Origin of the sequence: Pandoraea terrigena (assembly GCF_902459705.1) — a bacterium.
Lineage (GTDB): Bacteria > Pseudomonadota > Gammaproteobacteria > Burkholderiales > Burkholderiaceae > Pandoraea > Pandoraea terrigena.
Window position 1 is genome coordinate 57419 of record NZ_CABPRU010000003.1, and the last position, 57671, is coordinate 115089.

Sequence of the window (57671 nt, forward strand, 5' to 3'; positions counted from 1 at the left end):
TGCCCTGATGCACATCGAGATCGATGATCGCGACGCGCGTGCCCGGGCCGAGTTCGGCCTGCATCGTGCGGGCCGCGACCGCCGCGTCGTTGAACACACAGAAGCCTTCGCCGCGGTCGGCATGAGCGTGATGCGTGCCGCCCGCGAGGTTCGCAGCCACGCCGTCGGTGAGCGCCGCCCGGCAGGCGGACACCGTCGCCCCTGCGGACCGGCGCGAGCGCTCGACCATCTGCGGCGACCACGGGAATCCGATCGTGCGCTGCGCGTTCGGATCCAGTTGACCGGTACTTACGCGTGCCACGTACTCACGCGAATGGACGCGACCGAGCATCACGTCGTCTACGGACATTGCTTCGGCCAGCTCGACGTGCGGCAACTCACCAGCCACACGCTCACGCAGACGGGCATACTTTTCCATGGGGAACCGATGCCCGGGTGGCAACGGCAGGACGAAATGGTCGCTGAAAAACGCTTGCATCGACGCGAATGGCCGGCAGTGGCGGCACCCAAAAGGCGTTGAACGACATCGGCGCGGGCGCACGGACCGCGCGCGACGCGCCCCGAAAGGTCGCGCGTCACTGAACGCGCAGACGTCCCCCAGTGCCGGAACCCAACGATAGTAACATTCGCGCGCCTGGTGCGCCGGGTGCCAAAACGGTGCAGAGCCGCACTGCGGAAGCCTTTCCGGGCATCGCCGACGATCCGCCGCAACGCGGTGTCACACGTTCTTCACGGGATTCCAACCGATTGATTTGTAAGCTTTTGTTGAATTGGTGCAATGCACAAAAAAGACTTGACAGTGGCAAAAATATCTCTACACTTGCAATTGTGCGATGCACAAAAGAAATCGCACCAATTTGAGAGGCCCCAACCGTGTTTTCACCGAGATAAGGTGAGAACTCATCAGCGAACACGGAGTGGGTCGATACGTTGTATATGACACCATCTTAGGAGAACGCCATGTCGTTTCTGACCCCCGAGCAATTCGCTGCCGCCCACAAAGCCAATCTCGAAACCCTTTTTGGCCTGACCAACAAGGCGTTCGAAGGCATGGAAAAGCTGGTTGAGCTTAACCTGCAAGCTGTCAAGGCATCGCTGGCCGAGTCCGCCTCGACCGCGCAGAAGGCCTTCGCCGTGAAAGACGCGCAAGAGCTGCTCGCACTGCAAGCCAACCTCGTCCAGCCCGCCGCCGAAAAGGCGATCGCGTATGGCCGTCACCTGTACGAAATCGCTTCGTCGACGCAAGCCGAAGTGACCAAGGTGGCCGAAGCCCAACTGGCGGAAAGCTCGCAGAACGTGCAAGTGCTGTTCGACAATCTGGCCAAGAACGCCCCGGCCGGTTCGGAGTCGGCCGTTGCCCTGGCCAAGTCGGCCCTGTCGGCGGCAAACAGCGCGTTCGACAGCGTGCAGAAGGCCACCAAGCAAGCCGTTGAAATCGCCGAGACGAACTTCGCCGCCGCGACCAACGTCGCGACGAAGGCTGCCGCCCAGGCGTCGCGTGCTACCGCCAGCGCCAAGAAGTAATCGCTAGCGTCTCGCGACGCTACCGTACGAACCCGGCCTCGCGCCGGGTTTTTCGTTTTTTGGGCAGTCGACGACGTTGCCGAAACGAAAAAAACCGCCATCTCGGAATGAAATGGCGGTTTTTGTTTGGGCCTCCGCCATCACCTCAAACAAGGCATGGCGGACAGCCGTCACATCGAGTGCATTCGGCGCATGCCGCCGGAATGGTCCGAGGCACACACCGGACACCGACGCGATTTACTTCTTGCGAGCCGGCGGGACGTCGGTGCACACCCCTTCGTAAATCTCCGCCGCCATGCCGACCGATTCGGCCAGCGTCGGGTGCGGGTGAATGGTCTTGCCGATATCGACAGCGTCCGCCCCCATCTCGACGGCCAGGCAAATTTCGCCGATCAGATCGCCCGCGTGCGTGCCGACGATGGCACCGCCAACGATACGATGGGTCTCTTCATCGAACAGCACCTTGGTGAAGCCTTCGTCACGGCCGTTCGCGATCGCACGGCCCGAAGCCGCCCACGGGAACACGGCCTTGCCGTACTTCACGCCTTCAGCCTTCAACTGGTCTTCCGTCTTGCCGGCCCAAGCCACTTCCGGATCGGTGTAAGCCACCGACGGAATCTGGATGGCGTCGAAGTAAGCCTTCTCGCCTGCCGCCGCTTCCGCTGCGACGTGGGCTTCGTGCACGGCCTTGTGGGCCAGCATCGGCTGACCGACAATATCGCCGATCGCGAAGATGTTCGGCACGTTGGTTCGCATCTGCTTGTCAACGGCGATAAACCCGCGATCGCCCACCGCCACGCCCGCGTTCTCGGCACCGATCTTCTTGCCGTTCGGGCTGCGACCCACGGCGACCAGCACGAGGTCATATCGCTGGGGTTCCGTCGGCGCCGCCTCACCCTCGAACTTCACGTAGATGCCGTCAGCCTTGGCCTCGGCACCCACGGTCTTGGTCTTGAGCATGACGCGCCCGAAGCGCTTCGTGTTCATCTTCTCCCAGACCTTGACCAGATCGCGGTCGGCGCCCTGCATCAGGCCGTCGAGCATTTCCACGACGTCGATCTCGGTGCCCAGCGCGCTATAGACGGTCGCCATTTCCAGGCCGATGATGCCACCGCCGATCACGAGCATCTTCTTGGGCAGTTGGCGCAACTCAAGCGCGCCGGTCGAATCGACGATGCGCGGATCTTCGGGCAGGAACGGCAGCTTCACCGCCTGCGAACCCGCCGCGATGATCGCCTGCGCGAACTTCACTGTGCGCTTGCTGCCATCTTCGGCCACGACTTCGATGTGATTCGGGTCGAGGAACGTGCCGACGCCGCGCACGACTTCCACCTTGCGCATCTTGGCCATGCCGGCCAGACCGCCCGTGAGCTTGCCGACCACGCTCTCCTTGTGGGCGCGCAGCTTGTCGAGATCGATCTCGGGTTTCGCGAACGAGATGCCATGATCGCCGAGCGTCTGGGCCTCCTCAAGGACCGCCGCCGTGTGGAGCAGCGCCTTCGACGGGATGCAACCCACATTCAGGCACACGCCGCCGAGGGTGGCGTAGCGCTCGACGAGCACGGTCTTGCGCCCCAGGTCGGCACTGCGGAACGCGGCCGAGTATCCGCCCGGACCGGCGCCCAACACGAGCACGTCGCACTCGGTGTCCGCACCGCCGCTATGCTTGGCCGCCGCCGGGGCCGGGACGTTCGACTGCGCCGCGGGGGCAGCCGGGGCGGGAGCAACTGGCGCTGCCGCCGGGGCGTCAGCCTTGGCGGCTCCGGCACCTTCCACTTCGACAAGCGCGATCAGCGTGCCTTGGCTGGCCTTGTCGCCCACCTTGATCTTCACTTCCTTGACCGTGCCCGACACTTCCGACGGCACTTCCATGGAAGCCTTGTCGGACTCCAGCGTAATGAGCGATGCATCCTTGGCGATCTTGTCGCCGGGCTTGATCATCACTTCGATGACATCCACGCCCTCTGCGCCGATGTCCGGTACTTTGACTTCGATGAGACTCATGCGGGGTCTCCCTGTCGCATTTATGACTTGATGGTGGTATCGATCGGGAACGTGTGGACCTGAAACGGGGCGGCGGAACTCTTGTCGAACTCCGCCCCGGCCTTCACGCCCGCTTCGGCGATGGCGCTGGCATCCAGATCCTGGTCGTAGAGGGCAAACATGGCGCCTAGCGCGAAATTGCGCCCCGAGCCGATCCCCCAGAACCGATCGAAAACAAACACTTCCCGGTAGGAATAAATCCCGTAGATGCCTGTCGGATTCGCGATCACACAAGTGATCTGCGACGACTCGTACGGATCGTCTTCCTCTTCCTTGGTGTTGAGGAAATACTCTTCCTTGAGCTTCTGATGGACGCGGCAGAACGTGCGGAACACCTCGTCGCGCGAGTGCAGACGGCATTCGTCCGCCATGCCCGAGAGAATGGCGCGCATGACCGGAAAGTGTGCGGTCGTGCCCGCCAGGCCGACATAGGAATCGCCCACGAGAAAAACCTTGCGATTCTCCTCGTAAGATTGCGAGAGCCGGGTATCGCCGAACGTCACGAGCGAATCGGCGGCAATGGCGATCTCACCTGCCTTCTTGACGACTACCACGGTGGTCATGATGCTCTCCCCGTCCAGATCCTGAAGCGTTCGCGCGCACCGCCGGCTTGCGCTTGCGCGCGGCCGGCGGTGCCTGCCATTACAGCATCGCGCGACGGAAGTCGTGCAACAGTTGCCCCAGGTAGGCATTGAAGCGCGCGGCTTCCGCGCCGTCGATCACCCGGTGATCGTAGGACAGCGACAGCGGCAGCGTCAGTTGCGGCAGGAACTGTTGCTTGCGCTCATCCCACACCGGCTTCTGATACGAACGAGACAGACCCAGGATGGCCACTTCCGGTGCGTTGATGATCGGCGTGAAGGTCGTGCCACCGATACCGCCCAGCGACGAGATCGAGAAACACCCGCCTTGCATCTGATCCGGCTTGAGCTTGCCGTCGCGGGCGAGCTTCGCCAGTTCCGAGGTCTCGCGAGCGATTTCGAACACGCCCTTCTTGTCCGCGTCGCGAACGACCGGCACAACCAGGCCGTTCGGCGTGTCGGCCGCGAAACCGATGTGGAAGTACTGCTTGAAGACGAGGTTGTCGCCGTCGAGACTGGCATTGAACGTCGGGAACTTCTTCAGGGCCATCACGCAGGCCTTGATGACGAAAGCGAGCATCGTGACCTTGACCCCGGCCTTCTCGTTCTCCTTGTTCAACTGCACGCGGAACGCTTCGAGTTCGCCGATATCCGCTTCGTCGTTGTTCGTGACGTGCGGGATCATGACCCAGTTGCGGTGCAGGTTCGCGCCCGAAAGCTTCTTGATGCGCGAAAGCGCCTTCGGCTCGATCGGACCGAACTTCGAGAAGTCGATCTTCGGCCACGGCAGCAGGTTCAGCTCACCGCCACCGGCAGGCGCACCGCCCGATGCGACCGGACGGTTGCCCGCAAGCACGCTCTTGACAAAGTTACGCACGTCGTCGATGACCACGCGGCCCTTGGGACCGGTGCCCTTCACTTGCGTGACATCCACCCCCAGTTCGCGGGCGAACTTGCGCACCGACGGACTGGCGTGGCTGATCGGCGGATGACCCGGCGCGGCGGCGGGCGTCGCAGGCGCGACAGCCGGTGCGGCGGCGACGACGGGCGCCGGGGCTGCCGGGGTAGCGCTCGGGACCACCGGGGCCGGGGTACTCGCTGCGGTGGCAGCCTTGACTGGTGCGGCGGCGGCAGCGCCTTCGAGCACGACGATCAGCGTGCCTTCGGACACCTTGTCGCCCACCTTGACCTTCAATTCCTTGACCACGCCGGCGGCCGGACTCGGCACATCCATCGATGCCTTGTCGGACTCCAGCGTCACGAGCGATTGCTCGGCCGTCACGGTGTCGCCCACCTGCACCAGCACGTCGATCACGGGCACGTCGTCGTAACCGCCAATGTCCGGCACCTTGACGTCGATCTTGCTGGCGCCACCGATGGCGGCCGGGGCGGCAGGTGCTGCGGCCGGCACCGGCGCGGGTGCCGCCGCTGGGGCCGGCGCGGGCGCCACGGCCGAATTCACCTGAGCGCCCGAGCCATTAGCCGTCTCGAGCATCAGGATGAGCGAACCCTCGGAGACTTCATCGCCGACTTTCAGGCTCAACGCCTTGATGACGCCGGACGCCGGGCTCGGCACGTCCATCGTGGCCTTGTCCGATTCCAGCGTGATCAGGGCCTGCTCGGCATCGATCTTGTCGCCCGCCTTGACCAGCACGTCGATGACGGGCAAGTCCTTGAAGTCACCGATATCCGGGACTTTCACTTCGATCACTTGACTCATTTTCCACAGTCTCCTCGAGGCTGCACTTGACGCGCGGCGCGAACCCGCCGCCGCCGGGGGGGCGGCGGGCGGTCGCACACGCCGCGCGAAGCGGCCTTTAGACGGTCATCGGGTTGGGTTTATTCGGATCCAGGTTGTACTTGGCAATCGCTTCGGCGACCTTGCTCGCCGGCAGCGTGCCTTCGTCAGCCAATGCCTTGAGGGCAGCGACCGTGACCCAGTTACGATCCACCTCGAAGAAGTGGCGCAGCTTCTCACGCGTATCCGAACGACCGTAGCCGTCGGTGCCGAGCACCACATAACGACCCCGCACGAACGGACGAATCTGATCGGCGTACGTACGGATGTAGTCGGTCGATGCGATGACCGGACCACGGGTGTCGTTCAGGCACGTCTCGACATGCGACAAACGTGCCGTCCCGGTCGGGTGCAGGAGATTGTAGCGCGCCACATCGTTGCCTTCGCGGGCAAGCTCCGTGAAGCTCGGGCAGCCCCACAGATCCGATTCGACGCCCCAATCGTTCTTGAGCATTTCGGCAGCGGCAATCACTTCATTGAAGATCGTGCCCGACCCCAGCAGTTGCACGCGCGGTGCCTTGCTGTCGTCCACTCCGCGACGGAACGCGTACATCCCCTTCAGGATGTCCTGCTCCACGCCTTCCGGCATGGCCGGATGCGCGTAGTTTTCGTTCATCACGGTCAGGTAGTAATAAACGTCTTCCTGATCCTGCACCATGCGACGCAGGCCGTCCTGGACGATCACGGCGAGCTCAAATGCAAACGTCGGATCGTACGGCAGGCAGTTCGGAATCGACGACGCCCACAGCAGCGAGTGGCCGTCTTCGTGCTGGAGACCTTCGCCGTTCAGGGTCGTACGACCGGCCGTGCCGCCAACGAGGAAACCGCGAGCGCGCATGTCGCCGGCCGCCCAGGCCAGATCGCCAATGCGCTGGAAACCGAACATCGAGTAGAAGATGTAGAACGGGATCATCGTCTCGCCGTGCGTCGAATACGACGTTGCGGCTGCGATCCAGTCGCACATGCCACCAGCTTCGTTGATGCCTTCCTGCAAGATCTGACCGTTCTCCGATTCCTTGTAGAACATCAGTTGATCCTGATCCTGCGGGATGTAACGCTGGCCGACCTGGCTCCAGATACCGATCTGGCGGAACAGGCCTTCCATCCCGAAGGTACGCGACTCGTCCGGCACGATCGGCACGATACGCTGGCCCAGCGCCTTGTCCTTGAGCAGCACGTTGAGGATACGCACGAACGCCATCGTCGTCGAAATCTCACGGCCTTCGGCGGTCGCCTTGAGCAGTGCATCGAATGCGCTCAGCGCGGGCACCGGCAGCGATGCGGCCTTGGTGCGGCGTTGCGGCAGGTACCCCCCCAGCTCCATGCGGCGTGCACGCATGTATTCCAGTTCCTTCGAGCCTTCCTCGAACTTCAGGTACGGCACGTCGGCGATCTCGTCATCCGAGATCGGCAGCTTGAACTGGTCGCGGAACTTCTTGAGCGAATCCACCGGCATCTTCTTCTGCTGGTGTGTGATGTTCATGGCCTGACCGGCCTCGCCCATGCCATAGCCCTTGATGGTCTTGGCCAGAATGACGGTCGGCTGCCCCGTGTGCTGAGTGGCGGCCTGGTACGCGGCGTAAATCTTGTGCGGATCGTGGCCGCCGCGGTTCAGCGCCCAGATGTCTTCGTCGGACCAGTCGGCGACCATCGCCTTCAGTTCCGGCGTGTTGAAGAAGTTCTCGCGCACGTAGGCGCCGTCCTTCGACTTGTACGTCTGATACTCGCCGTCCACGCACTCCATCATGCGCTTCATCAGCAAGCCCTTCTTGTCGCGAGCGAGCAGGGCGTCCCAGCGGCTGCCCCAGATCACCTTGATGACGTTCCAGCCGGCCCCCCGGAATTCCGATTCGAGCTCCTGGATGATCTTGCCGTTACCGCGCACCGGGCCGTCCAGGCGCTGCAGATTGCAGTTGATCACGAACACGAGGTTGTCGAGATGCTCGCGACCGGCCATGCCGATGGCGCCCAGCGATTCCGGCTCGTCCGTTTCGCCATCGCCGAGGAACGCCCAGACCTTGCGGCCGTCGGTCTTCACGACGTTGCGCGACTCGATGTATTTCATGAAGCGAGCCTGGTAGATCGCCATGATCGGGCCCAGACCCATCGACACCGTCGGGAACTGCCAGAAGTCCGGCATCAGCCACGGGTGCGGATACGACGACAGACCACCGCCATCCACTTCCTGGCGGAAGTTCTCGAGCTGGGTCATTTCCAGACGGCCCAACAGGAACGCGCGGCTGTACACGCCCGGCGACGAGTGGCCCTGCACGAAGACCAGGTCGCCACCGTGCTTTTCGGACGGTGCATGCCAGAAGTGATTGAAGCCGACGTCATAGAGCGTTGCCGCCGACGCAAACGACGCGATGTGACCACCGACATTCGTGTCCTTGCCGGCTCGCAATACCATCGCGATTGCATTCCAGCGGGTGTACGAGCGGATCGTGTGCTCAACATCCTGATCGCCAGGGATATAGGCCTGCTGGTCGAGCGGGATGGTGTTGATGTAGGGGGTGTTCGCCGAGAAGGGGTGATGCTCGCCATTGATACGGGCGAACTCGATCAGCTTCTCGAGCAGGTAGTGGGCGCGCTCCGGCCCCTCGGCAGCCAGCACGCCTTCGAGCGAGGCCAGCCATTCTTGCGTTTCTTGGGGATCGGCGTCCGCAGGGGACACGATCTTCAGGGCTTCTTCAGGTACGGCGGACATGGTGTCTCCTTGTCTGTCGTTAGCGGGTTGGCGTAACGGTTGATACCCGCTTCATGGACGGGCCCACCGGCTTTTTTACCGGGGCATTGTACGAAGGTTATTCCTGCCTCCGCAAGCGAAATTTCAGATTACGATAGTAAATTTCATAATACGGAATTCTGCTGCAGCGCACATAAAATCAATAGGTTGCTGGCGCTATCACACCACGAATTGCGAGCGTACCGCTCGGTCTCGATCGCATATTGCGCGGCCGTCTTAGTCAAAAGATCGGAGGCTTCCGAAAAGCGGGCACAAACGGGTGATGCAGCGGGAAACCGGCCGGCCTGCGCTACAATCTCGCCATGCTTTCGCCACGCCTTGCCAATTCGGCTCCGCCGTCCCGGTCCGCCCCTACGTCTGCCCGCTCCAACCGCTGGTTGCAGGGGTTCGCGGAGTCGCATTACTACTTGCTGGTCCCGCTCGTCTCCATTGTCATCTTTCTCGTGGTGATGAGTTTGATCCTGTGGAGCCTGAATCGCCGGGAGACCGAGCAACAACAGGACACCCTGTACCGGAACGTGGCCTGGGCGCAGCAGCAGATTCGCCTCAACATGCTGGCCATCCAGGACCAGATCAGCTCGCTTGCGCGCGACACGGCAGCCAAGCCACAGGACGTGGCGCACTTCCAGAATACGGCGAGCGAGCTGATGCAGAATCATGCGGACATCGTCTTCATGAATTGGCTGGACGCGTCGCAGCGCCCCAAGTGGGCGGCACCGGCGGACTCCCCATTCGCTTCGCGGCTGCAGGGCTCGGCGCAGCATCCGATGGAGGACGAATTATTGGTCGCGTTTCGCGCCGCCCGCGATTCGCGCCGTTCGGCCTATTCCACCCTCATCTACGACGCCTCGGGGGCAAGCTACATCGTCGTGCAGGTGCCCGTGCTGCGCGAGCGCGAGTTCCTTGGCACGATCAGTGCGGTGTATTCGGTGGAAGGCTTGCTGATCCACGAGTTACCGCAGGAGCTTGGCGACAAGTTCAAGGTGTCGTTCATCGACACCCACAACAACGAGTTGGCAACCACATCGACACGCCCGCCGCTGCCGCGTGACGTTTCTTATGAGTTGCTCCTCGATCCCCCCGGGCACAGTCTGGCGGTGCGGATCTACTCGTATCCGGCCGTCGGCAATTTCGTCAACAACACGCTGGTGTGGCTGATTGCCGGCTTGTCGTGCTTTGTCCTTTGGAGCCTCTGGAGCCTTTGGCGGCATACGCGCCAGCGCTTCGAGGCGCAGCAGGCGCTGTTCAACGAGACGTCATTCCGGCGAGCCATGGAGAACTCCATCGTCATCGGCATGCGCGTGCTCGACCTGCAGGGCCACATCACTTACGTGAACCCCGCGTTCTGCCGTATGACGGGCTGGGATGAGCCGGATCTCATGTATCGGGCGCCACCTTACCCGTACTGGCCCAAGGACGACATCCACGAAATGCAGCGTCGCATCGACATGACACTGCGCGGCAAGGCCCCCTCGCACGGCTTCGAAATCCGCGTGCAGCGCAAGGACGGCACGATCTTCTACGCGCGCATGTTCGTCTCGCCGCTCGTGGACGCGCATGGTCGCCAGACCGGCTGGATGTCGTCGCTGACCGACATCAGCGAGCCGAAGCGGGCGCGCGAGGAGCTCGCCGCCGCACACGAGCGGTTCACGACCGTGCTCGAGAGCCTCGACGCGTCGGTGTCGGTGCTCGCCGTCGACAAGGCAGAGCTGCTGTTCGCGAACCGATACTACCGCCAGTTGTTCGGTACGCGCCCGGAAGGTCACCTGGAGTTGTCTGGCGGCGGCGACCTCTCCCCGACGTCGCTCGATCACCTCGACATGGTGGACGGGTTTGCCGGGTTGCCAGCCGCATCGCTCACCGACACGGCTGCGGAGACGCAGGAAATCTATCTGCCGACGCACCAGAAATGGTTCGAAGTCCGGCGCCAGTATATTCAGTGGGTGGACGGTCATCTGGCACAGTTGCAGGTGGCGACCGACATTACGGCCCGCCGTCACGCGGAAGAGCTGGCCCGTCAGGAAGAAGAACGCCTGCAGTTCACCGGGCGTCTGACGACGATGGGGGAGATGGCCTCGTCGCTTGCCCACGAACTGAACCAGCCGCTCGCGGCCATCAACAACTACTGCATGGGTACTGCGGCGCTGGTGCGCGCCGGACGCACGTCACCGGAGACGTTGTTGCCCGCACTCGAGAAAACGTCGCAGCAGGCGGTGCGGGCGGGCATGATCATCAAACGGATTCGCGCGTTCGTGAAACGCAGCGAACCAAAGCGCCAACCGTCATCGATCTATGAGATCGTGGCCGATGCCGTGGGCCTCGCCGAAATTGAAGCGCGCAAGCGCCGCATTCGCATCGTAACCGAGCTGCCCGCGGGACTGCCGCAGATCAACGTCGACCCGGTGCTGATTGAACAGGTGCTCGTGAACCTGCTCAAGAACGCCGCCGAGGCGATGCACGGCTACACGCCGCCGCCGGGCCAGCGACGCGATCTGAGCGTGCGCCTGCATGTGGAGCGGCGCGACAAATCGGTCGAATTCCAGGTCTCGGACCACGGCCCTGGGGTGGACGAAGCCACGATCGAACGATTGTTTGAACCATTCTTTAGTACTAAATCGGATGGCATGGGCATGGGCTTGAATATCTGCCGTTCGATCATCGAATCGCATCACGGCCGTCTGTGGGTAGAAAACAATGACATTGACGGCGTGCGGAATGGTTGTACTTTTTGTATTCTGTTACCGTTGGAAGGCGATACGACATCTGGATCCGGGGGAGGACCATGACGACACCCAATACCACTACCGAACAAGAAACCGTCTTTGTTGTCGATGACGACGAAGCGGTCCGCGACTCGCTTCGCTGGCTGCTCGAGGCCAACGGCTACCACGTGCGAGGCTTTGCCAGCGCCGAGGAATTTCTTTCGCACTACAACGGACATCAGCTTGGCTGCCTGATTCTGGATGTTCGCATGCCGGGCATGAGCGGCCTCGAGCTCCAGGAGAAGCTGGTCGAGAACCGCTTCAACATTCCCATCATCTTCGTGACGGGCCATGGCGACGTGCCAATGGCGGTCGACACGATGAAAAAAGGCGCGATGGACTTCATCGAAAAGCCTTTCGACGAAGCGGAACTGCGCGCCCAGGTCGAGCGAATGCTCGCGAAAGCGCGACAGGACGCCAGCAGCCAACGCGAGTTGCAAGCCGCAGAGGACTTGCTGTCCAAGCTCACGAGTCGCGAACATCAGGTGCTCGAGCGCATTATTGCCGGTCGCCTGAACAAACAGATTGCCGACGATCTGGGCATCAGCATCAAGACCGTCGAGGCGCACCGCGCCAACATCATGGAGAAGCTCAACGTCAATACCGTTGCCGACCTGCTCCGTCTGGCGCTGTCGAAACGCTCCAGCGCGTCGCCTCGCCCCTGACCGCGTGCTGACCGCCGTGGGGTCGGCATCGCGCCGGCCGCCGGACGGAGGCGCCGGAGTGAGCGGGTGTCAGGGCTTCGACCGGTAGCGTCGCGACCGGTCGTGTGGACATGACGTTGCTCGCCAAGGACACGTAGCGGGTGGCGTCCGCTCTTGAGCACAGTGGCTCCCACGAAGCCACCGGCCTCGAGACGGCCACCGCCTCGTCGGCGCAATGCCCCCATGCCGGGCAGTCCTCCCTGCGTCCGGCCGCCGGCCTGCCCCACCCCCTCCCGCGCGTTGCGGCGCGCCGTTATAATACGGTCTTTGCGTCGCTCGCCCGCCTGAGTGGCGCTGCCATATCCGGCCCTTCGGGCCAGCCCCCTTCCTTCCTACGATATCCACGCATCATGACCGCCACCCTCATCGACGGCAACGCCCTCGCCAAACGTATTCGCGCCGAAGTTGCCACCCGCGCCGCCGCTCTGACCGCCCGCGGCCATCAACCCGGTCTCGCCGTGGTGCTGGTTGGTGAGGATCCGGCCAGTCAAGTCTACGTGCGCAACAAGGTCAAGGCATGCGAAGACAACGGCCTGTATTCGTCGCTCGACCGCTATCCGGCCGATCTGACGGAACGCGCCCTGCTCGCCCGCATCGATGAACTCAATCGCGATCCGAAGATCAACGGCATCCTCGTCCAATTGCCCCTGCCGAAACACATCGACAGCCACAAGGTGCTCGAAGCCATTGCGCCGGAAAAGGACGTTGACGGCTTCCACGTGTCGAATGCAGGTGCCCTGATGACGGGAGCACCGCTGTTCCGCCCGTGTACGCCGTATGGCTGCATGAAGATGCTCGAATCCGTGGATTTCCCGCTGCGCGGGGCGGTGGCCGTGGTGATCGGTGCGTCGAACATCGTCGGCAAGCCGATGGCCATGATGCTGCTCCAGGCAGGCGCCACCGTCACGATCTGCAACAGCAAGACCCGCGATCTGGCCGCCCACACCCGCAACGCCGACGTGATTGTCGCGGCCGTGGGCAAGCGCAATATCGTCACCGCCGACATGGTCAAACCGGGCGCCGCGGTGATCGATGTCGGCATGAACCGTGACGACGCGGGCAAGTTGTGCGGCGACGTCGACTTCAACGGCGTCAAGGACGTGGCCGGCTACATCACACCGGTGCCGGGCGGCGTGGGTCCGATGACCATCACCATGCTCCTCGTCAACACTATCGAGGCCACCGAGCGCACCCTGGACGCCTGATCGCCAGGCAGGACCACAGCACCGCGCTTCATGCAGGGCGCGCCCGACCGGTGGGTCGCGCGCGCCCTCGTTACATTTGAGCGTGTCCCGGAAATACCGGCCTAACCGCGTTGAATGCGATCCCGACACGGCATGTCGGCAATGCCGCCGCCAGTTGCCCCAATCGTGCCGGTTGAAAAAAACGACTGGAAAATTGGGCCGGATGCCCCCACACTCTTTGTAAGCCCCTCCCCGTGGACAACGAACGCATGAATACGCCGCAAACCAACCCTCTGCTCGATATCGAGGGACTCCCCCGTTTTGCCGAGATCCGCCCGGAACATGTGACGCCTGCCGTCGACGTGCTCCTGGCGCAAGCGCGGGCGGCTGTGGACCGGGCCGCGGATCCTGCCACACCGCCGACCTGGGCCGACATTCTCGACGCCGTGGAAGACGGTACCGAAGGCCTGGGCCGTGCCTGGGAAATCATTGGACACCTGAACGCCGTCGCTGACACCCCGTCGCTTCGCGCTGCCTACAGCGATAATCTGCCGCGCGTCACGGAATTCTCGGCCAGCGTCGGTCAGAATCTGGCGCTGTTCGAAAAGTACAAGGCCATTGCGGCCGGCCAGGAATTCGCCGATCTTTCACCGGCCCGCAAGAAAATCCTCGACAACGAGATGCGCGGCTTCCGATTGGGCGGCGCCGAACTCCCCGAAGATCAGAAACCACGATTCGCCGATATTCAGGAAGCGCAAGCCAGCCTCGCCAAGCGTTTCTCGGATCACGTGCTCGATGCCACCAACAAATTCTCGCTTGTCGTGACCGATGAGCAGGCACTTGCCGGCCTGCCCGACGACGACAAGGCAGCCGCCCGCGCTGCTGCACAGCGCGATGGCCTCGAAGGCTGGAAATTCACGCTGCATTTCCCGTCGTACTTCCCGGTGCTGCAGTATGCCGACAACCGCGCACTTCGCGAAAAGTTGTATCGCGCGAACGTGACCCGTGCGTCGGAACTCGGCCCGCAATTCGGCAACGGCGAGGTCGACTGGGACAACACCGAAATCGTTCTCGAACAACTTGCGCTGCGTCGTGAGGAAGCCCACATGCTCGGCTTCAAGAACTACGCCGAAGTGTCGCTCGAGCCAAAAATGGCGGAATCCCCCGCGCAAGTCCTCGAGTTCCTCGAAGACCTCGCGCGGCGCGCGCGACCGTACGCCGAGCAAGACTGGGCGGAACTGCAAGCGTTCGCGGCCGAGTCGCTGGGCATCGAAACGCTGCAACCCTGGGACACGACTTACGCGTCGGAGAAGCTGCGTCAACAACGCTACGATTTCTCGGAATCGGAAGTCCGTCAGTATTTCCCGTTGCCCAAGGTGCTCGACGGTCTGTTCCGCGTTGCCGGTACGTTGTTCGGCGTGACAATTCGCCCGCAAGATGCCGAAACCTGGCATCCGGACGTGCGCCTCTTCCGCATCGAGCGCGATGGCGAACTGGTGGCACAGTTCTATATGGATCTGTTTGCGCGTGAAGGCAAGCGCGGCGGTGCATGGATGGACAGTGCGCGCACACGCAAGCGCCGGCACAACGGTACGCTGCAAACGCCCGTGGCCTACCTCGTGTGCAACTTCCCCGCCCCCGTCGGCGCCAAGCCGGCGTTACTGCCGCATGACGACGTCATCACGCTGTTCCATGAGTTCGGTCACGGCCTGCATCACATGCTCACGCAAGTGGAAGACGCCGGTGTCGCGGGCATCAATGGTGTCGAGTGGGATGCCGTCGAGTTGCCATCCCAGTTCATGGAGAACTTCTGCTGGGAGTGGGATGTACTCGAGCACATGACGGCCCACGTGGAGACGGGTGCCCCGCTGCCGCGCGCCCTGTTCGATAAGATGCTGGCCGCCCGCAACTTCCAGAGCGGTCTGATGATGCTGCGCCAGTTGGTCTTCTCCGACTTCGACATGCACCTGCATTCCGATTTCGACCCGCACGGCAACGAGTCGGTGCTGGCGCTTTCACAACGCATCAACGATCGATTGCACGTCATGCCTCAGGCGGACTTCTCTCGTTGGCCGAATACGTTCAGCCATATCTTCGCGGGCGGCTACGCGGCCGGCTATTACAGTTACAAGTGGGCCGAGGTACTGTCCGCGGATGTGTATGCGGCGTTCGAGGAGGCGGCGCAGGTCAGCGGCTCGGTCCTCGACACGGCCACCGGCACTCGCTATCGCGATGAAATTCTCGCGGTGGGCGGCAGTCGCGAGGCAATGGCGTCATTTATCGCCTTCCGGGGTCGTGCTCCGGAAGTCGATGCGTTGCTGCGTCACAGTGGAATGTCGGCAAGCTGACGTCTTGACTGACGCCAGCGAGCAATGCACAACGGGCGCGATCAAGCGCCCGTTGTGCATTGTGGCCCGCGTGGCCCGCGTGGCCCAGAATCTACACCATCAATCATCGTCGTCGCAGCCGTTGGGCCGCCACACGTAGCGGCTCGTTTCCCTGTCGAGGCAGCGAGCCGCCTGGAAGCGAATGGTGCACCCGTTCTCATAGGTTCGTACGCATGCCCCGTCGACGCATCGCGTCTGCATGCGAACGATCTGCCCTGTCGGGATCCGGCATGATGTGGGCGATGCGGGCGCCGCCCGCGGCGGCGGCAAACGCCTCCCCGGGCGCTGACCGTTGTCGAACCAAACCTGCGCGCTATCGAGCGAACACCGCCCTGCACGCTGACAAACGACGAAGGCATCCTGAACGGCGGACGTCTGTGTGTCACCCAGCGCGATGCCGACCTCCCCATTGACGGCACGCACGACCGCCCAGTACGCCGGCCCGTTGCCCGCCATCAACACCTCGCACCGCCCACCCCGGCGACCGGAGGCCAGTTGGGTTCGACAACGCTCCAGCGCGGCCACCTTGGCCTTGGCCATTGACGTCTGGTTTGTCACGGACACATACCGGAGCCCGCCCGCGGTCCGCACGGCAGCGACCGCCGACGCCGCGAAACTCGGCGCGCTGGCCATCGCCAGCAGGCTCGCGAGCCATGCCGCGCACATCAGGGGATAGGAGCGCCACCACTTCATCATGACGGAACCGCAGCGGCGGGATCTCCAACGGTCGGGATAGATACCGCATCAGAACACATCACCCGAACCGACGAAGCCCCAAGCAGAAGGGAAATTGCCCGCCATATGGCCGTGCTGTCGGCCCATCGTTGCCGCGTTCCATCGCGCCGTCGTCGGGCGACAATACCTCAACGCCTCCCCCAAAACAAAACAGGCGGCGCATCTCACGATGTCACCGCCTGATTTACTGGGGGGGCCCCAGCCGGACGCCGCCTCGCGGCGCGTCCCTTCGTTCCGGAATCGCTCAGGTGCCGCGCTTGATCCACGCAGACAAATTGTGCGGACGCAACGTGTCGTACTCTTCGAACGGCTGGTGGATCCAGGGATTCGTCGGCAGGAAATCGACCGCGTAATCCGGAGCCACCTTGGAACACGCCTTGTGCCACAGTACCGCCGAGCGCACGTCGGTCACCTTCGGGAACCGCTCCTTGAGGTGTCTGCCAACGCGCTCGAGCGTCACGCCCGAATCAACCAGATCGTCGACCAGCAGCACGCGGCCTTCCAGCTCGCCGCGGGTGATGGTGATGAATTGCGCGATGTCGAGGTCGCCGCGAACGGTGCCTTCGGCTTCACGATAAGAACTGGTCGCCAGAATCGCGAGCGGCACGTCGTAAATGCGCGCGAGCTGATCGCCCACGCGCAAACCGCCACGGGCCAGGCACAGGATCTTGTCGAACTTCCAGTTGGACTCGTAGACCTTGAGCGCCAAGCGCTCGATGAGCCGATGATAGTCGTCCCACGAGACCCAAAGGTTCTTGTCGTCGTTTTGGGGCAGATTCATGGTGTGCTTCGCCAACGCTTCGGTATTTCAGTATTTCAGTATTTGAAGGGATGACGCAACAGGATCGTTTCGTCGCGATCCGGGCCAGTCGACACCATATCGATCGGAATACCACTCACCTCTTCGATGCGCTTCAGGTAATTCTGCGCCTGAACCGGCAATTGGTCCCATGACGTCACACCCACCGTGCTCTGCGACCAGCCGGGGAAGTCTTCGTACACCGGCTCGCAGCGCGCCACGTCCACCGCGCCACGGGGCAGGATGTCGAGCGTCTTGTCGCCGATCCTGTAACCCACACACAGACGCACGGTCTCAAGCCCGTCCAGCACGTCGAGCTTCGTCATGGACAAGCCCGTCACACCGTTGATCTGGATCGAACGCTTGAGCGCCGCGGCGTCCATCCAGCCCGTGCGGCGCGGACGCCCCGTCACCGAACCGAATTCCTTGCCTACCGTGGCCAGTTGAAGGCCGATCGCTTCCTGACGGGCGGGGTTGTCCGCGTCGTACAGTTCGCTCGGGAACGGCCCTGCGCCGACGCGCGTGCAATAGGCCTTGGTAATGCCCAGCACATAGTGCAGTTGCTGCGGACCAACGCCGGCTCCGGCCGAGGCCGCGCCCGCGACGCAGTTGCTGCTGGTCACGAACGGATACGTGCCGTGGTCGATGTCGAGCAGCGTGCCTTGTGCGCCTTCGAACAGAAGGTTCTGGCCTTCGCGGTTGGCTGCGTAAAGCATCTGGGACACGTCGGCGATCATCGGCTGCAGGCGCGCGGCATAGCTCAACATCGTGTCCAGCGTTTCCTGGAAATCGACGGCCTTCGCGCCCAGGTACTGGGTCAGGACGAAGTTGTGATAATCGAGGTTTTCACGCAGACGCGCGGCGAACGTTTCCGGATCGAAGAGATCCTGCACGCGCAGCGCACGGCGGCCAACCTTGTCTTCGTACGCCGGGCCGATGCCGCGACCGGTCGTGCCGATCTTGCTGGCACCGCGACGGACTTCGCGCGCCTGATCGATGGCAATGTGGTACGGGAGAATCAGGGTACAGGCTTCGGAAATGCGCAGACGGCCGCACACGTTCAGGCCAGCGCTTTCCAGTTCGTCGATTTCCTTGAACAGCGCTTCGGGCGAGAGCACCACGCCATTGCCGATGTAGCAGGTGACGTCCTTGTGCATGATGCCCGAGGGAATCAGGCGCAGAATCGTCTTCTTGCCACCGATGATGAGCGTATGTCCGGCATTGTGGCCCCCTTGGAAACGCACCACGCCTTGCGCGTGATCGGTCAGCCAGTCGACGACCTTACCCTTACCTTCGTCGCCCCATTGAGTTCCGATAACGACGACGTTGCGTCCCTGATTCAAAGCATTGCCGGACATAACAATAGTTGGTTTGGTTAAAAACGTATTCTACCCGTGTTGGCGTAGGCTAGTGCCGCTTTTTTCAGCGATGGTCACCGGGGTGTCACGACCCACTGGCCATCTTTTTCGACGAGGACGCGGTCACCCGTGAACTCCTCGAAATCCTGGTCGTGGCCCGGGAGCATGCGGATGACAACCTCGCCTGCGTTACGCAGGCCGTCGATCTTGGCGCGCAGCCCCGGCACGTCGTCGGCAGGTGCCAAAATTGCGTTACTCCTCGCTTCGACCGGCGAAATCGCCGCCAACTCACGCAAATCCAACGAAAAACCCGTTGCCGGACGATCTCGACCGAACGCCTGCCCCACCTTGTCGTAGCGCCCGCCGCGCGCAATCGCATTGGGGATGCCATCGACATAGGCGGCGAACATTACACCGCTGTGGTATTGATAGCCGCGCAAATCGGCCAGATCGATCGACAGGACGGCCGGGCCGTCCTGGCTCTGGGCCGCGGCGAGATAGGCCAGGTCGTCGAGCGCCGCCCTGACGCCGGGCAGGTCCGGCAATGCCTTGCGGGCGCGAGCCAGCGTTTCGGCCGGCTCGCCGTACAGGGTCGTCAGCGCCAGCAGGGCCGCGCGCAATTCCGCCGGAAGGTCGCAGGTCAACGCGTCGAGTTGCGGCACGTCCTTGGTAGCCAGCGCCCCGAACAGTTCGCTCTCGACGGCCTCGGCAGCCGGCACGCCTTCGATCAGCGCTTCGAGCACGCCGGCGTGGCACAAATCGATACGAATCTGCTTCAGGCCGGCCAGTTGAAGGCAATAAAGCAGCAATTCCTGGATTTCGAGATCGGCTTCCAGCCCGCTGTGCCCGAAGATTTCGGCACCGATCTGGAACGGCTCGCGCGTCGCCAGCAGGTTACGCGGGCGCGTAAATAGCACGCTTCCCGCGTAGCACAGACGCGTCACCCCCTTTCGATTGAGCAAATGGGCGTCGATACGGGCGATTTGCGGCGTGATGTCCGCACGCAGGCCCATGGTGCGCCCGGAGAGCTGGTCGACGAGCTTGAACGTCCGCAGATCGAGGTCGTGGCCGGTGCCGGTCAGCAGCGACTCGACGTACTCGAGCATCGGCGGCATCACGAGTTCGTAGCCGTAGGTACGGAAACGGTCCAGCATGAGCCGGCGCAGATCTTCGATCTTGCGTGCCTCGGACGGCAGCACGTCGGCGATATTTTCGGGGAGTAGCCAGTTCGGCATGGGTATTTCGGTATTCAGACGGCGCGGGAAAGCGCCTTTTAGTGGTCGGCCAGCAGCATCAGGATCAGCCCCAGCGAGACGGCGGCCAAACCGAAGAAACGAATCTGGCCGGACGGCATTTCCGTTATTTTACGAAAACTTTGCCGCCACCGGTCTGGCGCGACAAACGGAAACATTCCCTCGACGATCAGCATGAGGGCCAAAGCGAGAAGGATCGTGCTGGTGCTCACAGGGGACTCGGCCAAAATGCCACCGCCCGCGATTGACGCGGGCGGTGGCGGCTACTCGGATGTCAAGAGCGCTATTTTCCCGCTTTTCTGGCCGGCGCGCCAGCACCGCCGGAACTGCGCATGAAACGGAAGAAATCGCTGTTCGGATCGGCAATGATCACGTCCCGCTTGTCGCGGAAGGTCGCCTTGTAGGCTTCGAGGCTCTGATAGAACTGGGCGAACTGCGGATCGCGGCCAAACGCCTGCGCGTAGATACCGGCGGCCGTAGCATCGCCCTCCCCCTTGACCTGCTGGGCCTTGGCATATGCTTCGGCCACAACCACGTCGCGCTGGCGGTCGGCATCGGCGCGAATCTGCTCGGCCTCGGCCGCACCGGTCGAACGCAATTCGTTCGCCACGCGCTTGCGCTCGGCGGCCATCCGGCGATAGACCGAATCGCTGATACCCGCGGCCAGATCAACGCGGCGCATGCGCACGTCGACGATCTCGATGCCGACTTGCGCGGCGTCCTCGCCGACCTTCTGCTTGACCCACTGCATCACCTGATCGCGCTGCGACGAAACGACTTCTGTCACGGTGCGCTTGGTGAACGCTTCCTGCAACGCCGAGCGAATCTGCTGCGTCAAACGATCCTGCGCGAGGCGGCTATCGCCCTTGAAGCTCACGTAGAACTTGCGCGGATCGATGATGCGCCACTTCACGTAAGAATCGACGATCAGGTTCTTCTTCTCGGCCGTGATGAAACGCTCCGGCTCGGGGTTGTCGATGGTCATGATGCGCTTGTCCAGATACAGGACGGTCTGGAGCGGCGGCGGCAACTTGAATTTCAGGCCAGGCTGGCTGTAGACGTCCTTGATCTCGCCCAGCGAGAACACGACGGCAAAACGGCGCTGATCCACCACGAACATGGTCGAGGCAAGCACGATCAACAAAACGATCAGCGCAACAATAACGGTTCCAATACGGTTCATGCGCTTATCCCCTTAGCGTGAATCGCGGTCGCGGTTGCGCAGTGCCGCGCGCGATCGATCATGGTCAACATCGCTGTTGTCATCGGCCGCGGGCGCACCGCCGGCCTTCCCCGTGCTCGCGCCCGAGGCCGGCGCGGGGTTCGACGCGTCGCTATGCGAACGCTCCATGATCCTGTCCAACGGCAGATACAACAGACTGTTGTTCTTCGAATCCACCATGATCTTCGTGGTACGCGAGTAGATCTGCTCCATCGTGTCGAGATACATCCGCTCGCGAATGACGGCCGGCGCCTTGGCATAGGCTTCCTGCACCGACTTGAAGCGATCGGCATCGCCTTGTGCCTGCGACACGACGCGCGCCTTGTACCCGGCCGCCTCTTCGGTCAGACGCGACGCCGTTCCCTTGGCACGCGGAATCACGTCATTGGCGTAGGCCTGCGCCTCGTTCTTCGCGCGCTCGAGATCCTGGCCGGCTTTCACGGCGTCGTCGAACGCGGCTTGCACCTGTTCGGGCGGCTGCACGCTTTGCATCGTCACGCTGGTGACCAGGATGCCCGTCTTATAGCCGTCGAGAATGCGTTGAATCGAGGTGACGAGTTCGTTGGCAATCTCTTCACGGCCGGCGTAAAGCACGAAGTCCATGTTGCTCTTGCCGACAATCTCGCGCACGGCGGTTTGCGCGGCCAGGTTCACCGACGATTCGGCGTCCACGTTATTGAAGAGGAACTCGGTTGCATCTTTGATGCGGTACTGCACGGCAAAGCGCACGTCGATGATGTTTTCATCGCCCGTCAGCATCGACGAGTCCTTCAGGTCGGTGTCGCGGATCGTGTTCGAGCGGCCGATCTCGACCGAACGAATCTGCGACATGTTCACGACCTCGACCGACTGGAACGGATACGGCAAACGCCATTGGATACCCGAGGTCGTCGTGTACTTGTACTTGCCGAACTGGGTGACAACACCGACCTGCCCTTCCTGGACGATGAAGATGCCGGTTGCCAGCCAGATCAGGAACGCCAGCGCGACGACAACGCCGACGCCGATGCCCGAGCCACGCGAGCCGCCGGAGAGATTGTTCGAGCCGCCATTACCACTCCCGCCGCCCTTGCGGCCGAAGAGACGGTTAAGACGCCGATTGAAATCGCGCCACAGTTCGTCGAGATCGGGCGGGCCGTCCTGCTGCGGACCTTGCGGTCCGCGCTGCGGCTCCTTTTGATCCTGCGAATTCGGATTGTTCGCACGATCGGGGCGGTTCGGCTCCTGATTACCGGACGGCGTATCGCCGCCGTCCCGCCCCCAGCGCGGGTCGTTCAGGGAGAAAATCAAGCCAACTCGTCGCATCAAAGCTCTTGGAAGCATAGGTAGAAGCGTGGTGACTGAAGCGGTCTTGGCGTTGCGACCGGCGCGCCCTACTTCGGAGTGCGCATGCTGCCGGTTCGCGCGTGGTTCCCGAATCTGGTGTGCCGATCGGCGGCCTTGCCCGGCCTCCGTCTAGTCTCTTGCCAGTTCGTCGCCCGCGTTGGGCCGCGCTGCCGGTCATCCCCGTGGCAACCCGTCCTTCACAGTGCGACGTCTCGTGTTATCTGTCTTCTGCGCGCGGCGCATCGTCCCAACGGTCGATGAGCCGGACATCGGGCGCTTCTTGCTGCGATTGTAACCCAGCAGTGCCGGCCACAACCGCCTCGCTGATGGCCTCACGCAGCAGGTCGAGGCCTTGGCCGGTACGCGCGCTCAAAAAGACTCGCGTGATGCGCCCGGCCTCATCCCGTTCGATTCTCGGGCCTTGTGCGGCCAGTTCCGGCACCGCGTCGATCTTGTTCCAGACCAGAATCTGCGGGATGTCCGCCGCATCGATCTCCGCCAAAACGGCGTTGACCTCGGCCATCTGCTCCTGGCGCACCTGACTCGAGGCGTCCACGACATGCAACAGCATGTCGGCGTGCACCGTCTCCTCAAGCGTCGCCCGGAATGCCGCCACCAACTGGTGCGGCAACTCGCGGATGAATCCGACAGTATCGGACAGCACGATGTTCCCGACGTCGCCAAGATATAGGCGACGCGACGTAGTATCCAGCGTGGCAAACAGCTGATTCGCGGCGTAAGCATTGGCTTTCGTCATCGCGTTGAACAGCGTGGATTTGCCCGCATTCGTATAGCCCACGAGCGAGATCGACATGGTGCCGCTGCGCTGACGCGCACGTCGTTGCGTGTCGTGCTGGCGCCGGAGCTTCTCGAGCCGGGCGGTGAGCGACTTCACGCGCTCGCCGAGCAGGCGACGGTCGGTTTCCAACTGCGTCTCACCCGGCCCGCGCAGACCGATACCGCCTTTCTGACGTTCCAGGTGAGTCCAGGCGCGCACGAGGCGCGTGGACAGATATTGCAACTGTGCGAGTTCGACCTGCAGCTTGCCCTCATGACTCTTGGCGCGTTGGGCAAAGATATCGAGGATCAGGCTAGTGCGGTCGACCACGCGGCATTGCAGCAGGTGTTCGAGGTTACGCTGCTGACCAGGTGTCAGGGCGTGATTGAAAATCACCAGTTCGACGTCGTACTCGTGGATCGCGGCACGCAGTTCTTCGGCTTTACCGCTGCCGATGAACAATTTCGCATCCGGGCTGCGGCGACGGCCGGTAACGGTCACCACAGGCGTGGCGCCCGCGGATTGCGTCAGAAGGTCGAGTTCTTGGAGGCTGGCTTCGAAATCGAGTTTACCGAAATCGATGCCGACGAGCGCGGCGTTGATGGTCAAGCTACGCTGGGAATGGGTATTTGGACTGTTGGACAAGAGTGGGCGATGGGGAAGAGAAATTCGCCCGGCCGGAGAGACTTCCGGTCGGGCGAGCCTGAATCAGGACTGCTCGGCTTCCGGATGGAAATTCACCGGACGCGCAGGCACGACCGTCGAAATGGCATGCTTGTAAACCATTTGGGTGACCGTGTTGCGCAGCAGGACGACATACTGGTCGAACGACTCGATGTTTCCCTGCAGCTTGATACCGTTGACCAGATAGATCGAGACGGGAACATGCTCCTTACGCAAGGCGTTCAGAAACGGGTCTTGTAGAAGTTGCCCTTTGTTGCTCATAAATAACTCCGTTGTATTTTTAGCAAATGACCGTAAGTCAGGGCGTGTGCGCGCATCCCACCCTGACCTCCACACTATAGCTGATTTTGCTAGCGTCGCCAGCAAAACCCCGCCCGGGTTTGGCTTTCACTCGCCCTTGGCGTAAGGGTTCGCGCTGTTGCGGAACTCTATGCGTAATGGAGTGCCCTTCAACTTAAAAGTTTCCCGGAAACGGTTCTCGAGGTAGCGGCGATAGCTGTCGGTCACGCCATCGAGACTATTCCCGTGAATGACGATGATCGGCGGATTCGAGCCCCCTTGGTGCGCGTAGCGCAGCTTCGGACGCGAGAACCCGGAACGCCGCGGCTGCTGGTGCTCGACCGCTTCGTTGAGGGCGCGCGTGAGCTTCGGCGTCGGCAATTTTGTCATGGCTGCCGCGTATGCCTCGTCCACCGAGCGCATCAGCGGACCAATGCCCGTGGCCTTCGCCGCCGAGATGAAGTGAAAGTTCGCAAAGCCAAGGAATTTGAGCTTTCGCTCAAGCTCCTGCTTGGTCTGCTCGCGGGTGTACTCGTCCAGCCCGTCCCACTTGTTCACGCCGACGACCACCGCGCGCCCCGACTCGACGATGAAGCCGGCAATGTGCGCGTCCTGGTCGGAGATGTCCTGACGGGCATCGAGCATGAGGATCACGACGTTCGCGTCGGCAATCGATTGCAGTGTCTTCACCACCGAAAACTTTTCGACCGCTTCGAACACCTTGCCGCGACGACGCAGCCCGGCCGTATCGATCAACGTGTAGTTTCGCCCCTGGCGCTCGAATTCGATGTGGATCGAATCGCGCGTGGTGCCCGGCATATCGAAGGCAATCACGCGCTCTTCGCCGAGCAGCGTGTTGACCAGCGTCGACTTGCCCACATTCGGACGCCCGACGATGGCGATCCTCACCCGCCCGTCCTCGCGCGCGCTGTCGTCGTTCTCGTCCTGATTGGCGTAGAACGGCGCAATGGCTTCGTCGATGACTTCCTTGACGCCATCGCCGTGCGCCGCCGAAATCGCCAGCGGATCGCCCAGGCCGAGTTCGTAGAAGTCGTTCGCGACCGCGCTGTACTTCATGCCCTCGGCCTTGTTGACCACGAGCATGATCTTGCGCCCCGTCTTGCGCAGGTAGTCGGCAATGATCTGGTCCTGCGGCGTCAGGCCCTGACGCCCGTCCACGATATAGATCACCACGTCGGCCTCGACCACGGCCTGGCGTGTCTGCTTGGCCATTTCGTGGAAAATACCGTCCTTGGCCACGGGTTCGAAGCCACCGGTGTCGATCACCAGATACGGATGCTCGCCAAGGCGCCCCTCGCCGTAGTGACGGTCGCGCGTGAGTCCGGGCATGTCGGCGACGAGCGCGTCGCGCGAGCGGGTCAAACGGTTGAATAGCGTCGATTTTCCGACGTTGGGGCGCCCTACGAGCGCGATCACGGGTTTCATGAATAAGCCCTAAAAACGAAGACGGCCGGCGCGCTGCCGGCCGTTCCCGGAAAATGCCCGGGTGCTACCGGTAACCGGTTATTCCGGACGGAAGCCGTAGATGTTGCCGTCGCGCGTTTGCACGACCAGCGTCTGGCCGGCGAGAACCGGTTGCGCGCTGATCGCTCCACTGAGTTTGACGCGGGCGAGGAGTTCGCCGTTGTCACGCGACAGGAAATGCAAATAGCCCTGCTTGTCGCCCACGACCACCACGCGGCCGAGCGCCAGCGGCGCCGACAAGTCGCGGTACTTGAGCTTGTCGTTTTGCCACAGTGTACTGCCATCGGCAGCGTTGAAAGCGTAGACGGCGCCGTCGGTATTGACCGCTGCCACCACACGCTCATCCTGCGTCACACCATTCGGCGACGAAAATTCGCGCGCCCACAGGCCGTTGCCGGTTTGCACATCGGCGCATCCCACTCGGCCCTGGAACGTCGCACCGCACACCTGGCGGCCGAAGACGACCGGCGTGCCGGTCACATCGTTCACCCGCTCGACTTCCGTCACGCCCTTCGGGTACGAGAGCGGCGTGACCCAAAGCGGATTGCCGGTGTTCGCATCGAGCGCCACCAGTTTCCCGCCAGGGAAGCCCGTCACGACCGCGCGGTCGCCCACGAACGTCATGCCGGTGCCGGTGCGAAGCGTGAGCGTCGACGCCGGCTGCGAGTACGACCAGCGCACCGAACCGGTGCCTGCGTCAAACGCCGTCACCCGGTTGTTGATCGCACGCACGACGACCAGGCCCCGGCCGACCAGCGGCGCCGTAAGCACTTCGCTTCCGGCTTTGGCCTTCCAGGAGGACTTGCCGTCGTGATCGAACGCGATCACGTCGCCCTTGTGCGTGGCGACGACCGTGGTCTCGCCATCGCTGCCCGGACCGGCGGTGATGTTTGTGTCCGCCTTGGCCGACCACGTGGTCGCCCCCGTGTCCGCATCCACACGCACGATACTGCCATTGGCGCCCGCCGCAAACACGGCGTTGCCGACGGAGACCGGTGCGAAGCTGTAGGCGCCCGACTTACCGACGCTCGCTGTCCAGATCTGCTTGACGGTCAACGCCTGCTTGAACTCCGTGAGCGGCGTCGGCTCATGTGCTGGCTTGCTGCCAAAGAGCCCGCACCCTCCCAGCGTACCCAGCACGGCCAGCATCAGCACGGCACTGCCCGCGCGCCTGAAAATACCACGGCGCAGCGAGTCGGACTGCACGGACTGTGACATGGCCATCGTTTGCGGCATCGATCGACGGAAGTCGTTAAGGATCATCATGTACCCGGTTATGCGTTATGGGAGGGTAATACTTGCCAATGGAATGCCGACGCGCGTCAGGCCCCCAGCGCGTCGAGCTTGAACTGCACGAACTGGCGCATGCCCGAGTCCTGCTTGTCGAGCTTGTCGAGCGCCAGCTTGTACGCTGCACGCGCATCGGCCAACTTGCTCTGTGCGACCAGCACGTCGCCACGGCGATCGGCGAACAGCGCGGCATACGGCGCCGGCGGATTGTCGAGCAGTTTGAGTGCCTCGTCGTACGCCTTCTCGTCGAGCAGCACACCGGCCAGACGCAGTTTGGCGAGTTGCTTGTACTCGTCGTCCTTCGCATTCGCCACGGCCCATTGCAGCTGCGCCTTCGCTCCCGTCGCATCGCCGGCGTCGGCGAGCGACTTGGCCGCGAGCAGCGCCGTCATCTGGGCGTAAGGCGTACCGCTGAACTTGCTTTCCATGTCCGACGCGATACGCGCCACCTTCGCTTTGTCCTTGGCGTCGATCGCCGTCTCCAGCTCGCCGTAAAGTACACCGGCCTCGACCGTCTGCTTGCGATCGTAATAGCGCCACAGGTTCCAGCCGCCATAGGCCAGCATGATGACAACCAGCGTCCAGATAACGTAATTGCCGTACTGCTTCCACCAGGCCTTTACGTTCTCGATCTGTTCCTGTTCCTCGTGATAGCTGCTCATTCGCCGGGGTTCTCCGTGTCTGGCGTCTTGGGTTTAGTGAAGCGTCTTGTTCGCCGTGCCGTCATCGGCCAGGCTTTCGTTCACGCTTTCGTCGGCGCTGGCGACGATGGCGTCGATCAGATGCTCGGCGAGGGCGTCAAACGCTACGCTCGTCTGGTTGTTCGCGGGATCGGCGGCGCGCAGATGCTTGACCACGACGGTGCCCGACGCGACTTCGTTCTCGCCGACGATGACGGCGAAGTTCGCACCGCTCGCGTCAGCCCGCTTCATTTGCGACTTGAAGCTGCTGCCCTTGCCGTCGGGACTGCAATGGAACACGACGTTCAACCCGGCGTCGCGCATCCGCTCGGCCGCGATCAACGCCGGCGCAACGGCCGTCTCGCCCTGGTGCACGACATAGACGTCGGCACCTTCGGCCTGCGGCACGAGGTCGTCTTCGCGCAGCAATTCGAGAATGCGCTCAACGCCCATCGCCCAACCGCACGCGGGCGTGGCGTCGCCACCCAGTTGTTCGACGAGCGGGTCGTAACGGCCGCCACCGGCAACCGTGCCTTGCGCACCGAGCTTGTCGGTCACCCACTCGAACACGGTCAGGTTGTAGTAATCGAGGCCTCGCACCAGACGCGGATTGATCGTGAACGGAATGTTGTTCGCCTTGAGCAGCGACTGCACGCCCTCGAAGTGCTTGATCGAGTCCTCGCCGAGGTAATCGATGAGTTTCGGTGCCCCTTCGACCATTGCCTGCATCGCCGGGTTCTTCGTATCGAGCACGCGCAACGGGTTCGTGTAAAGACGGCGCTTGCCGTCTTCGTCGAGCAGGTCGGCGTGCTTCTCGAGATAGGCAATCAGATCGGCGCGATGGCGCGCACGCTCTTCGCCCTGTCCCAGCGAGTTCAGTTGCAGCTGGATGCCCGTCAGGCCGAGATCGTCCCACAGGCGCTGGCACATCAGGATGATTTCGACATCCGCGTCCGGGCCTGCCAACCCCAGCGCTTCCACACCCACCTGGTGGAACTGGCGATAGCGGCCGCGCTGCGGCTTCTCGTGACGGAACATCGGGCCGAAGTACCACAGGCGCTTCGGCCCGCCGTACAGCAGATTGTGTTCGAGCGTTGCGCGAACGGCCGCAGCGGTGCCTTCAGGGCGCATCGTAAGCTGCTCGCCGTTGAGCGAATCGGTGAAGCTGTACATCTCCTTCTCGACGATATCGGTCACTTCGCCGATACCGCGCGTGAACAACTGCGTTTGCTCGAGGATCGGCGTACGGATCTGTTGATAGCCGTAGGCACGCAGCATGGCGCGCACCGATTCTTCGAAAAACTCCCACAGGGCTTCGTCCTGCGGGAGGATGTCGTTCATGCCTTTGACCCCGGCCAGTTTGGCGGGGCGCTTCTTCTTTGCGTCAGTCATATTCTCTTGTGTCCTGCCGGCTTAGGCGGCGACCGCTCCTTCGGTCCGAGCGTAGCGGGTCTTCACGTAGTCGTCGACGATCTGCTGGAAGTCCTCAGCGATATGATCGCCGCGCAGCGTACGCACCTTTTCGCCATCGACAAAGACCGGTGCGGCCGGCGATTCGCCCGAACCCGGCAAGCTGATGCCGATATTCGCGTGCTTCGATTCCCCCGGACCGTTCACGATGCACCCCATCACCGCGACGTTCATGGTCTCGACGCCAGGATATTGAGCCTTCCATACCGGCATTTGTTCACGCAGATATGTCTGAATACGGGAGGCCAGCTCCTGGAACACCGTGCTCGTCGTGCGTCCGCAACCCGGACAGGCGATGACCATTGGCGCGAACGCACGCAGGCCCATCGTCTGCAGGATTTCCTGTGCCACGACGACTTCCGCAGTACGCGCACCGCCCGGTTCGGGCGTGAGCGAAATACGGATCGTATCGCCGATCCCTTCCTGCAACAGCACCGAGAGCGCCGCCGTCGATGCCACGATACCCTTCGAGCCCATGCCGGCCTCGGTCAATCCCAAATGCAGCGCGTAATCGCACCGCCTGGCCAACTCGCGATACACGGCGATCAGATCCTGTACGGCGCTCACCTTGCACGACAGCAAGATCTTGTCGGCCGACAGCCCGACGCGCTGCGCCAACGCCGCCGACTCCAGCGCCGAGGTGATGAGCGCTTCATACATCACGCTTTGCGCGTCCCAGGGCTGGGCGCGAGCGGCGTTCTCGTCCATGATGCGTGCGAGCAACGACTGGTCCAGGCTGCCCCAATTCACGCCGATACGCACCGGCTTGTCATACTGGATCGCCATTTCGATCATTTGCGAGAACTGCGTATCCCGCTTGGCGCCCTGTCCGACGTTCCCCGGATTGATGCGGTACTTCGACAGCGCTTCGGCGCACGCCGGATAGTCGGCGAGCAGCTTGTGGCCGTTGTAATGGAAGTCACCCACGAGCGGTACCGCCACACCCATGCGGTCGAGTTGCTCACGAATCGCCGGCACCGCGGCGGCCGCTTCCGGCGTGTTTACCGTGATACGCACGAGCTCGGAGCCCGCCTGCGCCAGCTCCTTGACCTGAATGGCCGTGCCGATCACGTCTGCGGTGTCGGTGTTGGTCATCGATTGCACGCGAATCGGCGAGTCTCCACCGACCGTCACGAGCTGGCCGCCCCAGCGAATGGCGACCTTACGCGACTGACGACGGGGTGCCGGACCGCCGATGATCGGCATGCATTCTACAGAAGCCATGATTACCCTCTTTCGGTCTCACTGCAGCGTCAAACGCGCCACATTACCCGCATTGCGGGACTTGATCTCGACCGGTTGACCGTTGAATTCCAGCGATTCGACGCCCGCCACGTTGCCCACGACGATCTTGAGCGGCGCATCGCCCGTGATTTCCTGCGCAGTCCCTGCACGCATCAGTTGGGAGAACAGCACCTTGCCGTCCTTCGAACGCACTTCGACCCAACTATCCGCTTTCAGGCGCAATGCAATCTTGCCCGTCCCGGGCGCGCCCGCACTGGCGGCAGATGCCGCCGCCGGCGCCGTCGTCGCCGACGGCGAACTCGCCCCGGCCAACCCGGCCACCATATGCGTCGGATCGGCGGCGGCGATCAGGCCCGGACCCGCCGCGGCACTGTCCGATGCGCTATTGACCGTACTTTCCGTATTACCGTTGTTCGCCCCCTCCGCCCCCGGCGGCGTGCCGTTGGCGTCGGCCACGACTGGCTGGCTGGCGGGCTCCGCGCCCGGCGCCGATGCGATGCTGGCCAGTTCGGCCGGCTCGGCCGACCCACGGCCCGACTTGTGGGCATTACCGAAGTACCACGCGGCCCCCGCAATCACGACCAGGGCGACCAATGCCCACGGCCATTTGGCCTGCGACGCCGCGACCGGCGAGCGAAAACGCACCGGGCTCTTCGGAATGCTGGGCTGGCCAACCGGAGGCTGCGGAATGTCGACGGGAGCGGCGCGGCCGAAACTGCGCAGCGGCTCGACCATCGGCTCCGGATCCGCCCCGAGCATGCGTGCGTAGCTACGCACGACACCCAGAATAAAAGGGATTTCCGGCAGGGCTTCCCACTCGCCGGATTCAAGACGCTTGAGCTTCTGCACGGAGATTTTCAGCCGCGCCGACACGTCTTCGATCGACATGCCGCGCTTCTCACGCAGTGCAGCCAGTTGCGCACCCACCTGCGCACCCAGCTCAGCCCACCCGGCGGCCGCGCCTTGCGACGCGCCTTGGCCCTGGGCCTCGGCTTGCCCGCCAGCTTCCGCCTGATTCTGGTTATCCATCGATACGCCCCCGTTCGTAAGCAGCCGCCCGCAGCGGCTGAGGATATGCTGACCACAATTCCCCGCCATCACCTGCCGTGCGGGCGGCGTAAGGATCTGCGCGGCGCATCGGAGGATTCTGCAAGGAACTGAAGGAATCGCGCAGGGCCCGAAACGCGCCCCGCGCAAGAAATGCTGTCGTACGAGACTGATCCGACGGGCGGCATGGCACGCGCGACGCCGACGGCCCTCGCCACGGTCCGCGCCCGCCCAGACGCAACGTCATACGGTACGCACCTCGACCGCGATTTTCCCGAATTTTCCGCGCTGCGCAAGTCGCGTGCGGTCCTGCACCTCGCCGGCGAGTTGACCGCACGCGGCATCGATGTCGTCGCCGCGCGTCTTGCGCACGGTCGTCACGAGGCCCGCGTCGAGCAGAATTTGCGCAAAGCGCTTGATCTGCGGGTCCTTCGAGCGCAACAGGCCGGATTCGGGAAACGGATTGAAAGGAATCAGATTGAATTTGCACGGCACATCGCGCGTCAGTGCGACCAGCTCACGCGCATGCGCCTCGGTGTCGTTCACACCGTCGAGCATGCAGTACTCGAACGTGATGAAATCGCGCGGCGCGACTTCCAGGTAGCGCTCGCACGCGCCCATCAGCTCGCGTAACGGATATTTCTTGTTGAGCGGGACGAGGACATCGCGCAGCGCGTCGTTCGGCGCATGCAGCGACACCGCGAGCGCCACCGGCAACTCCTGGCCCAGGCGATCCATCATCGGCACGACGCCCGAGGTCGACAACGTGACACGACGACGCGACAGCCCGTAGGCATTGTCGTCGAGCATCAGGCGCATCGCCCCCACGACATTCTCGAAGTTGAGCAGCGGCTCGCCCATGCCCATCATCACCACGTTGGTGATGACACGCTCGTTCTTGCCCTCGCGCCCGAGGTCGCGGCGCAATGCGAATTCGGCCATCCACAATTGACCGATGATTTCGCCAAGCGACAGATTGCGTGAGAAACCCTGCTTGCCGGTAGAACAGAACCGACAGTTGACGGCGCAGCCCGCCTGCGAAGAGACGCAGAGCGTGCCACGCGTTTCCTCAGGGATGTAGACGGTCTCGACGGCATTGCCGTTACCCACGTCCAGCAGCCACTTGCGCGTGCCGTCAGCCGACAGGTGGTCGGTGATGACATCGGGCGCGGCGATCGTCGCACGCGTATGCAACTTCTCGCGCAACGACTTGGCCAGATCGGTCATGCCGTCGAAATCGGCGGCGCCCATCTGGTGGATCCAGCGCTGGAGCTGGCGGGCACGGAACGGCTTCTCGCCGAGCGAGCCGCAATAGGCGGCCAGACCGTCCGGATCGTAATCAAGCAGATTCGTAAGGTTGGTCATGACCTGGTCCGTCAACATCCCTTCGATAACTTCCTGCCATTGAGCAGCCAGACGCGGATTATCGCGCGTAGACGTTCATGCCCGGGAAGAAGAACGACACTTCCACGGCAGCCGTTTCGGCGGCGTCCGAGCCGTGCACGGCATTCGCGTCGATGCTGTCGGCGAAGTCGGCGCGGATCGTGCCCTTCTCAGCCTTCTTCGGATCGGTCGCGCCCATCAGGTCGCGATGCTTCGCCACGGCGTTCTCGCCTTCCAGTACTTGGATCATGACCGGGCCCGAGACCATGAAGTCGACCAGATCCTTGAAGAACGGGCGCTCCTTGTGCACGGCGTAGAATTGCTCGGCTTCGGCGCGCGACAGATGCACCAGCTTGGCAGCAGCGATCTTCAGGCCCGCGTTTTCGAAGCGGCTATAGATCTGGCCGATCACGTTCTTGGCAACGGCATCGGGCTTGATAATCGACAAAGTGCGTTCGACTGCCATGAAAAACTCCAAAAAATTAAGCAGTTATACAATCAACATGAACCCGTGATTGTAGCACGAAGGCTGTTATGATGGGGGATGGAACCTACAGCGCGCGCACCGCTCAAACGCAGGACGGCCGGGACGATCCGGCTTTTCGCGAAGTCATGATCAGCGCGGAATACCGCCACCTTCCCAACATGGAAAGGTCGGGCAACGGCGCGGCGGATTGAAATTCGGGCATTCGCCCCGACATTTTAAGCACCGTCCGAGCACTTTCCTCGCCATCTTTCGGTATCCTGTGACTTCGACGACGGGCCGGATGGATGGCTGCGGGGGATCGACTGGCGACAAGCCGGTCGTCGTAAGCGTCAAGCGGCGCTTGCCGGCCCCGCCGGCGGGCACAATGACCACGGAGAACACAAGATATGAACCAGGATTTCCAACGTTTCGGCTACGGCGGGACGCGCAACGTCGCGACCGCGCAGGTGCGCAACAAGGTGCTGCGCAACACGTACTGGCTGCTCGCGCTGTCGATGCTGCCGACGATTGCGGGGGCCTGGCTGGGCGTAAACTACGGCTTCGCGCTGTTCGCGGGCAGCCCGATGGTCAGCATGATCGCGTTCCTCGCGATCGCATTCGGCTTCATGTTCGCGATCGAGCGCTTCAAGAACAGTGGCGTCGGTGTCGCCTTGCTGCTCGGCTTCACGTTCTTCATGGGCCTGATGCTCACGCGTCTGCTGAGCTTCGTGCTGGGATTCTCGAACGGCGCCTCGCTCATCATGCTGGCGTTCGGGGGTACCGCCGTGATTTTCGGCGTGATGGCAACCGTCGCCACGGTCAGCAAGCGTGACTTCAGCGGACTGGGCAAGTGGTTGTTCATGGGCGTGCTCGTGATCCTGCTGGCCTCGGTCGCCAACATCTGGCTGCAACTGCCGGCGCTGATGCTGACGGTTTCGGTGATCGCCATCGCCATTTTCTCGGCGTACATCCTGTTCGACGTGCAGCGCGTCGTGAACGGTGGCGAGACGAACTACGTCACCGCAACGCTCGCGATTTACCTCGACCTGTACAACATCTTCGCCAACCTGCTCGCCATCCTCGGCGTGCTCGGCGGCAATCGCAACTGACGCGACCGACAGGCGGCGCGGGCATCCCCGCGCTACCTCCGGAGGCAAAAAAAGCCAGTCCCTCGGGACTGGCTTTTTCTTTGATCGACGCGTTCCGGCGATGCCGTACGCAGGCCTTCGCCCGGCCCACCTCGATCCGCCGAGCGCCTATCTCACGCATGCACCGACTGACGCTCGGCCGTCACGCGCGATCAAGCCTTGTCGTGAATCACGCCATCACCACCGGTAGCACCGGCGATCGCCTCTACCCCCTCATCGTCCTGATCGGCGGGGGCATCCGACGCCGACACCCGAACGCTCGGCACCCACGGCTGACCGATGCTCTCGTGCTCGAACACGGCCATTGACTCGACGTGCGACGTGTGAGGGAACATGTTCACCACCCCCGCCAGTGTCAGTCGATAGCCCGCTTCGTGCACAAGCACGCCCGCGTCGCGCGCCAGCGTTGCCGGACTGCAGGACACGTAGACGATGCGCTTTGGCAGGCCGTCATAGCCCTGCTGTGCCAGCTCAGCGAGCGCCTTCGACACCGCCAGCGCCCCTTCGCGCGGCGGATCGATCAGGTAGCGGTCAAACGCGCCCAACGCCCGAATATCCTCCGGCGTGATGTCGAACAGATTCCGGCACGCAAATTCAGTACGTTCGGCCACACCATTACGCTGCGCATTCGCGAGCGCGCGCTCCGTCAGCGAGGTGCTGCCCTCGATCCCCATGACGGTGCCGGCGCGGCGCGCCAGCGGCAGCGTGAAGTTACCCAGACCGCAGAACAGATCGAGCACGCGCTCATGCGACGTCGGCGCCAGCAGACGCAACGCGCGATGCACAAGCACGCGATTGATCTGATGGTTGACCTGCGTGAAATCCGTTGGCTTGAAGGGCATCCGGATCTGATATTCCGGCAGGGTGTAATGCAACTCCGGATCCAGCGGATAGAACGGCACCGCCGTGTCCGGCCCCTTCGGCTGCACCCAGAACTGCACGCGATTCGCATCCGCGAAGGCGCGCAAAATGTCTTCGTCCGCCGGGGTGAGGGGCTCGAGAATACGCAGCACGAGCGCCGTCACATCGGCGCCGATAGCCAGCTCGATCTGCGGCAGGCGTTCGCGAATGGACAACGACTCGATCAGACGGCGCAGCGGCACGAGCATGTCGGAGATGTGACGCGGCAGCACTTCACACGAGTCCATATCGACCACGTAGCTGCTCCTGCGCTCATGGAATCCGATGAGCACGCCCCCCTTTTTCGGCACGTAGCGCACCGTCAGACGTGCACGGAAACGATAGCCCCAGTCCGGCCCCTGGATGGGCCGCAGGATGGCTTCCGCCCTCACCTTGCCCAGACGCGCCAGGTTGTCTTCGAGCACACGCTGCTTGATGGCGATCTGCGCCCGCGGTTCGAGATGCTGCATCGAGCACCCACCGCATTTACCAAAGTGCGGGCACTGCGGCCTGGCACGCATCGGGCTCGCCCGCAGCACGTCCACGGCTTCGGCCTGCTCGAACTTGGGCTTGCGGCGATAGCTGAGATAGGTGACACGTTCACCTGGCAGCGCGCCTTCGACGAAGATCACCTTGCCGGGTTTGTAGTCCGGCGCGCCCGGCTCGCCCTCGGGCGCGGTACGGCCCACGCCGCGCGCCTCCATGTCGAGCGATTCGATGTCGATGATACCGGGCTCGGCAGCCGGCCGGCCGCGCGAGGAATTTCGGGAGGAGCGGGTCACGTCGTTGTTCTCATATGCGACAGCAAACCGAGCATTTTAATCGATTCGCCCGCCACCGATGCACCGCTCGTTCGCACAGCCCCGACCTCATCCCCCTCAACCGCCACAAACCCGGACGATCACGCCCAGGCGGCGAGATATTCCTTCCAGTGCGGCGCCGCTTCCTCTTCGAGCGAACGGCGCACAAACTCGACCTCCTGCTCGTACTCTGCCTGGTGCAAACCGCCTCGCATCAATTGATAGCGACAATAGACGAGATATGTGTTCACCACGTCCGTCTCACAATAATTGCGAATCTCCTCAAGCTTGCCGGCACGGAATGCTTCCCAGACCTTGCTGCCGTCCATGCCCAGCTTGCCGGGAAAACCGCACAGCTTGGCCAGGTCGTCGAGTGGCGCGTTTGCGCGGGCCTGATACATCGCCAGCAGATCCATCAGATCCAGATGGCGATGGTGGTATCGGCTGATGTAGTTGTTCCACTTGAACTCGCGATCGTCTTCGCCCATGTCCCAGTAGCGCGGCGCGGCAATGCCGTGAATCATCGCGCGGTAATGCAGCACGGGCAGATCGAAACCACCGCCATTCCACGACACGAGTTGCGGCGCGTACTTTTCGATCGTGCGATAGAAGCCGGAGACGAGCGCTCCCTCACCATCGTCGAGCGTCCCCAGGGACTTCACGCGAACGCCGTCGCGGTCGCGAAACACGCACGAGATCGCCGCAACGCGTTGTAGGTGCAACGGCAGGAAGTCGTGTCCCACTTTTTCGCGGCGGGCGGCAAACGCAGCGTCGGCCACGGCGTCGTCGGACAGCCCGGCATACGCCGGTTCGAGCTTGCGCAGGCCGTCGATGTCGGGAATCGTTTCAATGTCGAAGACGAGGACAGGAGATGGCATGGTAAGAATCTGAAGTGAGAATCAGCGCGCGCCGCCATGAGACGGCGACGCCATGGAATCCCGCCCCCAACGACGCGCTCAGCGTCCCACGGCGGCGGTCGTCAACATCGATGCCTCAGAGCACGGCGTCCTTGCGCACCCCATTGGATGCGAAATAGCGCTTGAGTTTGACGAGTGCCTCTTGCTGGATCTGACGCACGCGCTCGCGGGTCAGCCCCATTTCGTCGGCCAGCTCTTCTAGCGTGGCAGGCTCCACGCGATTGAGTCCGAAGCGACGCTCGATGACGTAGCGATGTTTGGTCGACAGCCGCGAGAGCCACAGGCGCATGAGGTCTTCCAACTCGCGATGCTGCACCTCCTGCTCGGGGGCTTCACTGTGATCGTCCGAGAGCAGGTCGAGCAGGCTACTGCCAGGATCGATTTCGAGCGGCGCGTCGAGCGATGCCACATGCTCGTTGAGCGCGAGAATGTCGGTGATCTCTTCGGGCGTCTTGCCCGTCAAATCCGCAATGTCTTCAATACTCGCATCGCGCTGCTCGCCACCGTCGACATATGCCGCACTTTTTTCGAGGTGACGCTTCGCGCGCAGCACCTGATTGAGTTCGCGAATCACGTGCACCGGCAGACGCACAGTGCGCGCCTGATTCATGATGGCGCGCTCGATACTCTGGCGAATCCACCACGTGGCATAGGTTGAGAAACGGAACCCGCGACCCGGGTCGAACTTTTCGATCGCGTGCATCAGGCCAAGATTGCCCTCCTCGATCAGGTCGAGCAGTGGCACACCGCGATTGAGATAGCCCTTGGCAATGCTCACGACGAGGCGCAGATTGCGCTCGATCATGACCTGACGTGCGGCAAACTCGCCCGACTGGGCACGCGTGGAGTAATCGAGTTCTTCCGCGGGTGTGAGCAGCGGCTTGACGCTGATACGGTTGAGATAGTGCTGGACGGTATCGGCCGTGAGTTCGGCTTGCAGCACCGTGCCGAAGTCCTCGGCGGCGGCTGGCTTGCGCTTGCGGCCGGCCGCGCCCTCTTCGGCAGCATCGGACGACAGTGCGTCGCCATCCTCCGCCTCGCGCTCGTCGAAAGCGTCGTCCACGTCCTCGTCCTGCCGGGATTGCCGATCGTCGACTTCCTGATCGGGCTCCGGGGCAGAGAGGCCTTCCTCTTGCGAAGTGCGACGCTTTCTCTTGAGCATTCGACCCTGCCTAGTTTATTGAGGCGGCAAATACTTCATCGGATCCACAGGCTTGCCGTCGCGACGCACCTCGAAGTGCAACATGACACGATCGGCATCCGAGTTGCCCATTTCGGCGATTTTCTGACCCCGCGCGACGGAGTCGCCTTCCTTGACCAACAGTGTGCGGTTGTGCGCATACGCCGTCAAGAAGGTAGCGTCGTGTTTGATGATGACGAGGTTGCCATAGCCGCGCAGGCCAGCGCCCGAATACACGACTTTGCCCGCACCCGCGGCATAGACAGGCTCGCCGAGGGCCCCCCCGATGTTCAGCCCCTTGTTCTTCGAATCGTCGAAGCGGCCAACGACACTGCCCTTGGCCGGCCACGAGAGTCGCAACTCGCCGCTCGACACGGCGGACGGTGCGGCCGAAGCCGACGCGCTGGCCGGCGGCGTCACGACTGCCGGCGGCACCGATGCCGGATTGTTGCTGGCGAGCGGCGCCGGCAACGGCGTGCCGGTATCCCCCGCGGGCGGCTTCACACGCAACACCTGGCCGACCTCGATCTGATCCGGATTCTGGATATTGTTCCAGCGCGCGATGTCGCGATAGTTCTGACCGTTCTCCAGCGCGATGCGATAGAGGCGATCGCCGGGCTTGACGCGGTAATACCCGGCCGGCACCGGGGTATTGTCAATGACAGGCGCTGCACCTGGCGCACTACTGTCGGTCGCCACACTGCCCACGGTACGGTCGACGACCGGTGCCCCGACTTGTCGCGATGCGCACGCTGCCAGCATGCTCAGCAACAGGACACTGGCGACGCGTTGTTGGAAACCCGCTCGCAAATTCACTCAAATCCTCCGCAGAATAGGCCCGTCGGGCTTAGATGATGCCCGATTTTAAGGGGACGAATAACACCCTATCAAGCTGCGTCTCGCGCCACTGGCGCGCGCCGGTGCGCTCGATGAGGGTCAAAATCTGTTGCTCGCCGCCCACCGGGGCGACGAGGCGTGCGCCAACGGCAAGCTGATCGATCAGCGCGTCCGGTATTTCCAGTCCGGCGGCGGCAATCACAATGCCGTCGAACGGCGCAACCGCCGGCAGCCCCAACCGCCCGTCACCGTAGTGCAAGCGGATATTCGGCACCCGCAGCGGTCGCAAGTTGGCCTTGGCGCGCTCATGCAGCGGACGAACGCGTTCGATCGAGTAGACGTCGTGCGCCACGCACGACAGGACCGCCGCCTGATAGCCGCAGCCGGTGCCGATTTCCAGCACCTTCTCGAGCGGACGCCCGCCGGCGAGCAGCAACTCGATCATGCGCCCAACGACCGATGGTTTGGAAATCGTCTGTCCGTGACCGATCGGCAGTGCGGCATCCTCATAAGCCTGATTGGCGAGCGCGGCATCGACAAATCCATGACGCGGCACAGTGGCCAGCGCCGCCAGCACGCCCGGATGTTTGACGCCCGATGCTGCCACGCGTTCAGCCATTCGCGTGCGCACCCGCTCCGACGTAAGTCCGATGCCATCCGGCGAATTCCCGAGTGCCGAGGCACTCGCGCGCCCCGTTGCGCCGGCTGAAACCCGGGTGGGCGTGGCGCCACGCACCGCGACCTTGCCGCCGACGATGCCGATTGCACCGACTGCCGCGCCCGGCTGGGCATACCCCGAACGCGTCGTCTTGACGGTCGGTCGCGGCACGTTTTTCGCCGCATGTGGCCCCGGCTGCACGTGGGGCGCGGATGCGGGTCGCGCAAGTCCTTTCGGTACGACCGCGTGCGGCGTTTGTGCGCCGCCGGGACGCGCTGACGCGCCCGCCATTGGCGTCGCGGCAGCGCGCAGCGTGCCGTGCGGATTGGAGGAAGGACCACCGCCTGTCGGCGTCTTCCCGTTCCCTTGACCCGCAGGCGCCGCAGCACGCGTCATCGCGGCGGGCGGTGCGCCGGCGGGACTGGCCCGCGACGCCTTGTCGAGCACCGGCGCCTCGCGCTGCCGGCGGGCCATCACATCGGCCAGAGGGAGAGGAAATCGCTTTGGCGGTGTCGTCATCGTTGTGTCACCCCTGCGCTGGCCAGCCAGTCATGCACGACGCCCAGTCGTGCGGTGTGCGTGAGATCCAGTTGCAAGGGGGTGACCGAGACGTAATCGTGCGCCACGGCGTGAAAATCAGTGCCTTCGCTGCTGTCGCGCGCGTCGCCGGCCGGCCCGATCCAGTAGATCGTTTCGCCGCGTGGACTTTCCTGACGAATCACCGGCTGCGATTGGTGTCGCTTCCCAAGTCGCGTTGCCAGTGCACCCTTGAGGCGATCGTAAGGCACGTTGGGGATATTGACGTTCAACAGGAAGGGCGCACCCAGCGGGCGCTCCATGTACCGCTCGACGACTTCGCGCGCGACGCGCGCCGCGCTGTCGAGATGATCCCAGCCCTTATGGACTTGCGAGAACGCGAACGAAGGAACCCCGAAGAGAAAACCCTCGGTGGCCGCCGCCACCGTCCCGGAGTACAACGTGTCTTCGCCCATGTTCTGGCCGTTGTTGATCCCGGAGACGACAATATCGGGGCGTTCGTCGAGCAGTCCGGTCAGCGCCACGTGCACGCAGTCGGTCGGCGTGCCGTTGATGAACGTGAAGCCGTTGCCCCCCTTGAATACCGAAAGCGGCCGTTGAAGGGTCAGGGAATTGGACGCACCGCTACAGTTCTGTTCGGGCGCCACCACGGTAATGTCGCCAAGCGGTGCCAGCGCTTCGTAAAGCGCGGCCAGGCCGGGCGCCTGATACCCATCGTCGTTGCTGAGCAGGATTCGCATGCGGCAATTGTAACCGAGGAAAGGTACCCGGATATGACGCCATCACAGCATTACGCGCGTCGTTGCGGCGATTCGATGACCACAGAACGGCCACGGATCCGCCACAAATCTGCCGTGGTTCCGTCACGCTCGCCGGCGACAACACCCGCCCCCGGCGAGTGCGCGTTACATCTTCTCGGTCTCGCCTGCCTGCGGCTGCCAGACGAGCAAACGCCGCTCGACCACACCGACGAGCCCGTCGAGCACCAGGGCGAACGCCGTCAGAATCAGTACCCCGGCAATCACGGCGTTGATGTCGAACGTGCCTTCCGCTTGCAGGATCAAGTAGCCGACGCCGCGCGCCGACCCCAGGTATTCCCCGACCACCGCCCCGACGAACGCGAGCCCGACCGAGTTGTGCAGGCTGGAGAACACCCAGCTCGTGGCGCTCGGCAGGTACACACGACGCAGCAACTGGCGCTGATTCGCGCCCAGCATGCGGGCATTCGCCAGCACCACCGGGCTCACTTCCTTCACGCCCTGATACACGTTGAAGAACACGATGAAAAACACCAGCGTCACGCCCAGCGCGACTTTCGACCAGATGCCGAGCCCGAACCACACGCCGAAGATCGGCGCGAGGATCACGCGAGGCATCGAGTTGGCCGCCTTGATGTACGGATCGAACAGCGCGCCGGCGCTCGGCGAGAGCGCCAGCCACAGTCCCACCGCCAGCCCGAACACGGTGCCGATGGCGAACGCGAGCACGGTCTCGAGCAGCGTGACACCGAGATGCAGATAGATCTCCCCGCTGGCGAACCACTGCCAGACCTGGAGCAACACCTTCTGCGGCTCACCAAAGAAGAAAGCCGCCTTGTCGGGGCTATCGAAGTAGAACGCGGGCAGCAGCGTCGGACTCGTGAGGGCGTACCAGACGAGAAAAGCCACTACCAGCAGCAGCCATTGCCACAAGCGCAAGTGCCGCATGATCGAACGATTACGCATGACGAACGAATTCCGGGAAGATCAGACAAGCCAATCGAACAAGCCAAAGCCATCCGGCAAATCGAAGCCATCCAGCCAGTCCAGCCGTTGCACCCAGCCGCACCCGCCGATCGGAAAGCCTGCGATTTGCCACATGACGTTTCAGACTGCTTTCAACTGTTGCGCGTAGCCCTTGAGCACCTCCTCGCGCAGCACGTCCCAGATCTGGGCATGCAACTCGGTGAAGCGCGCATGATTGCGAATTTCCGCCACGTCGCGCGGACGCGGCAGATCGATGCGGAACTCCCCGATGGGGTGCGTGCCGGGCCCTGCCGCAAGCACCACGACACGGTCCGACAGCGCAATGGCCTCGTCCAGATCGTGGGTGATGAACAGCACCGCGCGGCGCTTGGCCGCCCACAACTCGAGCAACTCGTTCTCCATGAGCTGACGCGTCTGGATATCGAGCGCCGAGAACGGCTCGTCCATCAGAATGATGTCCGGATCGAGAATCAGTGTCTGCGCCATCGCAACACGCTTGCGCATGCCGCCCGAGAGCTGGTGCGGATAGCGATCGCCGAACCCGCCCAGCCCAACGCGCTTGAGCCACTCATGCCCGCGTGCCTTCGCATCCTCGGCGGATACGCCACGGAATTCGAGACCCGCGGTCACGTTGTCGATCGCGTTGCGCCAGGGCATCAGCGCTTCGGCCTGGAACATATAGCCGGCGCGCGAATTGATGCCCCTGAGCGCCTCGCCGAACACCTTGACGCTGCCGGACGATGGCGTCAGCAGCCCGGCAGCGACGTTGAGCAACGTCGACTTGCCGCATCCCGTCGGGCCGACGACCGAGACAAACTCGCCCGGCGCAATGTCGAGCGAGGTATCCGCCACGGCCGTGTAACGCTTCGAACGGTCGTCTCGCGCGACGAACGTACACGTAATGCTGTCGAAACTCAGAGCCGGCGCTGTCATCATTTGTACTTGGCGTCGGCCTTCTTCGTGAATTCGTTCGTGAACGTCTTCGACAGATCGATCGGCTTGCCTTTGACCGTCTCGTCGAATGCCTGCAACGTGCGCAGCGCGGTGGCCGGGCCATCAGCGGGAATCATGCCGTCCGGGGAAATGGCTTCCTTCACGCGCCCCCAGGCATCCAGGTACAACGCGCGGTCGCCCAGCAAATAGGCGTCGGGCACTGTCTTGATGATGTCCGCCGGCCCGGCCGTCTGAAGCCAGCGCAACGCACGCACCATGGCATTGGTGAGTGCCTGCGTCGTATTCGGATTTTTTTGGATGAACGATTCGCTCGTGTACAGACACCCCGCCGGCATATGGCCACCGAACAGCGACACGGTTTCCTTGAGCGTACGCGTATCCGAGATCACGCGGATCTCCTTGTCGCGCTCGAGCATGGTGATGACCGGATCGAGATTGACGATGGCGTCGATATTGCCGGAGCGAATCGCGGCGAGTGCACCGGACGACGCGCCGACGCCCACGAACGCCACCTCGTTGGGCTTGATGCCCCCCTTGGCCAGCACGAAGTTCGCCATGATGTTGGTGGACGACCCGGGCGCCGTCACACCGATCTTCTTGCCACGCAAATCCGCCAGCGACTTGTAATTCGGCATCGTCTTGTTCGACACGCCGAAGACGATCTGCGGCGCACGCCCCTGCAGCACGAATGCTCGGATGAACTGGTGTTTCGCCTGCAACAGGATCGTATGTTCGTAAGCGCCCGACACCACATCGGCGCTACCGCCCACGAGCGCCTGCAGGGCCTTCGAGCCGCCAGCGAAATCCGAGATTTCGACGTCGAGACCTTCGTCCTTGAAATAATTCAGGCGTTCGGCAATCGTGAGCGGCAGGTAATAGAACAGGTTCTTGCCGCCGACCGCGATCGCGACCTTGGTCTTCTCAGGTTTGCCCTGGGCGAAGCTGGGGCGAATGCCTGCGCCGATCAAACCGGTGGCGGCCAGTGCCGTAACGAACTGACGTCTTTGCATGGTGCTTGTCTCCGTGGTTGCAACGTTTTTTCTTGGTGTGACGTGCTTGTTCACGAGCCGCAGACGGTGCCGCGCCCCGCGGACTTGCGCGAAATCGGCTCAGCTCAAATGACGCCGTTCTCGCGCAGTGTCTTGATGTGCTCGGCATCATAACCCAGTTGTCCGAGCACCTCTTCGGTGTGCTCGCCAAGTGCCGGCCCGAGCCATTGCGTCTGTCCCGGCGTTTGCGAAAGCTTGGGCGTGATGTTCGGCAAGTCGATTGGCGTGCCGTCCGGGAACGTGTGGCGCTGGATCATCTCGCGCGCAATGAACTGCGGGTCCTTGAACATGTCGGCCACGGTATAGATGCGGCTGGCCGGCACGTCGGCGCCTTGCAGCACGGCCAGGGCGTCGTCGATCGAACGCACGCGCGTCCAGTGACCGATCGCCTCGTCGATGTCCTGCGTGCGCGGCACGCGGCCGTCGTTGTGCGCCAGCGCGGGATCTTCCGCCAGATCGGGCCGACCGATGGCATGCATCAGCCGCTTGAAGATCGGGTCGCTGTTGCCGCCCACCACGATCATGCCGTCGGCGCACGCATAGGTGTTCGACGGCACGATCCCCGGCAGCGACGCCCCCGTGCGCTCGCGTACCATGCCGGCCACGCTGTATTCGGGCACCACGCTTTCCATGAGATTGAAGACGGCCTCATACAGGGCGACGTCGACCACCTGCCCTCGCCCGCCGTTCACATTGCGGTGATGCAGCGCCATCATCGCGCCGATCACGCCGTGCAGCGCCGCGATGGAATCGCCAATGGAAATGCCGATGCGCGGCGGCGGCAGCTCCGGATACCCGGTAATGTGACGCAGTCCGCCCATCGACTCGGCAATCGCGCCAAAGCCGGGCCGGTCGCGATACGGCCCGGTCTGCCCGTATCCCGACAGACGCACCATCACGAGCCCCGGATTGTCGGCCGAGAGTTGCTCGTATCCCAATCCGAATCGCTCGAGCAGCCCGGGGCGGAAATTCTCGACCACGATGTCAGCCTGCGCGGCGAGCTTGCGCACGATCTCCTGCCCCTCGGCAGACTTGAGGTTGATCGTCACCGATTTCTTGTTACGGGCCTGCACGGCCCACCAGAGGGACGTGCCCCCCGCGTCGGGATGCAACTTGCGCCATTTGCGCAACGGATCGCCGTGTTGCGGATCTTCGATCTTGATCACCTCGGCGCCAAATTCACCGAGCATGCGCGCGGCGAACGGCCCCGCGATGAGCGTGCCGAGTTCGAGCACCTTCACGCCGGCAAGCGCACCACGTGCCGGCAGACCGGCGGTGCCGGCACCCGGCGAAGCGGTGGATCCGGGAGACGAGCCGGCAGCGGATGCCGTGGACGCCGCGGCGAGACCTTGCGGCAATGCAGATTCGAACGGATTGGACGACTTGGACAACGCGTAGACTCCTGTGCCTCGTCGACAGGCATCGCCGTCGACTTCGAGACGCTGCCAACCGCAGCGCCTGTCGCAATGGGTGGCAAACGAAGTTCGTATAGTAATTCGACAGCCCGCGATCGGCCAACCATCGGGCAGCGATTCCCGGAACGTTCCGAGTTCAATGGTGTTGAAATCCGATATGCCGGTGCGTGGATCGCCCGTCAGGTCTCGAATAGATGACGCGCTCCGCGCTGCGCCGCGATGTAGATCGCCTCACCGCGATTGCGAGCGCCAAGCCGCCGGTACAAGGCAGACACGTGGGTCTTGGCGGTTCCTTCGGAAATGTCCAGTTGCTGGCAGATCGTTTTGATGGATAAACCGCGAGATAGGAGTGCCAGAATTTCGTACTGCCGGGCAGAGATGCCAAGCAATGCCGATTCGGCCAATTGCGTCGCCTTGTCGCCGCCCAACGGGAACACCGGCAGCCTTGAGAGCGGCAGCGCCTCACCCAGCGCTTCCTGGCGCCAAAGCACGAGCAATGCCGAGAGGGCTTCTTCCGGAACGAAGCGACCGCCCGCGAACGCCAGCTCGAAAACCGAGCGGATGCGGGCCACCGAGGTCGGCCAGGGCAGCGATGCCGCCACGCCAGCCTGCAGCCAGCGAATGATTTCATCGGGAAAACCCGCATCCCCAATGACGATCACGGGCACGGGCGGTGCGCAATCGGCAGCGACGGCACACAAACCGTCGATGGCTGGCGTGCGGGCTATCGATTCGGCGAGCACGAGCGCGCGACGCGACGGCAGCTCGCGCAACCAGAGCCAGTCCGGCGTCGTCACTTCTTCGACCTGACGCAAGACCGGCGGCGACGCGTTCGCGTCGATCTGCAACGCGACCTGCAAGCCGCCCAGCCAACTGGCAGCCTCACCCACGACCAGCACACGCATGGCTTCCCCCGTCATTCCGGTCAGCCCCCCCGGGCCGCCGCCCCGCTTGATATCAAGCCCGATGCGTACGTTGTCGACCTGCCTGTCGCATTCACGACACACGTCTCGGCCGAGACAAAAACCGAAGAAACCCTCCAGTCTTTGTCATCAGACAATCATCAGGCGTCACCTCGCTTTCGGAGCAGTTTGTGCACGAAACCCGCACGGCAGCGTGCCCGAACCTCGCGAACGCCGCTCCTTGTTACCGATGCACGACAAACCGTAATCTGCGTAACTTATTTACTCAATTTTCTAACATTCCGCTATTACTTTTTTCCCTTCCCTTTCTCGAATTGCGCCATAAAATACAAGCGTGCTGAAAAGACAGCCGATGGAGGCCGGGGGGCACGCCATGAAAATGTTCACCGTCAAAACGACGCGTGTCGCCATAGTCTGCTTGGTGACCGCGTCCTTTACCATTACCGCGCAAGCCGAGATCACTGTCATCGGCAGCATCCCAGTCGGGGTGAGCGATGCCTTGCTCTCCAGCACTCGCGCGGCGAACCTGCAACAGAGCATCGTCGCCTTTGCTCCCGGCACAGGGGCTGGCGCTGTCGCGCCGCTTCACGCGACCGTGACAACGGCCAACAATGTGCGCCTCTGGGACGAGGTCATCCCGCCCACGCCACTGCCCAAGCCCACGCAGGCATCGATGTCCTTGCCGGATGCGCCGCGCATGATCGCCGTCGTTTCGCAGATTCCGCATGCCTCGCTCCCCGCCTTGACCGCTGGATTTCGGCCAGCCCAGCTATCCCTGAACCTGGGGGTTGGCCGTATTCAGTCCAGCCAGTCGCGCTGACCCCTTGCCGCGTCGCGCCGCCCCGTCGCAATTTCCACGTCCTGCATTACCCTGAGGCATTGCGCGTCCCCGTGGCGGGTGACGCGCAGTTCCCTTTCCTGCTGCCGTTTGTCAAGCTACGTTGCGCACTCGCATCAGAACGTGTACGGGAAGCGCAGACCGATCACGTAGTTTGGGGCGTCCGGCGACATGCCGGCATTGACGTAACCATTCACCGTCCAATGCTTGTTGATCGCGTAGTTGATGCCGAAATTGAGCGACGCCGCGTTCGTCGAGCTTCCCGCCACCGTGGTGTAAGCGCCGCCCGGGGTGGCCGTCTTCGTCGCGCGCGAGATCGCCGTCGAATAGGAGATTGACAGCGCTGTCTTGTCGTTGAGCGCCAACGCCATGCCCGCGCCCACCTGGATGATGTCGCCGAGCTTGACCTTCGCGGGTTGCGTCGTGCCTTCAATGGTCGAGATGTCGTCGAACGTGCGGGCAACGTTGTACGTGTACGCCACGTTCGCGAACAGCACGATCGGATCGTAGGTGCGCAGGAACGACAGACCGGCCGTGAACGCCCAGATGCCATTCCCGGTCGGCAGGCGTGACGGCGTCGTCAGGTTGTTGTTCGACTGATCGGGGGTGCCGAGCTTGATGCCGAATGGCGACGTGCCGGTCGGCGCGGTCACGCGAAACGACGCCACGATGTCGGGCCAGTTCGCGTTCTCCTTGACGAGTTGGTAATACAGCGACGCATTCACGTCGCCGATGTTCGCCGAATTCTTGCTGATGTCGCTGATCGACGACGCCGCGCCGCCCACCCCGCCCGAGATGAAGTCCGAATTGCGGTAGAGGTACGGCACGTCGAACGCCACGCTCATCCGGTCATTGATCCCGTAGCGCGTGTTGACGTCGAACGTCCACACGTTGGCCTTCGTCTCACCAAGGTTCAACTGGCCGAGAAAGATCGCGTCGAGCGCGAGGAAGCCGCTCAACACGAGTTGACGCCGATCGTAGTAGCTGTAGCTGATCCCGGCGTCGACGGTGAGCTTGTGGTCGAACAGCGGTGCGTGCTGTGCCTGCACGACGGCCTCTTCGGCCGGCGTACGCTGCGACTCGCTCGTGCTCTTTTGCATCTGCTGCGTCTCGCCGATCGGCGTGGCCGACGTCGGCCCCGCCGCACCGGCGGAGCCGCCAGCGGCAGTGCCCGCCGAACCGGCGGCAGACCCGTCACCGGGCGAGACCTGCGCGATCTGCGCGGTGTCCCACGCAGTGAGGCCGCGCCCGCGTTGCGCCATCTCGATGTCCGTGAGGCGCTGTTTCAGAGAAGAAATTTCCCGCTGCTGCCGGTCGACCATGTCCATCAACATTTGCAGACGGTCGTCCGGCGATGGGTTCGTATGCTCCTGAGCCTGGGCCGATAGCGTGAAAAGCAGTACCCCCAACGGAATAGCGGCAACGGGAAAAAAGCGATGAGAATTCATGATCCCCCCCGGGTAAAAGTGCGGACAGGCGTCCGCGCGCAATTCAACAAACACGTATTGCCAACAACGGTTGTCCTTGCTGCTCGACTGCGGGGTGATGCGTGCGAAACCCGTTCCGATCTGGGTGGACGTGCAATGCCCGGGCTCGGCCGACATCACCTTCTGGTACGCCGCAAGCGATCCGCGGCGACGCCCCACTTCTCGTTATTCTTGGCGTCCGGCAAGGGTTGCAGCGTTGCCGGACACGGCTGCCGGCGTCGCCCTGCGCATCCATGGCAATGCGGCGCCGTCACTTCACTTGCCCTTCACTTACCCGTCTTCACTTGCACTTCACTTCGTCGACACGGGTCGACGATCCTCGACCGCCATCGACCGTCATCGACGAATGGCGGCCATGTTTGCCAACGCGCTCTGAATGCCTGCCTGGTGCAGTCCGGCCGACGTGAGCGGACTCGTCTGCAGATTCAATTGCAGCGTGTTCATGACCTGCTGGGCGTTACCTGCGACCTGCACGACCTGCATGATCTGGTTCATCGCCGCACCGGCCCCGCCGCCCACGCTCTGGCCGAGATTGCCGTTCGGCGTGTTTAGCGTGATCTGCATGCCGGCCGAGGTAATGGCCACGCTGGCGCTCAGATTGCCCACCGTGGTATGCGAACTGTTCGCCCCCTGCCCGCCGACCGGCACCAGCGTGGCCATCGATACCCCGGGACCGAACTGGATAATGGCTTTATTCAGGGCGTTGTTCGCATCGCCGGCAACCTGCGTAATCTGTGCGACGCCGTTGATCAGCACGCTTGCGGCCCCCGAGACCGACTGTGAAAGGGGGCCGGTTGCGTTAACCCAACCGGGGATGATGCCGCTCGCGGCGCCCGTCTGGACCTGAAAGCTGCCGCCGCTCTGATTCACACCCAGCACGCCGGTGGCCATCAGGCTCGCGCCGGTCGGCATCTGCCATTGCGACTGCATGACGAGCTGAAAGCCCGTGATCATGTTCTGTTGTGCATACTTGCCGGTCGCGTGCGCGAGCACTTCATCGCTCACGGGCGTCCAGCTCTCGGGCACCACGCTCGATGCAAACGCCGGCACGGCGCTCGCAAGCAGCGGGATGACCAGCATCGAGACATATCGGTTCATGATGGTCTGATCTCAAAACAGATCCGCCCGGATGATGCCGAAGTCCACCATCGGGGTCGGTGACGTCCCGGTCGCCAAGGCGCTGTCGCGCAACTTGACTGCCAGGGATTCGTTTCCTTTGAGTAGCGGTGAATCCTCCATAAACGGCTTGCCGATGACCGCCAACACCAAGCCGTTCCATTGCTTGGCAAAATCGGCCTGCTCGATAATGCGATTGCCTAGCGCCGGATCGGACACGAACACGCGCCCGTCCTTCGCTGCCTTGATGACCACAAAGTGTTGATAGCCGTTGACGTCGATCAGCGCGATGACCGGAATCCTCAAGTCGTAAAGCGCGTTCACGTCAACTTTGAATCCTCGCCCCTCGAGTCCTAGCGTCTCCACGAATTTCTTCATGTCGAGCATCGAGAAGCCATTCTTGATGACCGTTTCCGGGTTGGAGAACACCATCATTCGCTGGATCATCTCTGGCTCCGGAATGTCGATCCCGTAGCCATAACGCAGCAGTGTTGCCAAGGCTGCGGATCCACAACTGAAGTCGTATTCCTGCTGGACCAGATTCACGTAGTGCATCGACTTGAACGAGCGCATCTTCTTGACCGCCGGTACACCGGTCGAAGACTCGAGGTTCACCGATGCATACTGCGCGTGCCCGGCCACGCTTGCGCACGCCAGAGCGCAAACAGTAGCGATCCTCACTGCGGCACGGCGCGCATCATTCATGTCACACCTCATGAAAAAACCGGTCCGGGAATCCCGGACCGGTTCGGTACCTCACTTGATTGCCGAGACGGCAAGGCTGTTGCTCTGCACGTTGCCGATCCCCGAAGCCACGTTCACACCGATGTTGCCGCTGGCCCAGGCAAGTGCGCCGTTACCCAGCGAAGCATTGGCGATGAAGTCGCCCGAAGCGCGCATCGAGGCCGACTGGTCGGTTTGCGCCGTCGAGTTGGCCGCACCACCCGTATACCAGCCGTGCCCGCTTTGCGAGACTGCGGCGGCCAGACCGTTTTGCTGCACGTTGCCCACACCGGCGGCCACGTTCACACCCACATTGCCAGTCGCACCGGCGAGGGCACCATCACCCACACTGGCGTTGACATAGAACTGCGAGATGCTGGCCGAACCCCTCGACGACTGGTTCGCAAACACCTGTGCCGAGGCATACACCGGCTGGGCGTTGAGCGAAGCGATCGCGACGTTGTTGGCCTGCGCGTTGTCGGCGCCTGCCGCCACGTTCACACCGATGTTGCCGTTGGCGTTAGCCAGCGCACCGCTGCCCAGCGTGGCGCCCATCGTCTGGTACTGCGCCGTGTTGATGTGGTACGTGATCGCGCCACGGACCCACGTGGTCGTCTTCATGTACGTGTCGGAAAAGCCCCACAGTGCACCCGCAGCGATCGATTCGCTGTGGACCGACGCCTGACCATGGTTGAACAAGGCGTGGAACCCTGCGTCGAAGCTCTTCTGCGTGTTCAGGAAGCCAGCCGCGAGGAAGCCCGCAGACTCCTGTTCTTGCTGCTGGTAGGCGTAGCCGCCCCACACCGCGCCCTGGCCCGCGCCAAAGTTGCCGAAGAGGTAGCTTCCGCCTGGCTGCCAGGAATGACCGTGACCGTGACCGACGCTGCCGAAGCCACCGGCAATGTTCGAATATTCATATCCACCACCGGCGATGAAGCTGCCCGAGCCGGAGTGGGACTCACCCGCGACATACCCGGCACCGGCCTGGAAGGACTGGCTGGTGTTCAGGTGGCCATTGGCCTCGGCATTCACCCACGACGTCGTATTGTCGTACGACGTGGTGGTCGAACCGGCGAGCAGGTAAGCGCTCCCTTGATTCGAGACCGTTGTGGTCTTGGAATGAACGCCGTACGTCACGTCACCCGTCACGTAACTGCCGAGCAGCGGCCCCGTGAGGTTCACGTGGTGCGCGTCGACACTCTGATTGCTTTGCACGACGGCGTTGCCGGTGTTGTCCACCGTCACGCAGCCACGAATGCTGACCAGACCGAAAATGCCGACCAGGTTCAGAACGTTGGTTTCATTGCCGATGAACGAGAAGCTGTATTGCTGATGGTGAGACGGGTACGCCATGGCGGAACCCGTCGCTACCAGCAGCGCAGCCGCTGCAATTGCTTTCGTTTTCATGACCATCTCCTTGACGAGAGAGTTACCCAGTTAAAAAGATGTGCCCGCCGGGGGACGGAGCACAAAAACATTTGCGGTTACATTGCCTATCCCAGCCGACTGGTTCACTTGGACCACGCCACTCGCCCCGCGGAAGGCGTCACCGGAAATCGACGCCGTGCGGAACAGATCGTTGAGGTTGCCGTGCCCAGCCGGGCCACCCTTGGCGATCGCAGCGGATAGTGCCGTATCCGATACGCTCGCCACTCCAGCCGCATCGCCGGTCACGATGACCGTGGCGTTGCGTTGAAGATTGCCGGCACCGCTCGACTGGTTGACTTGCGTCACCCCCGAGGTGCCCGAAAATGCGTTGCCTTGAATTGCGGCGCTGGCCGCGCCGGTCGTCGTGGTCACGAGCGCCTGTTGGTTCGTGCTCGACGCGCCGACACTCACCCCGCCGCCGCCGTTGGCGATGACCGCGCTGTTGGCCTGGGCGTTGTTCACGCCGGCCGCCTGATTGACGCCGATTGCCCCGGTCACCCCTACCGCGACACCGTTATCGATAGTGGCGTGCGTACCGGCGAGTTCGCCGTTCACGATCCAGACGTCCTGTGCCGACGACACCCCGGCGACCGCGCTCAGCGCGGCAGCCGCTGCCAGAGCGAGGGCGCGACGGGCGCCATGCGACCCGCGATATGCGCTCATTTCGCTGCTCCTGCCGCGCCGATGCTGGTGAGCGGCGCCAGAGCCGAGTTGATCACGGACGGCACGAGCGTACCGATGCTGCCAATACCGCCACCACCGCCGACACCCGCGCTGAAGCCGCCGCCTACGCCGTTCGATGTGTTAAGGGCGTTGCCACCGCGGGCATTGCCCACGAGTACGCCCATCACCGGGTCGATGCCAGATCTCACGGCGCCCGTGACGAGACCAACCGAGGCGCGGCCCGTCAATTCGCTATCCATGACCTGATTCACGGCGCCCATGGCGCTGTTGAACGGCCCCGTCGGGAACGCCGGCACGGCGATGCCAATCGGGTTTTGCTCACGCGGCAAGCCGCGATAGGCGATTTCCGGGCCGATGTTGCGTTCGATCACCAGGTCCCCCGGCGTCGCCGGTTCAGCGTGCGCGCGGCCGGGGAGCAGCGCCGGGGTCAGCGCCACGATCATCGTGGCGAGGACACTGCCGGCATGCGTCATCGAGAGTTGGGTCATGTGGTTCACCGCGTGGAGTAGGTCACACGCGTCACCTGGACGTTGTTCACGCCGCTCGACAGTTGTTGCGGACGCGGCATCGGCGTGACGACGCCGGGCAGTTCGTCCCACAACGTAACGCCGTTGGCGAGTGCCATTCCGGGTGACTGGACCATCGCGCCGCCTTGCAGATTGCGGCCGCGCTGGCTCCCGAGTTGTTCGTCATCGATACGGGCCGCAGCAACGGGCACGCCGGTCACGTAGACGTCCGTGCCACTGGCAACGTCGGTCGTGTCGACGGGGTTACTGGCAATGGCCGGCGCTTCGTCCACCGTCGTGCGGGCGGCGACCGGCACCACCATGGCGGCGTCGGCGTCGGAGACTTGCATCGCCGGCAGCGTCATCGAGAACGATGCCGGTACCATCGAGCCCGTCAGCATCGCCACATGCATGAGCGGCGAGCGCGAGAACTCGTGGGCTTGCGCCGGCGTGGCGCACAGACCGAACGTCATGGCGATGGCAGCGGCCAGCGCGCCTGCGCCTTGTCGTACTCGGTACTGAATGTCGGTGGTGAGAATTCGCATTGCTGTGCCCTCCTTGCCCGGGTCAATAAAGCGACTTCCGTGCCACCCGACTTAAGTGATTGAAAACATTGGCGTTGGATTTTTCGGCCCAGGCACGTCCCCGGCTATGCGTGCGAAAACGTTTCAGCATTGATACGTGGCCCATGCCAGGCCACCGGCGTCACATCACCGACGTATTCCACAAACATTCCGAACTGCGAACGATATCGGCGTTGCCAGCGACGCATGCAGTAGAGGCCCAGTTAGCAAGGGTTCCCGGTGCCAGCATTGCGACGGTTTTGTCTTGCTGCGACATAACGACACAGCCTCGTCGCCAATGGCCTCTCAAGGCGCGACGCGGTGCGTGGCCGTGGATGTTTCATCTTTGATCGGTCGACGGGACGACTGGTCGCGCCCATTTTCGGGGGCGACCGAACGCATGGCATCGGCACGCGCGGGTGTCTTCGCTATATCGGGAAAATGCAGGGGATGACGCATCGCCGATCCACCGGCATGACGCCGCGCGACGCATTTTCGCAAAACGCGCGACAACGCAATGCGTATGGAACAGGTTCGCGGGACGTTCAGGAAGGATCGCCGGAATCACCCATCGCTATTGGCGATGGCGGAAGTCGCGGAATGAGAGGTCGGCGGGGAAAACACAGTGTCCAGCGACACATCCGGCCCACTTGACGTGGCGATCTTCAGGACCCCAAAAAGAAACGACCGCCCTGCTCATCACAGGACGGCCGCCCTCTCTTCGCCAGAAGACATCAGGCCGGCACGCCCGATTCGTCACCACGCATTCCGTACCGACACATGAGGCGGTACAGGGTAATGCGCGAAATACCCAGCTCTGCCGCCACGTCCGTCAGCCGGTGACAATGGCGCAGCAATGCCTGCTCGATGGCCGTTCGCTCGGCCTCCGCGCGAATTTCCTCGAGCGTGCGCACGAGGGTCGGCACCCACGGCAGCAGATCGAGATCCTTGGCCGAAATCATGCGGCCGTCAGCCATGACAATGGCACGGCGCACGCGATTGATCAGTTCGCGCACATTGCCCGGCCAGCCGTATTCGTACATCGCCTGCACCGCGCACTGCGTGAAGCCACGGATCTTGCGATGATTGTCGCCCTTGAAGCGTTGCAGGATGTGGTGCGCGAGGATCTCGATATCCTGCCCGCGTGCGCGCAGCGGTGGCTCGTCGACGCGCAGCACGCACAGGCGGTGGAACAGGTCCATGCGGAAACGCCCTTCTTTGACGGCCTCCTCCAAATCGACGTGCGTCGCCGAAATGATGCGCACATTGACCGGAATCACCTCATGGCCGCCAAGACGCTCGATGGCGCCCTGCTGCAGGAAGCGCAGCAGGCTCGCCTGGCTCTCGATCGGCAGGTCGCCGATTTCGTCGAGCAGCAGCGTGCCACCATTGGCGGCCTCGACCCGGCCGATCTTGCGCGCGTTGGCGCCGGTGAAGGCGCCGCGTTCGTAGCCGAATAGTTCGGATTGCATCAGGTGCGGCGGAATCGCCCCGCAATTGATCGCAACGAACGGCCCCTTGGCGCGCGAAGAGCGCTCATGGATCGCCACCGCACTCAATTCCTTGCCCGTGCCCGACTCACCCGAGATGAATACGGGGGCGTCGGTATTGGCCACTTTGCGAATGGTGCGAAAGAGCTGCTGCATTGCCTCGCACGTTCCCACCATCTCCTGATCGCCGCCGACTTGCGGCGTGATGATCGGCACGTCCGAGAGCGATGCCATGCCCCAGGCATGACCGATCGAGTGCGCGAGCTGGTCGTTGGTACAGGGAACGCTGACGTAATCGAAGCAGTAGTCGCGAATCAACCGCCGGATCGATTTCGTCGTGAGTTGTTCGGGATTTGTCGCCGCCACCCAGCCGACCGTGGCAGGTTGCATGCAGGACTCGAAGGCGCCCATCTCGCGGTCGCTATAACCGCTCGCCAGGTCGATGAGTGCTGCGCTGGTAGTCCCCGGATTCAGAATGCGATTGACATCACTGGCGCTCTTGGCCGGCAGGACTTGCCAACCGTGCTCTCCCAAGAAGGACAACAATCCGTCATTGTGCTTCCGAGAGGCATAAATCAGGGTGCGCCCGGTATCGTTAGCCATACCTTAACTCCCCGCCTAAGCAGTGCCCGTGCGCAGTTATTGGGTCATTGACCGGATCTACGCGACAGGTGTTCGGCCCCGCGCCGCTTGAAAGCTCTTATTGATTCCCGTGCTGTTGGGTTATCAAGTCGGCAGATTCAGTCTAGAAGACCGGGTTGTGGGCAGAAATACCGAATAACAGCTAATCCGATTGGATGAGAGGAGCAGTACCTACGCGCGTCGATACGCAGCGATGCGCGTGCGTCATGCTCAGAGCGTATGTCGGTCGAGCACGGCGCGCGCGATGGTGCCGGCGTCCACATACTCCAGTTCGCCGCCGACGGGCACGCCCCTGGCCAGCCGGCTCACCCGCAAACCGCGCGCCTTGAGCATCTGCCCGAGATAGTGTGCCGTGGCCTCGCCTTCGTTGGTGAAGTTGGTGGCAAGCACCACTTCCTTGACCACGCCGTCGGTGGCGCGGCGAATCAGTTGCTCGAAATGAATCTCGCCGGGGCCTACGCCATCGAGCGGCGAGAGATGCCCCATGAGTACGAAATACAGTCCTTTGAAGGTCATCGTCTGCTCGAGCATGTTCTGGTCGGCAGGCGTTTCCACCACGCACAGCAGGCTCGTGTCACGCCCGGGATCGAGACATGTCTCGCAAATCTCGACTTCGGTAAACGTATTGCAGCGCGCGCAATGGCGAATCTGCCCGGTGGCATGCACCAGCGCCTCACCTAGCCGCACCGCGCCTTTGCGGTCGCGTTGCAGCAGGTGGTAAGCGATGCGTTGTGCGGACTTCGGACCGACACCCGGCAACGCGCGCAGCGCATCGACGAGTTCCTGCAGGCTCGAGAGCTGGGGCATGCGTCGTCTTTCTATGGAGGCGGGCGGAGAACCGCTCAGAACGGCATCTTGAAGCCCGGCGGCAGCGGCAGACCGGCGGTCAGGCCGCCCATCTTTTCCTGCGCGGTCGCTTCGGCCTTGCGCACGGCATCGTTGAACGCCGCTGCCACGAGGTCTTCGAGCATGTCCTTGTCATCGGCCAGCAGGCTCGGATCGATGGTCACGCGACGGACATCGTTCTTGCACGTCATCACGACCTTGACCAGACCGGCGCCCGACTGACCCTCGACTTCGATCTGGGCCAACTGCTCCTGCGCCTTCTTCATGTTTTCCTGCATTTGCTGGGCCTGTTTCATCAGACCCGCGATGTTTCCCTTCAGCATGTCGACTCCTGAGTAAATCGTATGAGGTATGTCATATAAGGTATGCCGCATGAAGCACACCGAATACGGTACACGCAGCATGTCGTGGCGTGGCACCGTAGGTATAACGCGCGTTTGGGGAATCCATTCGAAAACCCGGCGCCGATTCGCGACAACGGACTGCCTTATTGTAACGGGCGAACGCTGCCCGGCAGAATCTGGGCGTCGAATTCGTCGATCAATTCGCGCACGAGCGGATCGTTGGCGATCACCTGTTCGGCCGCGTGTTGGCGCGCGGCTGCCGCTTGCGCCGCCAGCGAAGCCGCCGTCGTGCCCACTTGCCCCAGTTCGACGTGCAATTGCACCTCGGCGCCAAGGTGCTCCGTCAGCGTCTGACGCAACTTGTCGGTGGTAGCCGCATCGGCCAACTGACGCAGCGGCACGACCAAATGCAGCACACGGCCTGCGACTTCGGTCAGCTCACTTTGAAACGCCAGTTGCTGGGCAAGACCGCGAGCCGGGAGTTCGGCGGCCAATGCCGGCCATTCGCCGGTAAAAACGGGCGCAACGCCATCGGCTTCACGGTAGACGCAGGCGCGCAGCGCGACCGCAGGCGCCGCCGCGCCAGAGCCGGCAGGCTCGGGCTCCGGATCGGCACCAGCCGGCGCCTCGTCCGACGCGCGCGTCGTGCCGCTGCGATGGGCGCTTGCGCCCGCCGCAGCGCGCCCTGCCGTGCCCTTGCGCCCGGCGTTCA

Annotated in this window: 52 protein-coding genes (2 of these 52 running past the window's edge); 8 read left to right on the forward strand and 44 right to left on the reverse strand. The window is 62.9% G+C overall.

From position 1 onward, the window contains the following. On the reverse strand, positions 1 to 478 hold the 5' portion of the coding sequence (locus tag PTE31013_RS07875; protein ID WP_150612279.1) for a histone deacetylase family protein. It extends 464 nt beyond the left edge of the window; 478 of the gene's 942 nt are visible here — the first part of the coding sequence; its start codon is at positions 476 to 478; the stop codon falls past the left edge of the window. 482 nt (positions 479 to 960) lie between these two features. On the opposite strand from PTE31013_RS07875, the gene PTE31013_RS07880 reads away from it, so the two are divergent. Next, complete coding sequence (locus PTE31013_RS07880; protein WP_150612280.1) at positions 961 to 1524, forward strand: phasin family protein; 564 nt, start codon at positions 961 to 963, stop codon at positions 1522 to 1524. Between the two features lie 237 nt (positions 1525 to 1761). Here PTE31013_RS07880 and lpdA read toward each other — a convergent pair whose 3' ends face one another. The 4 genes from lpdA to aceE form a co-directional block, all read right to left on the reverse strand. Continuing rightward, a complete protein-coding gene (gene lpdA, locus PTE31013_RS07885) occupies positions 1762 to 3528 on the reverse strand; it encodes a dihydrolipoyl dehydrogenase (RefSeq protein ID WP_150612281.1) in 1767 nt (588 codons plus the stop codon). A gap of 20 nt (positions 3529 to 3548) precedes the next feature. After that, positions 3549 to 4130 carry an Ntn hydrolase family protein gene (locus PTE31013_RS07890; RefSeq protein ID WP_150612282.1) on the reverse strand — a complete coding sequence of 194 codons (582 nt, stop codon included), beginning with the start codon at positions 4128 to 4130 and terminating at the stop codon, positions 3549 to 3551. Between the two features lie 79 nt (positions 4131 to 4209). Continuing rightward, positions 4210 to 5868 (reverse strand): dihydrolipoyllysine-residue acetyltransferase, encoded by a 1659-nt coding sequence (gene aceF, locus PTE31013_RS07895; protein ID WP_150612283.1) that lies wholly within the window; start codon positions 5866 to 5868, stop codon positions 4210 to 4212. Between the two features lie 97 nt (positions 5869 to 5965). Then, a complete protein-coding gene (gene aceE / locus PTE31013_RS07900) occupies positions 5966 to 8653 on the reverse strand; it encodes a pyruvate dehydrogenase (acetyl-transferring), homodimeric type (RefSeq protein WP_150612284.1) in 2688 nt (895 codons plus the stop codon). Positions 8654 to 8994: 341 nt separating this feature from the next. Between aceE and PTE31013_RS07905 the strand changes: the two genes are divergently transcribed. From PTE31013_RS07905 to PTE31013_RS07920, 4 genes are all read left to right on the forward strand, one after another. Continuing rightward, positions 8995 to 11478, forward strand: a complete 2484-nt coding sequence (locus PTE31013_RS07905; RefSeq protein WP_246174050.1) for a PAS domain-containing sensor histidine kinase — start codon at positions 8995 to 8997, stop codon at positions 11476 to 11478. Beyond that, complete coding sequence (locus PTE31013_RS07910; protein WP_150612285.1) at positions 11475 to 12119, forward strand: response regulator transcription factor; 645 nt, start codon at positions 11475 to 11477, stop codon at positions 12117 to 12119. Before PTE31013_RS07905 ends, PTE31013_RS07910 begins: the two co-directional genes overlap by 4 nt. Positions 12120 to 12508: 389 nt before the next feature. After that, entirely contained in the window at positions 12509 to 13363 is an 855-nt protein-coding gene (gene folD / locus PTE31013_RS07915; RefSeq protein ID WP_150612286.1) for a bifunctional methylenetetrahydrofolate dehydrogenase/methenyltetrahydrofolate cyclohydrolase FolD, read from the forward strand. A 248-nt stretch (positions 13364 to 13611) separates the two neighbouring features. Further along, the gene (locus PTE31013_RS07920; protein ID WP_150612287.1) at positions 13612 to 15690 is read left to right on the forward strand and encodes a M3 family metallopeptidase; all 2079 of its coding nucleotides are present in this window, start codon (positions 13612 to 13614) and stop codon (positions 15688 to 15690) included. A gap of 99 nt (positions 15691 to 15789) precedes the next feature. Here the strand turns inward: PTE31013_RS07920 and PTE31013_RS07925 are convergent, their stop codons facing one another. The 17 genes from PTE31013_RS07925 to ndk all read right to left on the reverse strand — a co-directional run bounded on the left by PTE31013_RS07925 (position 15790) and on the right by ndk (position 33229). Next, a complete protein-coding gene (locus tag PTE31013_RS07925) occupies positions 15790 to 16425 on the reverse strand; it encodes a DUF4189 domain-containing protein (protein ID WP_150612288.1) in 636 nt (211 codons plus the stop codon). 283 nt (positions 16426 to 16708) lie between these two features. Further along, entirely contained in the window at positions 16709 to 17245 is a 537-nt protein-coding gene (locus PTE31013_RS07930; protein ID WP_150612289.1) for a phosphoribosyltransferase, read from the reverse strand. 35 nt (positions 17246 to 17280) lie between these two features. Then, positions 17281 to 18621, reverse strand: coding sequence for an adenylosuccinate synthase (locus PTE31013_RS07935; protein ID WP_150612290.1), 1341 nt, complete (start codon positions 18619 to 18621; stop codon positions 17281 to 17283). A 74-nt stretch (positions 18622 to 18695) separates the two neighbouring features. Then, positions 18696 to 19856, reverse strand: coding sequence for an ATP phosphoribosyltransferase regulatory subunit (locus tag PTE31013_RS07940; RefSeq protein WP_150612291.1), 1161 nt, complete (start codon positions 19854 to 19856; stop codon positions 18696 to 18698). A gap of 38 nt (positions 19857 to 19894) precedes the next feature. Then, entirely contained in the window at positions 19895 to 20086 is a 192-nt protein-coding gene (locus tag PTE31013_RS07945) for a DUF2065 domain-containing protein (RefSeq protein ID WP_017231568.1), read from the reverse strand. 71 nt (positions 20087 to 20157) lie between these two features. Beyond that, on the reverse strand, positions 20158 to 21057 hold the full coding sequence (gene hflC / locus PTE31013_RS07950) for a protease modulator HflC (RefSeq protein ID WP_150612292.1): 900 nt from the start codon (positions 21055 to 21057) through the stop codon (positions 20158 to 20160). 12 nt (positions 21058 to 21069) lie between these two features. Then, positions 21070 to 22419, reverse strand: coding sequence for an FtsH protease activity modulator HflK (gene hflK, locus PTE31013_RS07955; RefSeq protein ID WP_150612293.1), 1350 nt, complete (start codon positions 22417 to 22419; stop codon positions 21070 to 21072). Positions 22420 to 22639: 220 nt separating this feature from the next. Next, positions 22640 to 23809 carry a GTPase HflX gene (gene hflX, locus PTE31013_RS07960; protein WP_150612294.1) on the reverse strand — a complete coding sequence of 390 codons (1170 nt, stop codon included), beginning with the start codon at positions 23807 to 23809 and terminating at the stop codon, positions 22640 to 22642. Positions 23810 to 23908: 99 nt separating this feature from the next. Further along, entirely contained in the window at positions 23909 to 24145 is a 237-nt protein-coding gene (hfq, locus tag PTE31013_RS07965; protein ID WP_010807283.1) for an RNA chaperone Hfq, read from the reverse strand. A 126-nt stretch (positions 24146 to 24271) separates the two neighbouring features. Beyond that, the gene (gene der / locus PTE31013_RS07970) at positions 24272 to 25609 is read right to left on the reverse strand and encodes a ribosome biogenesis GTPase Der (RefSeq protein WP_150612295.1); all 1338 of its coding nucleotides are present in this window, start codon (positions 25607 to 25609) and stop codon (positions 24272 to 24274) included. A gap of 78 nt (positions 25610 to 25687) precedes the next feature. Continuing rightward, positions 25688 to 26866 carry an outer membrane protein assembly factor BamB gene (gene bamB, locus PTE31013_RS07975; RefSeq protein ID WP_150612296.1) on the reverse strand — a complete coding sequence of 393 codons (1179 nt, stop codon included), beginning with the start codon at positions 26864 to 26866 and terminating at the stop codon, positions 25688 to 25690. A gap of 104 nt (positions 26867 to 26970) precedes the next feature. Further along, positions 26971 to 27600: a YfgM family protein gene (locus tag PTE31013_RS07980; protein WP_150612297.1), complete on the reverse strand. Its 630-nt coding sequence runs from the start codon at positions 27598 to 27600 to the stop codon at positions 26971 to 26973. A 33-nt stretch (positions 27601 to 27633) separates the two neighbouring features. Continuing rightward, the gene (gene hisS, locus PTE31013_RS07985) at positions 27634 to 29010 is read right to left on the reverse strand and encodes a histidine--tRNA ligase (protein WP_150612298.1); all 1377 of its coding nucleotides are present in this window, start codon (positions 29008 to 29010) and stop codon (positions 27634 to 27636) included. Positions 29011 to 29031: 21 nt separating this feature from the next. Continuing rightward, positions 29032 to 30312, reverse strand: a complete 1281-nt coding sequence (gene ispG / locus PTE31013_RS07990) for a flavodoxin-dependent (E)-4-hydroxy-3-methylbut-2-enyl-diphosphate synthase (protein WP_150612299.1) — start codon at positions 30310 to 30312, stop codon at positions 29032 to 29034. 18 nt (positions 30313 to 30330) lie between these two features. Next, positions 30331 to 31362 carry a helix-turn-helix domain-containing protein gene (locus PTE31013_RS07995; protein ID WP_174978485.1) on the reverse strand — a complete coding sequence of 344 codons (1032 nt, stop codon included), beginning with the start codon at positions 31360 to 31362 and terminating at the stop codon, positions 30331 to 30333. Between the two features lie 261 nt (positions 31363 to 31623). Beyond that, positions 31624 to 32745 carry a dual-specificity RNA methyltransferase RlmN gene (gene rlmN, locus PTE31013_RS08000; RefSeq protein ID WP_150612301.1) on the reverse strand — a complete coding sequence of 374 codons (1122 nt, stop codon included), beginning with the start codon at positions 32743 to 32745 and terminating at the stop codon, positions 31624 to 31626. A 58-nt stretch (positions 32746 to 32803) separates the two neighbouring features. Next, positions 32804 to 33229 (reverse strand): nucleoside-diphosphate kinase, encoded by a 426-nt coding sequence (gene ndk / locus PTE31013_RS08005; protein ID WP_017231638.1) that lies wholly within the window; start codon positions 33227 to 33229, stop codon positions 32804 to 32806. Positions 33230 to 33297: 68 nt separating this feature from the next. On the opposite strand from ndk, the gene PTE31013_RS24755 reads away from it, so the two are divergent. Both PTE31013_RS24755 and PTE31013_RS08010 read left to right on the forward strand, forming a co-directional pair. Further along, positions 33298 to 33441 (forward strand): hypothetical protein, encoded by a 144-nt coding sequence (locus tag PTE31013_RS24755; protein WP_174978486.1) that lies wholly within the window; start codon positions 33298 to 33300, stop codon positions 33439 to 33441. A 195-nt stretch (positions 33442 to 33636) separates the two neighbouring features. Then, positions 33637 to 34338, forward strand: a complete 702-nt coding sequence (locus tag PTE31013_RS08010) for a Bax inhibitor-1/YccA family protein (RefSeq protein ID WP_150612302.1) — start codon at positions 33637 to 33639, stop codon at positions 34336 to 34338. Positions 34339 to 34529: 191 nt separating this feature from the next. Here the strand turns inward: PTE31013_RS08010 and rlmD are convergent, their stop codons facing one another. From rlmD to PTE31013_RS08065, 11 genes are all read right to left on the reverse strand, one after another. Next, positions 34530 to 36059, reverse strand: coding sequence for a 23S rRNA (uracil(1939)-C(5))-methyltransferase RlmD (rlmD, locus tag PTE31013_RS08015; RefSeq protein WP_425495548.1), 1530 nt, complete (start codon positions 36057 to 36059; stop codon positions 34530 to 34532). A 119-nt stretch (positions 36060 to 36178) separates the two neighbouring features. Next, complete coding sequence (locus tag PTE31013_RS08020; protein WP_150612303.1) at positions 36179 to 36955, reverse strand: 3'-5' exonuclease; 777 nt, start codon at positions 36953 to 36955, stop codon at positions 36179 to 36181. Positions 36956 to 37070: 115 nt separating this feature from the next. Beyond that, positions 37071 to 38156: an RNA polymerase sigma factor RpoS gene (gene rpoS, locus PTE31013_RS08025; RefSeq protein WP_150612304.1), complete on the reverse strand. Its 1086-nt coding sequence runs from the start codon at positions 38154 to 38156 to the stop codon at positions 37071 to 37073. 15 nt (positions 38157 to 38171) lie between these two features. Further along, positions 38172 to 38936 carry a peptidoglycan DD-metalloendopeptidase family protein gene (locus tag PTE31013_RS08030; protein ID WP_246174251.1) on the reverse strand — a complete coding sequence of 255 codons (765 nt, stop codon included), beginning with the start codon at positions 38934 to 38936 and terminating at the stop codon, positions 38172 to 38174. A gap of 85 nt (positions 38937 to 39021) precedes the next feature. Continuing rightward, positions 39022 to 40188: a protein-L-isoaspartate(D-aspartate) O-methyltransferase gene (locus tag PTE31013_RS08035; protein WP_150612306.1), complete on the reverse strand. Its 1167-nt coding sequence runs from the start codon at positions 40186 to 40188 to the stop codon at positions 39022 to 39024. Further along, the gene (surE, locus tag PTE31013_RS08040) at positions 40185 to 40946 is read right to left on the reverse strand and encodes a 5'/3'-nucleotidase SurE (RefSeq protein ID WP_150612307.1); all 762 of its coding nucleotides are present in this window, start codon (positions 40944 to 40946) and stop codon (positions 40185 to 40187) included. The genes PTE31013_RS08035 and surE overlap by 4 nt, the downstream gene beginning before the upstream one ends. 165 nt (positions 40947 to 41111) lie before the next feature. Beyond that, entirely contained in the window at positions 41112 to 41930 is an 819-nt protein-coding gene (locus PTE31013_RS08045) for an ABC transporter permease (protein WP_150612308.1), read from the reverse strand. Positions 41931 to 42071: 141 nt separating this feature from the next. Further along, complete coding sequence (locus tag PTE31013_RS08050) at positions 42072 to 42884, reverse strand: ABC transporter ATP-binding protein (RefSeq protein WP_150612666.1); 813 nt, start codon at positions 42882 to 42884, stop codon at positions 42072 to 42074. Then, complete coding sequence (locus PTE31013_RS08055) at positions 42884 to 43915, reverse strand: ABC transporter substrate-binding protein (protein WP_150612309.1); 1032 nt, start codon at positions 43913 to 43915, stop codon at positions 42884 to 42886. Before PTE31013_RS08055 ends, PTE31013_RS08050 begins: the two co-directional genes overlap by 1 nt. A gap of 104 nt (positions 43916 to 44019) precedes the next feature. Further along, the gene (locus tag PTE31013_RS08060) at positions 44020 to 45222 is read right to left on the reverse strand and encodes a CaiB/BaiF CoA transferase family protein (protein WP_150612667.1); all 1203 of its coding nucleotides are present in this window, start codon (positions 45220 to 45222) and stop codon (positions 44020 to 44022) included. 326 nt (positions 45223 to 45548) lie between these two features. Continuing rightward, positions 45549 to 46289: a helix-turn-helix transcriptional regulator gene (locus PTE31013_RS08065; RefSeq protein ID WP_246174052.1), complete on the reverse strand. Its 741-nt coding sequence runs from the start codon at positions 46287 to 46289 to the stop codon at positions 45549 to 45551. Between the two features lie 376 nt (positions 46290 to 46665). Between PTE31013_RS08065 and PTE31013_RS08070 the strand changes: the two genes are divergently transcribed. Beyond that, complete coding sequence (locus PTE31013_RS08070) at positions 46666 to 47112, forward strand: hypothetical protein (RefSeq protein ID WP_150612310.1); 447 nt, start codon at positions 46666 to 46668, stop codon at positions 47110 to 47112. A 134-nt stretch (positions 47113 to 47246) separates the two neighbouring features. Here PTE31013_RS08070 and PTE31013_RS08075 read toward each other — a convergent pair whose 3' ends face one another. From PTE31013_RS08075 to dnaX, 11 genes are all read right to left on the reverse strand, one after another. After that, positions 47247 to 48578: a hypothetical protein gene (locus PTE31013_RS08075; RefSeq protein WP_174978487.1), complete on the reverse strand. Its 1332-nt coding sequence runs from the start codon at positions 48576 to 48578 to the stop codon at positions 47247 to 47249. Between the two features lie 375 nt (positions 48579 to 48953). Further along, positions 48954 to 49715 (reverse strand): hypothetical protein, encoded by a 762-nt coding sequence (locus PTE31013_RS08080; protein WP_150612311.1) that lies wholly within the window; start codon positions 49713 to 49715, stop codon positions 48954 to 48956. A gap of 12 nt (positions 49716 to 49727) precedes the next feature. After that, on the reverse strand, positions 49728 to 50438 hold the full coding sequence (locus PTE31013_RS08085; protein ID WP_246174068.1) for a C39 family peptidase: 711 nt from the start codon (positions 50436 to 50438) through the stop codon (positions 49728 to 49730). Positions 50439 to 50489: 51 nt separating this feature from the next. Then, positions 50490 to 51863, reverse strand: a complete 1374-nt coding sequence (locus PTE31013_RS08090; protein ID WP_150612312.1) for a hypothetical protein — start codon at positions 51861 to 51863, stop codon at positions 50490 to 50492. Between the two features lie 30 nt (positions 51864 to 51893). Then, entirely contained in the window at positions 51894 to 52547 is a 654-nt protein-coding gene (locus PTE31013_RS08095; RefSeq protein ID WP_150612313.1) for a hypothetical protein, read from the reverse strand. Beyond that, positions 52544 to 53056 (reverse strand): hypothetical protein, encoded by a 513-nt coding sequence (locus PTE31013_RS08100; protein ID WP_150612314.1) that lies wholly within the window; start codon positions 53054 to 53056, stop codon positions 52544 to 52546. The genes PTE31013_RS08095 and PTE31013_RS08100 overlap by 4 nt, the downstream gene beginning before the upstream one ends. 5 nt (positions 53057 to 53061) lie before the next feature. Further along, the gene (locus tag PTE31013_RS08105; protein WP_150612315.1) at positions 53062 to 53619 is read right to left on the reverse strand and encodes a hypothetical protein; all 558 of its coding nucleotides are present in this window, start codon (positions 53617 to 53619) and stop codon (positions 53062 to 53064) included. A 752-nt stretch (positions 53620 to 54371) separates the two neighbouring features. Further along, complete coding sequence (locus PTE31013_RS08110) at positions 54372 to 55730, reverse strand: sigma-54 dependent transcriptional regulator (protein ID WP_150612316.1); 1359 nt, start codon at positions 55728 to 55730, stop codon at positions 54372 to 54374. A 249-nt stretch (positions 55731 to 55979) separates the two neighbouring features. Then, positions 55980 to 56576, reverse strand: a complete 597-nt coding sequence (gene recR / locus PTE31013_RS08115; RefSeq protein ID WP_150612317.1) for a recombination mediator RecR — start codon at positions 56574 to 56576, stop codon at positions 55980 to 55982. 35 nt (positions 56577 to 56611) lie between these two features. Beyond that, positions 56612 to 56938 (reverse strand): YbaB/EbfC family nucleoid-associated protein, encoded by a 327-nt coding sequence (locus PTE31013_RS08120; protein WP_010807314.1) that lies wholly within the window; start codon positions 56936 to 56938, stop codon positions 56612 to 56614. A gap of 164 nt (positions 56939 to 57102) precedes the next feature. Then, positions 57103 to 57671 carry the end of a DNA polymerase III subunit gamma/tau gene (gene dnaX / locus PTE31013_RS08125; RefSeq protein ID WP_150612318.1) on the reverse strand. It continues 1384 nt past the right edge of the window, so 569 of the gene's 1953 nt are visible here — the last part of the coding sequence; its start codon lies beyond the right edge, outside the window; the stop codon is at positions 57103 to 57105.

Coding starts and splice junctions, on each gene's coding strand:
- PTE31013_RS07880 (WP_150612280.1), top strand. CDS start 961: ATGTCGTTTCTGACCCCCGAGCAATTCGCTGCCGCCCACAAAGCCAAT.
- lpdA (WP_150612281.1), bottom strand. CDS start 3,528: ATGAGTCTCATCGAAGTCAAAGTACCGGACATCGGCGCAGAGGGCGTG.
- PTE31013_RS07890 (WP_150612282.1), bottom strand. CDS start 4,130: ATGACCACCGTGGTAGTCGTCAAGAAGGCAGGTGAGATCGCCATTGCC.
- aceF (WP_150612283.1), bottom strand. CDS start 5,868: ATGAGTCAAGTGATCGAAGTGAAAGTCCCGGATATCGGTGACTTCAAG.
- aceE (WP_150612284.1), bottom strand. CDS start 8,653: ATGTCCGCCGTACCTGAAGAAGCCCTGAAGATCGTGTCCCCTGCGGAC.
- PTE31013_RS07905 (WP_246174050.1), top strand. CDS start 8,995: ATGCTTTCGCCACGCCTTGCCAATTCGGCTCCGCCGTCCCGGTCCGCC.
- PTE31013_RS07910 (WP_150612285.1), top strand. CDS start 11,475: ATGACGACACCCAATACCACTACCGAACAAGAAACCGTCTTTGTTGTC.
- folD (WP_150612286.1), top strand. CDS start 12,509: ATGACCGCCACCCTCATCGACGGCAACGCCCTCGCCAAACGTATTCGC.
- PTE31013_RS07920 (WP_150612287.1), top strand. CDS start 13,612: ATGAATACGCCGCAAACCAACCCTCTGCTCGATATCGAGGGACTCCCC.
- PTE31013_RS07925 (WP_150612288.1), bottom strand. CDS start 16,425: ATGATGAAGTGGTGGCGCTCCTATCCCCTGATGTGCGCGGCATGGCTC.
- PTE31013_RS07930 (WP_150612289.1), bottom strand. CDS start 17,245: ATGAATCTGCCCCAAAACGACGACAAGAACCTTTGGGTCTCGTGGGAC.
- PTE31013_RS07935 (WP_150612290.1), bottom strand. CDS start 18,621: ATGTCCGGCAATGCTTTGAATCAGGGACGCAACGTCGTCGTTATCGGA.
- PTE31013_RS07940 (WP_150612291.1), bottom strand. CDS start 19,856: ATGCCGAACTGGCTACTCCCCGAAAATATCGCCGACGTGCTGCCGTCC.
- hflC (WP_150612292.1), bottom strand. CDS start 21,057: ATGAACCGTATTGGAACCGTTATTGTTGCGCTGATCGTTTTGTTGATC.
- hflK (WP_150612293.1), bottom strand. CDS start 22,419: ATGCTTCCAAGAGCTTTGATGCGACGAGTTGGCTTGATTTTCTCCCTG.
- hfq (WP_010807283.1), bottom strand. CDS start 24,145: ATGAGCAACAAAGGGCAACTTCTACAAGACCCGTTTCTGAACGCCTTG.
- der (WP_150612295.1), bottom strand. CDS start 25,609: ATGAAACCCGTGATCGCGCTCGTAGGGCGCCCCAACGTCGGAAAATCG.
- bamB (WP_150612296.1), bottom strand. CDS start 26,866: ATGTCACAGTCCGTGCAGTCCGACTCGCTGCGCCGTGGTATTTTCAGG.
- PTE31013_RS07980 (WP_150612297.1), bottom strand. CDS start 27,600: ATGAGCAGCTATCACGAGGAACAGGAACAGATCGAGAACGTAAAGGCC.
- hisS (WP_150612298.1), bottom strand. CDS start 29,010: ATGACTGACGCAAAGAAGAAGCGCCCCGCCAAACTGGCCGGGGTCAAA.
- ispG (WP_150612299.1), bottom strand. CDS start 30,312: ATGGCTTCTGTAGAATGCATGCCGATCATCGGCGGTCCGGCACCCCGT.
- PTE31013_RS07995 (WP_174978485.1), bottom strand. CDS start 31,362: ATGGATAACCAGAATCAGGCGGAAGCTGGCGGGCAAGCCGAGGCCCAG.
- rlmN (WP_150612301.1), bottom strand. CDS start 32,745: ATGACCAACCTTACGAATCTGCTTGATTACGATCCGGACGGTCTGGCC.
- ndk (WP_017231638.1), bottom strand. CDS start 33,229: ATGGCAGTCGAACGCACTTTGTCGATTATCAAGCCCGATGCCGTTGCC.
- PTE31013_RS24755 (WP_174978486.1), top strand. CDS start 33,298: ATGATGGGGGATGGAACCTACAGCGCGCGCACCGCTCAAACGCAGGAC.
- PTE31013_RS08010 (WP_150612302.1), top strand. CDS start 33,637: ATGAACCAGGATTTCCAACGTTTCGGCTACGGCGGGACGCGCAACGTC.
- PTE31013_RS08020 (WP_150612303.1), bottom strand. CDS start 36,955: ATGCCATCTCCTGTCCTCGTCTTCGACATTGAAACGATTCCCGACATC.
- rpoS (WP_150612304.1), bottom strand. CDS start 38,156: ATGCTCAAGAGAAAGCGTCGCACTTCGCAAGAGGAAGGCCTCTCTGCC.
- PTE31013_RS08030 (WP_246174251.1), bottom strand. CDS start 38,936: ATGCTGGCAGCGTGCGCATCGCGACAAGTCGGGGCACCGGTCGTCGAC.
- PTE31013_RS08035 (WP_150612306.1), bottom strand. CDS start 40,188: ATGACGACACCGCCAAAGCGATTTCCTCTCCCTCTGGCCGATGTGATG.
- surE (WP_150612307.1), bottom strand. CDS start 40,946: ATGCGAATCCTGCTCAGCAACGACGATGGGTATCAGGCGCCCGGCCTG.
- PTE31013_RS08045 (WP_150612308.1), bottom strand. CDS start 41,930: ATGCGTAATCGTTCGATCATGCGGCACTTGCGCTTGTGGCAATGGCTG.
- PTE31013_RS08050 (WP_150612666.1), bottom strand. CDS start 42,884: ATGACAGCGCCGGCTCTGAGTTTCGACAGCATTACGTGTACGTTCGTC.
- PTE31013_RS08055 (WP_150612309.1), bottom strand. CDS start 43,915: ATGCAAAGACGTCAGTTCGTTACGGCACTGGCCGCCACCGGTTTGATC.
- PTE31013_RS08065 (WP_246174052.1), bottom strand. CDS start 46,289: ATGACGGGGGAAGCCATGCGTGTGCTGGTCGTGGGTGAGGCTGCCAGT.
- PTE31013_RS08070 (WP_150612310.1), top strand. CDS start 46,666: ATGAAAATGTTCACCGTCAAAACGACGCGTGTCGCCATAGTCTGCTTG.
- PTE31013_RS08075 (WP_174978487.1), bottom strand. CDS start 48,578: ATGAATTCTCATCGCTTTTTTCCCGTTGCCGCTATTCCGTTGGGGGTA.
- PTE31013_RS08080 (WP_150612311.1), bottom strand. CDS start 49,715: ATGAACCGATATGTCTCGATGCTGGTCATCCCGCTGCTTGCGAGCGCC.
- PTE31013_RS08085 (WP_246174068.1), bottom strand. CDS start 50,438: ATGAATGATGCGCGCCGTGCCGCAGTGAGGATCGCTACTGTTTGCGCT.
- PTE31013_RS08090 (WP_150612312.1), bottom strand. CDS start 51,863: ATGAAAACGAAAGCAATTGCAGCGGCTGCGCTGCTGGTAGCGACGGGT.
- PTE31013_RS08095 (WP_150612313.1), bottom strand. CDS start 52,547: ATGAGCGCATATCGCGGGTCGCATGGCGCCCGTCGCGCCCTCGCTCTG.
- PTE31013_RS08100 (WP_150612314.1), bottom strand. CDS start 53,056: ATGACCCAACTCTCGATGACGCATGCCGGCAGTGTCCTCGCCACGATG.
- PTE31013_RS08105 (WP_150612315.1), bottom strand. CDS start 53,619: ATGCGAATTCTCACCACCGACATTCAGTACCGAGTACGACAAGGCGCA.
- PTE31013_RS08110 (WP_150612316.1), bottom strand. CDS start 55,730: ATGGCTAACGATACCGGGCGCACCCTGATTTATGCCTCTCGGAAGCAC.
- recR (WP_150612317.1), bottom strand. CDS start 56,576: ATGCCCCAGCTCTCGAGCCTGCAGGAACTCGTCGATGCGCTGCGCGCG.
- PTE31013_RS08120 (WP_010807314.1), bottom strand. CDS start 56,938: ATGCTGAAGGGAAACATCGCGGGTCTGATGAAACAGGCCCAGCAAATG.